The sequence below is a fragment of the Enterococcus sp. LJL99 genome (genome assembly GCF_054871725.1).
In genome coordinates this window covers 1-49,629 of record NZ_JBTXLT010000016.1, presented here as the reverse complement: position 1 = coordinate 49,629, position 49,629 = coordinate 1, and the positions used below count along the sequence as shown (strand labels likewise).

The following is a 49,629-nucleotide window of genomic DNA, read 5'->3' as shown; positions in this document are numbered from 1 at the left end:
AATTTTCTGGTATTCTTATCCATAGGGAACAACCTTTCTGATAATTTGTGGTTTTGGTCGATTTCATTTTATCAGTTTGTTGTTCCTTTTTTGTGTTTGAACACTCAAAAAAGTGTTGATGGGTTTTCCTTTAGGAATATCCACCAACACAAATTATTATAGAGCCATTCTTTTTTTATATTGTTATAAGATAAATTTTCTCTTGTATTTATAAACAGAAAAGTTATACTATAAAATAACTTGAAAAAATGAAAAGAGGTTTGTTATGGGGGAAAATCAGTTAAAAAGAGAGATAACATTTTTTGGCGCTTTTGCGACTGTTATGGGGACAGTCATTGGAGCCGGCGTTTTTTTTAAAACAGCAAGCGTAGTGAACTATGCCCAATCAGCTAGTTTAACGATATTCGCTTGGATTCTGGGTGGTTTATTGACATTGTGTGCTGGCTTGACAAGTGCGGAATTAGCAACTGCTATTCCAGAAACGGGAGGAGCAATTAAATATATAGAATATACCTATGGAAAATTAGCAGGATTTTTATTAGGTTGGGCACAGTCAATTATATATTTTCCAGCTAATATTGCTGCCCTTTCAATTATATTTAGTACACAATTAATAAATTTATTTCATTTATCAACGGATTTACTGATTCCAATCGCGTTGACTGCAGGATTCAGTATTACAGTGATTAACCTGTTAGGAACAAAAACGGCAGCTAATCTACAGTCGGTGACTTTAATTATCAAAATGATACCGATTGTCATGATTTTAATAAGTGGTTTATTGATTAAAGGGCAAGTTTCGGTATCGTTGTTCCCGATTCAACCAGGAAAAGATGCTGGTTGGATTCAAGCGTTGAGTGGGGCTTTATTAGCGACAATGTTTGCTTATGATGGTTGGTTAGGTGTTGGAAATGTTGCTGGTGAAATGAAAAGACCTGAGAAAGATTTACCTAAAGCGATTATCTTAGGGTTGGCGGTTATTACTCTCGTGTATGCACTAATAAATTTTGTTTTTTTAAAAGTTTTATCAATTGATCAATTAGCAGGAAATTTAAATGGTTCTTCAGAAGCAGCAGTAATTATTTTTGGTTCTGTTGGCGGTAAAATTGTTACTATGGGTATTTTGATTTCGGTATACGGCGCACTGAATGGCTATACAATGACAGGCATTCGCGTTCCATATGCTTTAGCACTAGAAAATTTAATTCCTTTTAGCTCGCAATTTAAAAAATTATCTAAGCGATTTGTGGTTCCTTATGTAGCGGGTTTATTTCAATTTTTTATTGCAGCAATCATGATGTTTTTAGGAAATTTTGATTTGTTAACAGATATGTTAGTATTTGTTATGTGGGTGTTTAATATTTTGATTTTTTATGCAGTGTTTATTTTGAGAAAAAGAGAACCTGATTTATTAAGACCTTATAAAGTTCCTCTATATCCTTTTATTCCAATTATTGCTATTTTAGGTGGTCTTTTTATTGTTATAACTACTTTATTTACACAATTAACATTAGCTTTGATTGGATTAATCATTACAATTTTAGGAATTCCAGTCTATTTTATTCAAAAAAAATATATTAGTCATTGATATTGTCAAAAATTTCTCTATTTGTTGAAGATGGTGAGAGAATTAAATACAACCAGTCTGCTATAATAATAAGTGATTTAAGTCTTTGTCTTTAGATGAAGTAAGCTCCTTTCTGACCCTTTCAGTTAGGAGCTGTGTTTTTCTCAAAAATTTTTATGATATTCATAATTTTTGAAAGTTATGCAAGGTTTTTTTCTTGTATAATGAATTTAACAAACGATAAACTATTTTGGGGAAGATAGTGCATCAAAACTCTTGATAATACTAGAAGTGCTGTTAATTCAGTACTTCTAGTATTATTTTTTGCGAAAAATGAATATAAAAGTCAATTTTTAGGAGATTGAGTCAAAAGTATTTAACTTAAATAATCAGGTGAGACTATTTGTCTCATCCACTATCGAATCACTTCGTTCTCAGGACATGTAGCAATAAGCGACAATTCACGAAAATAACAAGAAACACGAAAGGTTTTCATTTGAGATAGAATGATTTCTATCTGGTGTTTTTAAAGTTTTTGTGGATTGTCGCTTATTTTTTGTAGAAATCGCTTCTGCCATTACTATTTATTAAGGTCATAAAATCATTGTTTAGCTTATTTTTGAGAGAGTTGCATTTATTCGGTTGTATAAGATAGAACAAAAGTTTCTTTATTTTTGCCTCAACCTCCCTAATTTCTTTTTTTTTTCGTTTTTTTTTTGAGTAAATGCGTATCTTTATTTTAGGAGGTGTAAAAAATGAAGATTAGAATCCTTTCTCAAAAATTAATCAATTGGGGAGTGAAGCATCAAGCAAAAGATTTATACATTTTACCAAAAAAAAGAGGGTTTACAGTCTTTTTCAAAACAAGTACTAAGAAGAAAATTTTTAAAGAACTATCGCAAGAAGCGGGTGAAAAACTCATCTCTCATTTCAAATTTATTGGAAGTATGGATGTGAGTGAAAAGCGTAAAGCGCAGATTGGTTCAGTCACTTATTCGACTGCCAAAAAGAACTGTCGTCTCCGCTTATCGACAGTTGGCGATTTCAAGCACAGAGAAAGTTTAGTGATTCGTTTTTTGCATTCTTTTGGTCAGAGTAATGAAGACTATTTTTTTCCTAATCAACTGGAGATAATCAAGCGACAGGTCAATCAAAAAGGTTTATATCTTTTTTGTGGTCCAGTCGGTTCTGGAAAGACGACTCTTATGTATAAATTAGCAAAAAGAGAAGGCGTTGATTATCAAGTGATGACAATCGAAGATCCAGTTGAAATTGAGGAAGAAAGCTTTCTTCAATTACAAACGAATGAAAAAATTGGTTTAACCTATGATGCATTGATTAAAGTTTGTTTACGCCACCACCCTGATATTTTGATTATTGGAGAAATTAGAGATGTTTCGACTGCTAAAGCAGCTTTAAGAGCATCTTTAACAGGACTTACTGTTTTTGCAACCATTCATGCTAGGAGTGTAGCCGGCGTTTATCAACGTTTAGTTGACTTGGGTATCTCAGAAAGAGAGTTGTTGAATAGCTTAAAGGGGGTCGTCTATCAGCGCTTATTAGTTTGTCATACAGTAAAAAAAGAAACCAGTGCTGCATTATTTGATTATGATTTTGCTGGAAAAAAGGAGACGAAGTGGTCGAGTATTTTAAGAAAGGCGTGGGCATATGGATTTATTGATGATCTTACATTTGAAAAAGAAACGAACCATTAAATTAACTAAAAAACAGCAATTTTCTTTTATTAATTTATTATCAGATCTTTTGAAAAATGGGTTTACCATTCAAGAAAGTCTAAATTTTATGGAAAAGTCACACACAATGCCTAAAAAAATTATTCAGTTTTTGACTCATTTAATGAAGCAAGGAGAATCATTTGATCGCGCTCTAGCATTTTTAGCCTTTGATCCGTTAGTCATTACTCAAATAGAGCTAGCTCAAAAACATGGTAATTTATCACAGACATTAGAAAAAATTTGTCAATATATGACTTTAGTAACGAAACAAAGGCAAAATTTTTATAAAATCATTAGTTATCCTGTTTTACTGCTTATTTTTGTGGGAGTAGTTCTAGTCGGTATGAGACAATTTCTGTTACCTCAACTTATCACAACAAACATGGTTCAAAGAAATAATTTTGGCATTCAATTTATTCAAAATAGTCCTTACTACTTTATTGGTGCTTTTATTTTGGGGCTGACTTTAATATTAGCTGTCAAAGTATTATTAAATCGAAGAGAAGTAATCCAAAAGGCTAATTTTTTAACCTCATTACCACTTATTGGTTCATTTTATGCTAATTATTATTCTGCCTTTTTTGCTTTAGAGTGGGGCAAGCTATTTTCTCAAGGTCTTGAAATAAAAACTGTTCTTCAATTAATGAGTAGATCAAATCAATTATCTTTGATGAAGGAAGTTGCTAAAACAATAGAGAAACAATCCATTAGTGGATTACCGTTTCATGAACAACTAAAAGAATTTCATTTTTTTTCATTGGAATTAGCGACGATTATTGAGCAAGGTGAAGTAAAGGGTAATTTAGGACGTGAGTTGATTATCTATAGTGATCTTTCTTTTCAACAATTTTTTCTAAAAATCGAAAAAGCGATTCAATGGATTCAACCAGTCATTTTTCTATTTGTAGCCATTTTAGTAGTCAGTGTTTATGCTGCAATGTTGATGCCAATCTATGGAGGGATGGAGAATTTTTTATGAAAAAAATAGGAAAGAAGTACACGGGTTTTACTTTATTAGAAATGTTAGTGGTTCTGTTGATTATTTCAGTATTAGTTTTACTTTTTGTACCTAACTTATCTAAGCACAAAGAAAGTGTGGATAAAAAAGGACAAGAAGCTATTGTAAAGGTAGTTGAAACTCAATTAGATCTCTACGAGATGGAAAAAAATCAAAAAGCTACTGTAGATAAATTACTTGCAGAAAACTATATTACAAAGGAACAATATGATAAATATAATGAAAGTAAGAAGTAAATCGATTGATTTATGTGCGTTTACATTAATTGAGACCTTAGTTGTCTTACTTTGTTGCTCACTATTTTTGTTGCTGCCAGTCCTTTCAATTCAATCTTGGCAAAAAAGAATAGAGGTACAGCAATTTTTATCATCCTTTGAAAAAAATATCTTATTTACACAGCAAATGGCTATTGTAAATAGTATGGATACTCGTCTGTTTTTAGATGAAGAAAAGCAAGAAATATTTTTTTATTCAACCAAACAAGTAGCTGACAAAACTAAGCTAATCATTCCAGAAGTATTAAAGGTTTCTGGACCAAAACAAATAGTTTTTAAGAAAGCGACAGGAAATAACGGGAATCTGTCTAAATTTATTTTTAATTGGCAATCAGGAAAACAAAGAATTGAATATCAATTTCAGTTAGGGAGTGGGCGTTTTGTCAAAAAAAGTATTGAATTATAATGGCTATTTATTATTAGAGAGTCTATTAGCTCTGGCTTTAGTCACTGTGATAATTATGAGTTATCTATCGTTAAATACTTATTTGTTCCAAAAAAATAAAAAAATAATTAATCAGCAAACGATGTTTCGTATTTTATATGAAGAAATAAGTGAGTACAAATCACATGGCGGTCGTTTAGAAAGAGAGATTATTCAAGGAAATCAGGTATTTACGGTGAAATTGTTGACAAATAAAACAGAATTGATAGGAGCAGAAATTAGTGGAAATAATGACTACTTCAAGTTGGAAAAAACAGCAGGTGGCTATTGAATTTAAAGCATTTACTTTAATAGAATGCTTGCTGTCACTAATGATTTTATCTTTCTTATGTTTACTTTTTTCTGCTTTGATTAAAAATGTTGTTGTGACAACAAAGTATATGGAAAACGCGGAAGAGAAAGAATGGCAGGTTTTTTTGCTTCAACTTGAAAATGAACTGAAAAATTGTACGTATGAATTTACTACTACGAATAAAATCGTCTTTAAAAATAATAAAAACAAGCATAGTGTATGGATCGAAAATAAGTTAGAAAAAATAGTGAAAGTTGATAATGGAGGCTTTCAACCACTATTGATTAATGTGAAGCAAGCGACTTTTTGTGATATGGGAAATTATGTAAGTATTGAAGTAACGTTTACTAATAATCGATCTTACTTTGGGAAATGGGTTATTGGAAAGGAACATTTAGATGAAAAAAAAATTTCAGGGCTCAGCTTTGATGACGACATTGCTTTTCTTTTTCTTGTTTAGCTTTTTATTTTTGACAATTTTAGAAGATTTTAAACTGACTCAACAATTCTATTTCGAAACAAAAGATTTTTACATTGCAAAAATGATGGTACATTTGTTTTTAACTACTGAAAAAATTCCAGCAGAAAAAGGTGAAATAACTTTTTCTGCTGGGACGTTACTTTATAATTGTGAAGGAGAGTCTGTTTCAATGCAGATAACGGTCAATAAGAAACAATATTTTTTTGAGGAAATCAAAATTTCGAGATAAGTTTGTGAAATGTGTATCAAATTTTTGTTCGTATAAAGTTAGTACAGAATCGAAAATACTGTTTTTACGCTATTATTTGTCTTTAGTAAATATTAAGATTACTTGATTTACAAATAATCTTGTGAAATTGATTGATTATTGTCTGGTTTTTCGTTAAAATAGAACAGGTATGAAAATTGTTATATTTTAGATGGAAACTGAGGTGTTTTTTTGTTCTCCAAAAAAATAGAAAAGGCTTTCGATTTAATGCAGCAAGCCATTGATTTGTTGAAAAAATCTATGAATTCGTCTTTTTTAGATGGATACATTGAAAATGGTGAAAATATTGTTGATCAATTTCAAGTTCGTGTTTTTGAAGAGGTTCCAGATCAACAGACGGTTCAGCAACTTGAAGGAATTTATCAGCAACTACAAGCGATAGAATTAGAACCTGAAGAAATTCGTAAGCTGACCCAGCTAGTTTTACTCAAAGGGAATAAAGAAGAACCATTACAAGCAAACCATCAGCTAACACCAGATAGTATTGGTTTCTTATTTGTTTATTTGCTTGAGCAATTGACAGATAAAGAAAAAAAATTACGTATTTTGGATATTGCTTCTGGAATGGGAAACTTACTTTTGACGGTCGTGTTGAACTTGAATTTAGCTAAGTATAGTGTTCAAGGGTATGGTGTTGATATTGATGATACACTTTTATCAGTTTCAGCTACAAATAATGAATGGACTGAATCAGGAATTCAACTGTTTCATCAAGATGGCTTACAAGATTTGTTGATTGATCCTGTAGATGTTGCTATTAGCGATTTACCGATTGGTTATTATCCAAACGATGAAAAAGCTAAAGCCTTTGTATCAGCGGCAGATAGCGGACACAGCTATGCCCATCATCTATTGATGGAACAAGCAATGAAATTTGTTGTTCCAGATGGCTATGGTTTGTTTTTGGTTTCGAGTAATATTTTTGAAACGGATCAAAGTAGTTTTTTCAAGAAATGGCTACAACAGAATGTTTATGTTCAAGGAATCATTCAATTACCAGATGAACTATTTCGTTCAGAAGAGTCACGTAAAAGTATCTTAATTGTGCAAAATAGAGGAGAAAAGAGCCAACAAGTTGAGGAAGTCTTACTCGCGAAACTTTCTTCATTTAAAGATACTGCAAAACTCACTCAATTTTTTAAACAATTTGAGGCTTGGAAGTCCTTGAATTTAAAATAAAACACATATAGTAAGAGGAGATTATTATGTCTAAAACAATTGCAATCAATGCTGGAAGCTCAAGTTTAAAATGGCAATTATATGAAATGCCTATGGAAGAAGTCGTTGCAAAAGGAATTGTTGAGCGAATCGGCTTAAATGATTCAATCTTTACAATCAAATATGGGAACGATGAAAAATACGAAGAAATCATTGATATTGATAATCATGAAATTGCCGTTAAAATGTTACTAGATAAGTTGATTGAATTAAATATTTTATCTTCTTACGATGAAATTACAGGTGTTGGACATCGTGTAGTTGCCGGTGGAGAAGACTTTAAAGATTCTGTTGTGATTACAGACGAAGTACTAGAAAAAATTGAAAAATTAGCAGATTTAGCTCCATTACACAACCCTGCAAATGCAATGGGAATCACAGCGTTCAAAAAAATCTTACCAGATATTATTAGTGTGGCAGTTTTTGATACAGCTTTCCATACAACAATGCCTAAACACAACTATCTATATAGTATTCCAACTGAGTACTATGAAAAATTTGCAGCTCGTAAATACGGTGCTCATGGAACAAGCCATAAATATGTAGCTGAACGTGCAGCAGAGATGTTAGGTCGTCCAATTGAAGAGTTAAAAATCATTACTTGTCATTTAGGGAATGGTGCTTCAATCACTGCGGTTGATGGAGGAAAATCTGTCGATACATCTATGGGCTTCACCCCTCTTGCTGGAGTGACTATGGGAACTCGTTCAGGTGATATCGACCCTTCATTATTAGCTTATTTGATGGAAAAACTTGAATTGACAGACATCAAAGATATGATTAACATTTTGAATAAAAAATCTGGTTTATTAGGTTTGACTGGCATTTCTAGTGATATGCGTGATTTAGAAGCTAATTTAGATAAAGAAACTGTACAAGTAGCTTATGATGTCTTTACTGACCGCATTCGTAAATATATAGGTAGTTATGTAACTGTGATGAATGGTGTGGATGCGATTGTCTTCACTGCTGGAATCGGCGAAAATGATGCACATGTTCGTAGTGAAGTTATTAAAGGAATGACATGGTTTGGTTGTGAACTAGATGCTGACAAAAACAATGTTCGTGGAAAAGAATCTGTCATTTCAACAGAAGATTCAAAAGTAAAAGTTTTATTGATTCCAACTGATGAAGAATTAATGATTGCTCGTGATGTAGAAAGACTAAGAAAATAGTTTCTTCTATTATATTGTAGAAAAAGTGCCTTAAAGAGTTTCTGAACTCTCTAGGGCACTTTTTTTATTTAAACGAATAAATATAGCAAAAACTGCTGATTATTCGTTGCGAAACTTATTGTGGTTTACTAAACTATATTTATATATGCGATTATTCTGTAGTTTAAATCTTAGGTCTTTTCACTTCCGTTAAAAAATATACATGAGTTCATATGGGAAACTTTTGTTATATTATTATTTATCGTTATACTAATTTGTTTTTTGTCTTTTTTTATACAAAAATAGAGAGGAGAAATGGCTTGTAATGCCTATATTATAGCTTTTCTTATCAAATTTTAATGGAAAAAACTACATGTGTTTATTTTATATGTTTCAAAATGTAAAAATAAAATACCTTTTTTATCAATACGATATTGTTACAATTCGCTATTTATCGCTATTTTTGTAATATTTGTTTGTAAATGTATATTTGAAATCAGGGTGACAAAGTTTTATTTTTTTGTTTTTTTATTTATTTTAGCGGTGAAAACCCTTTGGGAACAAGTGTTTTTTCTGAAAATTTTACAAACTGTCATTCAATAAAAATACTTGTAATGAATTGTCACTCAATTTTTACCTATGAAATGTTTTTAGGTGATAAAGTATGTCAAGTCGATAACGAAACGACAAAAAATATTTTATTACAAAGGAGAACGACATGAAATCAATTAAAACGATTTTATTAGGAACAACTTTGGCTGTAGGATTTGGGATTTTTATGGGAACAACGGATGCACATGCGGAAAGCAACTCATATATAGTTCAATCAGGAGACACGCTATCTACTATCTCTCACCAATTTAAGGGAGATGACAGCTTAATCGAAAAAATTGCTCAAGATAACAAAATTGAAAATATCGATTTGATTTTTGTTGGTGAGGAGTTAATTATCAATACTGAAAATGAAGGACAACCTTCATCTGAAAAAACAGTGAAAGCGGAAGAAGTTCCTGTACAAGAAGAAGTTGTTGTTGCTGAAGCACCAGCGGCAACAAATGTAGCTGCACAACCAGCAACGACTTCATCAGCAAAAGAATGGATTGCTCAAAAAGAATCAAGTGGTTCTTATGATGCGACTAATGGAAGATATATTGGAAGATACCAATTAGATGCTTCTTATTTGAATGGGGATTATTCACCAGAAAATCAAGAACGTGTGGCAGATAATTATGTGGCTCAACGCTACGGTTCGTGGGAAGCAGCTCAATCATTTTGGTTAGCTAACGGTTGGTATTAATTAAAACTGCTCCATTGTAAAATTTGATGAGCTTTTTAATTATCATTAACTGCCTAAAATAAAGTGGAACAAACGTGGGTGAGACAAAAGTAAAAAACACTTTTGTTTTATCTTTTAAAACCGAACAAACGGCACAAAACAATCAGAATCTCGGCAATTTCCAAACCATCATTCATTGCAAAGAACGCAATAACTGCTGGTTCGTCCAATTGCTCAATTCTAAGCGATTGTTTTCTGACCTGATAAACGGTGGTGCAAAAGCAGCTCCTACGGAAATTTCTTCTTACTTCTCAGAGCTAACCGCTTTCGTCCCAACCCCATCGTTCTCATTAAACATACTAAAAACGGCCCTTCAAAATATTTGAAGTGGCCGTTTTTATATTTAATCTTCTTCGACAGGAATTTTATTATCCAAATCTGTACGTACAACTAATACGTCGCAAGAGGCGTTTCTAATAACATATTCTGAAACAGAGCCGATAAATAAGCGTTCTACTGCATTCAATCCTGTAGCACCTAATAAAATTAAGTCAACATCATATTGTTGTGGTAGCTGTTTGGCGATGATTGGTTTAGGTGACCCGTATTCAATAGTAGTCACTATTTTTTTACAACCATGTTTTTCAGCCTGTTCTTTGTAACCAGCCATTGTTTGTTTGGCCATTTCAGTTGCTTGTTCTGCTAACATGCCATCAAAAGAGGAAACAGACTGGAAGGCACGAGTATCAATCACATGAACCAACATTAGTTCCGCGTTGTTTCTTTTAGCTACATTCATAGCTTTTTGAAAGGCTAATTCAGATTCAGCTGAACCATCTACTCCTACCATGATTTTTTGATAATTTTGTGTCATCGTTGACCACACTCCTTTCAATTCATAAGAAAATTTGAAATAAACTTTATATATTAATTGTAAAGCAATTACTGAGAAAATGGAAATGAAAAAAGATCCATTTACTAACGGATCTTTTTAGAGAAAAGTAAACTAAAGACAGCCGAGGAAACTAATAATAAAATAATATAGAGTAAAGAAACGTAAAATTGATTTAAGATTCCTGCTAAGATTCCCAACAAAGCTAAGAACAAATCGAAGTAAGCAGATTTTTGTAGAAACTGTCTATTTTGCAAAATTTCATCATCACGCATTAAAGACAGAAAAATAGTTGTCTTTTTTAATAAAAAGAAGCTAAGCAAAATAAGTAAACCAGCAGATAAGAAAATAACTAGTCGTAGCATAATGTTCTCCTAAAATAAAAAACAATTTGCTGTTTAGCAAATTGTTAGTTAATCGATTAAATGGTAAAATCCGTCGATGCCGTTTTTCGTCCTATAGTATTGAACCCGCAACTTAACGCAGGTGGGTTCCTCGACCGTTAGCTTCGAACTACCAAATGATAAGGCTTGTTACCAGCTTAGGTACCAAAAGGATCCCTAGATATCAATAAAATGTTCGGTCAACACACAAAAAAGACAACGCGTACATCACAGATTTACCATCTTTATAGTACCATAGAGTAAAAAAAACAGCAATGCGGGAGACTTAAAACAACTACTATTTTTTGGATTTTTCATTTTTCCATTGTTGAATTCTGTTATATTGTTGATGCAAGGCTTGTTCATATTTACCAGTATCGATAGGTGTGTAGTAGTTTGCATTTTTAAGTCGATCAGGTAGATATTGTTGATTTACCCACGCATTTTCAAAGCTATGGGGGTATTGATAGCCAATTCCACGATCTAATTCTTTTGCGCCTGAATAATGAGTATCTTTTAAATGATTTGGTACTTCGCCAGCTTTTCCTGCACGAATGTCAGCAAGTGCATTATCAATTGCAATAATACCTGAATTTGATTTTGGCGATAAGCACAAGTCGATAACAGCACTAGCTAGTGGAATACGAGCTTCTGGAAAGCCAAGTTTTTCGGCAGCTTGAACGGCTGTGACAGCACGAGCGGCTGCGGGAGGATTTCCTAATCCAATATCTTCATAAGCGATAACCATTAAACGACGACAAATAATAGGTAAATCACCAGCTTCGACTAGTCTAGCGAGGTAATGAAGAGCGGCATCTACATCACTTCCGCGAATCGATTTTTGAAATGCGGATATCACATCGTAATGGGCATCACCATCCTTATCGTGAGTAAGAGCTTTTCTTTGAAGACACTCTTCCATAATAGAGATCGTGATAATAATCTCTTTATCTTTATTTTCTGGCGTTGATTTTACGGCTAATTCCAAGCTATTTAATGCGCTTCTTAAATCACCATTTGTTGCACGACTAAGATGCAATAGCGCACGAGCATCTAATTTTACAGGATAATTTCCTAATCCTCGTTCCTTATCAGTCAATGCTTCAGTGATTGCTTTTTCAATATCCTTTTCGTTTAAAGATTTTACTTCAAATATTTGTGTTCTGCTACGAATGGCAGGGTTTATCGTGATATATGGATTTTCTGTTGTTGCGCCAATCAAGATAATTCGACCATTTTCTAAATGAGGCAGAAGGAAATCTTGTTTTGTTTTATCCAAGCGATGAACTTCATCTAATAGTAAAATAACAGTTCCACTCATTTTTGCTTCTTCCGCAACGATTTGTAAATCTTTTTTTGTATCAGTTGCGGCATTTAGTACCCGAAAAGCATAATTGGTTGAGCCGGCAATTGCACTTGCAATGCTTGTCTTACCAGTTCCAGGAGGACCGTAGAGAATCATTGAAGACAACATCCGCGCATCAACCATCCGGCGAATAATTTTACCGCTGCCAACGAGTTGTTGTTGACCAACAACTTCATCTAAATTTCTAGGTCGCATTCGATAAGCTAAAGGTTGTTGCATAGTGTGACCTCCTTTATATTACTTATTAAGTATAACACAAAGAACGTTTGTTTGTATTGGATTACTTTTAAGTAAATCAGGACATTTTGAAGGTATTGCGATAATAGTTGGAACCGAAGTGAATGAGTTTATAAGTAGGCAAGCCATGGCGCGAATGAAACGTATGTTTTTTGGCATCCTTTTTTTACTAACAATTTCTATTTCACGGCCTAGATGTTGTTCTTTCGATGGATAAAGTAACTAGATTCGTGTATTATTAAGGGTGGTGAAAAAAATGGATGAAGTGATTACTTTTTTTAACAAACACACGACAGAGGAGATTGCAAAATTTCTATTAGGAATGTATTTGGAATATGAAACATCTGTTGGTACTATGGCAGGCTATATTGTTGATAATGAAGCTTACTTAGGACCAGAAGATGAAGCGGCCCATAGCTTTGGTTTACGAAAAACACCGCGCTTACAAGCGATGTATGAACAACCTGGAACAATCTATTTATATACGATGCATACCCATTTGATTTTAAACATTGTGACCCAAGAAAAAGGGAAACCTCAAGGGGTCATGATTCGTGGCATTGAACCAGTCGTAGGAATCGAACAAATGGAAAAAAATCGCGGTAATCGCAAAGGGATAGAGTTGACTAATGGTCCAGGGAAATTAGTTGCAGCATTTGATATCGATAAAAAGCTATATGGGTCATCAATTTTTACTAGTAGCCTACATTTAGTTCCAGAAAAAAGAAAATATCCTAAAAAAATTCTTGCCAAACCTAGAATTGGTATCCCTAATAAAGGAGTGTGGACAGAACTGCCGTTACGTTATGTAGTTGCTGGAAATCCGTATATATCTAAACAGAAAAAAAGTGAAATTGACCAAAATTCTTTTGGTTGGAAGGAAGATGGCTATAGATGAAAAAAGAAACAATGTTAACGTATTTAGATGACCAAATTAATAAAAATATCGATGAGTATGATTTAGCGATTGATTGGGATAAAAAAAATCATTCGATTGAAGTGATTATTCGACTATTTGCTGAAAATAAGGAAAATGAACAAATTGGTGATATTGAAGGAACACTTTCAGAGGAAGAATATATAGAGTTTGAAGATGGAATCTTATTTTATAATCCAGCTAAAAGTCAACCGGATTCAGAGGATTACTTAGCGTTGATTCCTTATGAAGGAAAAAAGGGCATCAAAAAATCGGTTTTAGATGGTTTTGTTGTTTATTTAAAAGATGTATTAGCAGATGGACAAAGTGATTTGCTTGATTTTTTATCAAATGAAGCAGCAGAACTTTTTGAATTAAACTGGTCGCAAGAACTTTTCGAACAAGCGGTTCGGCAGTATGAAAATAAAACGACGGATACCTATATTGCGTATCCTAGTTATTAATAGTAGGTGATTAAATGAAATGGACAGAAGTAAAAATAGAAACAGCAAGTGAAGCTGTAGAAGCTATCTCTAATATTATGATGGAAGCTGGTGCAAGTGGGGTTGCGATTGAAGACGCATTAGACTTGGAAAATTTTAAAAGCGATACCTTTGGTGAACTTTTAGATAAAGAGAACTTTGAGCATATTAGAGAAGGTGCGCTAGTCATGGCCTATTTTCCGGAAACTACTTTTTTACCTGAGATATTGCCAGCAATTCAAGAGCGTATCTTACGCCTGCCAGAATTTGGGTTAAGTATCGGTAAAAATGAGCAAATAATTAGTGAAGTAGCTGAAAGTGATTGGGCGACAGCGTGGAAAAAATATTATCACCCTGTACGTGTCACTCGCTTTTTAACGATTGTTCCGAGTTGGGAACGTTACTCACCAAAAAGTAATCAAGAAAAAATTATTACCTTGGATCCTGGTATGGCGTTTGGGACAGGAACACATCCTACAACTCGATTGACATTACAAGCACTCGAAACCGTTCTTCGTGGCGGAGAAACTGTCTTAGATGTTGGGACTGGCTCGGGAGTATTAAGTATAGCTAGTAGATACCTTGGTGCCGAAAAAGTTTATGCTTATGATTTAGATGATGTCGCAGTGACTGCTGCAAAAGAGAATATGGCATTGAATCCAGTTGCTGAAGCAGTGGAAGTGTCAGCGAATGATCTATTAACTAATATTACGATTGAAGCAGATGTGATTGTGGCTAATATTTTGGCTGACATCATAAAATTAATGATTAAGGATGCTTACCGCTTATTAAAACCGACGGGAACCTTTATTGTCTCAGGAATTATTGAAGATAAGAAGACGATGATCTTACAAGAAATGAAAAATGCCGGATTTTTAGTCGATCAAATTTTTTCTCAAGGGGATTGGTATGCGATTATCTTGAAGAAAACTGAGGAAGAATAACATGCAACGATATTTTTTGGAAACTCCATATGAAGCAAAAGAGCGATACAATTTGTCTGGTGAAACTTATCATCACATGGTTAGAGTTATGCGAATGGATATTGGGCAGCAAGTGTATCTAGCTTTTAGTGATCAGACCGTTATTATTGCTGAAATTATCCAGATTGAAGAGGATATGATTTCGTTAAAAGAAGTAGCGAAGGAACTAGGAGAAAAGGAACTACCTATTCAAGTGACGATTGCTTGCGGTTATCCTAAAGGAGACAAATTAGATTGGATTATTCAAAAAGGAACAGAACTTGGCGCTCATGCTTTCATTGGTTTTACAGCAAAAAATTCTGTCGTGAAGTGGGATCATAAAAAAAGACAAAAAAAGAATGAACGCTTAAGTAAAATTGCACTTGAAGCCGCTGAACAATCCCATCGTCAATATTCGCCAGAAGTTACTTTGTTGGATAAGGAACAAGAGTTGTTGGAGTTATTTGATTCTTATGATGCAGTAGCTATTGCCTATGAAGAGTCCGCTAAAAAAGGGGAGCGGAGTCAATTTGCAACGATTATATCAAATTTAAATGATGGTGACCGTCTGTTATTGATTTTTGGACCAGAAGGTGGGTTTACAAATGAAGAGATTCTTTCTTTTCAACGATTGGGCGGAAAGATGTGTGGTTTAGGTCCGCGGATTATGCGAGCAGAGACCGCACCGATGTATGCATTAAGTGCTATTAGTTATCAAAAGGAGTTAATTTAACGGGGGTTGAATATGGAGTTAGAACTGAAAAGAATTTCGGTTGCTTTGTTGGAAGCTTATGCTACAGAAACAGAGTGGGAAGAAGAGGTTCGGTTTTTGAAAACTTTTCCAATTCGAACAATCTTTGTTTTGCCGTATCAAGTAGCTCGGGCGAAGCATTTGTTATCTGATACGAAAATTGAAGTTGGTAGTGTTGTTGATTTCCCTTTAGGGGCAGGAACTTTTGCTAAAAAAGCATTCGAAACGACACAAGTGTATCGTGAGGGTGCAAGAGAAGTATATTTTAGTTTGATTACAGAGCAACTACTGCAGATTAGTAAAGAAAATTATCAAATTTTTGAACAGCTATCTTTTGGGCAACACAAGTTAGGTTTATCAATTGACAGTAGTTATTTATCAGAAGAATTAAAAAGAACAATTTCAAATCGATTTGTAGAATTAGAAGTAAAAACCGTATTTTTAGGACAACGATTGACTGTCGAACAAGCAATGTATGATTTAATTAATTTCAAAGCAGCAAAGAATCAGCCATTATCCATTCAAGTCAGTGTGGAAAATCCAACCTTACTTGAAATAGAAATGCTATTTCAAGCTGGTGCTTCATCAGTTTCATTAAGCAATTATCGAGAGGTTTTACCATTGATTATGAAAAATAGTAATAAAGAACCAACTGATTGAAAAAGCGCAAAAATTAAGTATAATTAGTAAGATGAAAGAAGTCATGATTCCTTTCTGCAAATTAAACTAGCGAAGGCTAAACTTCTCAACCGTATTTATATGAGGTGCAAAGAAAATCATAATTACTTATGCCTTTGGTAGCATGGAATTTTATAAGACTGAGATGAGTTTGAGATTAAAGTGGAAATTGATGATATAAATCTAGTTCAACATTGAACTCAATCAAACAGCTGGCTGCTTGATTTACAATTATTTGGAGTGTAGCCTAACCTACTCTAAAAGTAGTCAGTTTCCTATAGAAAAATAACACACTAGTGGTTCAGGCAAAAGGAACTTTTATTTTGATTAGAATATCAAAAACGCAAATATATGAGGCGTTCGCGCATTTATTTGATTGACAGAAAAAAACACTTTTGTCTTAAATATTTAAGTAAAAAGGAGTGACAAGTATGCCAAAAGAAGAGATTATGACAGGTGAAGGTGTTATAAAAATTGTTGCCAATTACATGGCTCCTGAGCATGTAGCTTTTGTTCAAAAAGCATTAGTTTATGCCGAAAAGGCTCATGAAGGACAGGTTAGACAATCTGGTGAACCTTATTTTATGCATCCAATCCAAGTGGCAGGGATTTTAGCCGAATTACATATGGATCCACATACTGTTGCTACTGGTTTTTTACATGATGTCGTTGAAGATACCGAAGTGACATTAGAAGATTTAAAAAATGAATTTGGGAAAGATGTTGCCATGCTTGTAGATGGTGTGACAAAATTAGGTAAGATTAAATATAAATCTCACGAAGAACAATTAGCTGAAAATCATCGAAAAATGCTTTTAGCAATGGCACAAGATTTAAGAGTTATCATGGTCAAGTTAGCTGACCGCCTACACAATATGAGGACACTTAAGCATTTACGTGACGATAAACAAAGAAGAATCGCTCAGGAAACGTTAGAAATCTATGCACCCTTAGCTCATCGTTTGGGGATTAGCCGGATAAAATGGGAATTGGAGGATACAGCTTTACGCTATATCAATCCGAACCAATATTATCGTATTGTTAATTTAATGCAAAGCAAACGGGAAGAGCGAGAAGATTACGTTTCTGAAGCAGTGGAAGATATTCGTTTAGCTACAGAAGATTTAGATATTTATGCTGAAATTTATGGACGACCAAAACATATTTATTCGATTTATCGTAAAATGAAGGATCAAAAAAAACAGTTTAATGAAATCTATGATTTATTAGCTATTCGGGTTATTGTAGATTCAATTAAGGATTGTTATGCTGTTTTAGGAGCAATTCATACGAAATGGACGCCGATGCCAGGTCGTTTTAAAGACTATATCGCGATGCCAAAAGCAAATATGTATCAATCAATTCATACGACTGTTATTGGTCCTAAAGGAAACCCCGTTGAAGTTCAAATACGAACGCACGAAATGCATCAAATCGCTGAATTTGGGGTAGCAGCTCATTGGGCTTATAAAGAAGGAAAAACCGAGAAAGTCGAAGAATCGAGTGAAACGAAGCAATTAAGTTGGTTCAGTGAAATTCTTGAGTTGCAAGATGAAAGTTATGATGCTTCTGAATTTATGGAAAGTGTTAAAGGCGATATCTTCAGTGATAAAGTTTATGTATTTACACCAAATGGCGATGTGACTGAATTACCAAGTGGTTCGGGTCCATTAGATTTTGCTTATAGTGTCCATACAGATATTGGAAATAAAACAACGGGTGCAAAAGTTAATGGGAAAATGGTTCAATTAGACTATAAACTGAAAAATGGCGATATTATTGAAGTGTTGACTTCTCCTAATTCATTTGGACCTAGTCGAGATTGGCTGAAAATGGTTTCTACCAGTAAAGCTAGAAATAAAATCAAACGTTTTTTCAAAGTTCAAGATCGTGAAGTTAACATTATTAAAGGACGAGATGCTCTGCATAAGTATTTAGCTGAACATGGTTTTTCCGCTAAAGAGTTTACGAGTAAAGTAAAAATGACGGAAGCCCTAGATCGTTTTAATTACAATACAGAAGATGATTTGTATGCAGCGATTGGTTATGGTGAAATCAGCGCTCAAGTCGTGTCAAATCGTTTAACGGAGAAAGAACGAAAAGAGCAAGAGAAAGAACGATTAAAACAAGAAGCCGAAGAACTAATGACACAACCCGTGAAAAAAGAAACGGAGAAACTAAAAGTTCGTCATGAGGGCGGAATTGTGATTCAAGGGGTTGAAAATTTACTTGTACGAATCAGCCGTTGTTGTAATCCAGTTCCAGGAGATGAAATTGTTGGTTATATTACGAAAGGTCGAGGCGTGTCCATTCATCGTGCAGATTGTGCTAACGTTCAGCATCAAGAAGAGTTGCAACAACGATTAATTGAAGTAGAATGGGAAAATACAATTAGTTCTACGAAGGAATACGATGCCGATTTAGAAATATACGGCTACAATCGCAGTGGTTTGCTAAATGATATTCTTCAAGTTATTAGCTCAATGACGAAAAATTTAGTAAGTGTGGAAGCCAAACCAACAAAAAATAAAATGGCGATGATTCATGTAACGCTTAAAATACAAAATTTGGATCATTTAAAAACAATTGTAGATAAAATCAGAAGCGTACCAGATGTGTATAATGTGCGTCGAACAAAGGGATAGGAGTGAAACACAATGAAAGTAGTCATTCAACGAGTGGCGAACGCAGCTGTTTCAATTGAAGGAACGTGTGTAGGGAAAATCAATCACGGCTTTATGATTTTAGTTGGCGTTCATGAATTAGATTCAGCTGAAGATGTCTCTTACTTAGTTCGAAAAATCAGTAAATTGAGAGTCTTTGAAGATGAAGAAGGAAAAATGAATCAAAGTATTCAAGACGTTTCTGGCAGTATTTTAAGTATTTCTCAATTTACGTTGTACGCAGATACTAAAAAAGGAAATCGGCCAAGTTTTATCAAAGCTGCTAAACCTGAAAAAAGTATCCCTTTGTACGATCGTTTCAATGAAGAATTGCGTAAAGAGGGAATCTCAGTTGCAACTGGCGAATTTGGAGCAGATATGCAGGTTTCTTTAGTTAATGATGGACCGGTTACGATTATTATCGATACGCAAGAAAAGTAAGTGACTGAAATTCTAAACATTCAGACCTTAGATTAGTTTTGAAAAATGAACTTTTTTTGGAGCTTTTGCAGTAAATAAAGGAATTGTTCGACAATAAATTTAAATTTACTTGACTTTCAATACAGTTTTTAGTAATTTATAATTAATCATTTAAAATCAATGAAGGAACGAGTAGAGCTTAATTGATTGTTGAGAGAAAGCTATCTAGGCTGAAAATAGCTTCGTCAATAAGTTTGAAAGACATTCTGGAGATGAGTGAAAGCAAAGTCACTCCGTTACGAGCGTTAATCGTTTTAGGAAAGAGTAATCTTTCAAATTTAGGTGGTACCGCGTGTGTCTATTCACTCGCCCTTTGTCTTTGACTAGGGCGAGTTTTTTGTATGTAATTGTAAAAAGTTGATTAAGAAAATGGTTTATTTATGAGATTTATTTGGGAAAAGAAAAGTAGATTTACCGAAGTAGATTCCATTAATTAATAAGGATGCTCCTATGGTTGATCGTAGTTACTTGGATTTCAAAGCAAAACCTTTAGATTTCTAATCATTTTCAAAACTTAGAAATAGGAGATGAAAAAATGAGTTATCAAAAACCCAAAGGAACGAATGACTTATTACCTGGAACTTCAGAAAAGTGGCAATTTATAGAAGAAACAGCCCGACTGATTTTTCATGATTATCAATATCGCGAAATACGCACACCGATTTTCGAACATTACGAAGTAATTTCAAGAAGTGTGGGAGATACTACCGATATCGTTTCAAAAGAAATGTATGATTTTTATGATAAAGGCGATCGACACGTAACCTTACGACCAGAAGGCACTGCTCCAATCGTTCGTTCATTTGTCGAAAATAAATTGTTTGGTCCAGAATTTGCAAAACCATATAAAACTTATTATATGGGCCCAATGTTTCGCTATGAACGACCTCAAGCAGGACGTATGCGACAATTCCACCAAATCGGAGTGGAAGCATTTGGTAGCGAAAATCCAGCGGTAGATGTCGAAAGCATGGCGATGGCCATTGACTTTTTCAAACAATTGGGAATTAATCAGTTCAAATTAGTGATTAATTCTTTAGGAGATAAAGCCACTAGAGCAACTTATCGTCAAGCGTTGATTGATTATTTAGAGCCTAAAAAAACTGAATTAAGTGAAGATTCTAAACGTCGTTTATACGAAAATCCATTGCGAGTTTTAGACAGCAAAGATCGAAAAGACAAAGTGATTGTAGCAGAGGCACCTTCAATTTTGGATTACCTTAGTCAAGAGTCGAAAGAGCATTTTGAAACGGTCAAAATCATGCTGGAAGAATTAGCCATTCCTTACGTTGTGGATAGCAATATGGTTCGTGGACTTGATTACTATACAAATACGATTTTTGAGATTATCAGTGAAGCACCAGCAATGGGCGCACAAGCAACGATTTGTGCAGGTGGTCGTTATGATGGATTAGTAGAAGAATTAGGTGGGCCAGCTACACCAGGTTTTGGTTTTGCGTTAGGTGTTGAACGAGTCTTGCTTACAATGGAAGCAGAAGAAGTTGTGGTTCCTGCTTATAATGATTTAGATGTCTATGTTGTCGGTATCGGCAATGAAACAAATGTAGCTGTTTTAAAAATTGTTCAAGCCGTTCGCGGTTTTGGTTTTTCAGCGGATCGTGACTTTTTAGATCGTAAACCGAAAGCTCAATTTAAAGCAGCGGGTAAACTTAATGCAAAATTAGCATTGACGATTGGTGAAAATGAATTGGTAGAAGGCGTAATAAATGTCAAAGCAATGGCAAGCCGCAATGAAAAAGAATTTAGTTTACAAGATATTTACGAGCGTTTTGACGAAGTATATGATGAAATGACGACCGTATTATTTGATTAAATAGTAAAAATGAAGAGGAGAAAATAAAATGGCAAAACGTACCGTTTATTGCGGAGAAGTATCTGCAGATTTAGTAGGAAAAGAAATTATTTTAAAAGGATGGGTTCAAAAACGCCGTGACTTAGGTGGCGTAATTTTTATCGATTTACGTGATCGTGAAGGAATCGCTCAAGTTGTTTTTAATCCAGAGCAATCAAAAGAAGCATGGGAAATTGCGGATAAATGTCGTAGCGAATATGTGATTGAGATCAAAGGTGAATTGGTTTACCGTGATAAAGAAGCCATCAACCCTAAAATGAAAACAGGTGAATTCGAAGTGATGGCAACGGATATCACTATTTTGAATGTGGCAAAAACACCACCATTTTTAATCGAAGATGAAAATAATGTTGGGGACGAAGTTCGTATGAAGTATCGTTATTTAGATTTACGTCGTCCGCAAATGACAGAAAATATCAAATTACGTCATGAAGTAACAAAAGCAATTCGTCATTATTTAGATGATACAGATTTTATTGATATCGAAACTCCTTATTTAGGTAAATCAACACCAGAAGGAGCACGTGATTATTTAGTTCCTTCCCGTGTTCATGCAGGTCACTTTTATGCGTTACCGCAATCACCACAAATTTTTAAACAATTATTGATGGGTGCAGGTTTTGATCGTTATTATCAAATTGCGCGTTGTTTCCGTGATGAAGATTTACGTGGAGACCGCCAACCAGAATTTACGCAAGTCGATATTGAAACAACTTTCTTAGAACCTGAAGAAATTCAAACAATGACTGAAGAAATGTTAGCGAAAGTGATGCGTGAAACAAAAGGAATCGAAGTAACATTGCCATTCCCACGAATTAGCTATGATGAAGCGATGGCTCGTTATGGAAGTGACAAACCAGATACTCGTTTTGACATGGAATTAATTGATATTGCTGATGTTGTAAAAAATGTTGACTTTAAAGTTTTCCAAATGGCATTAGAAAACGGCGGACAAGTAAAAGCAATCAATGCTAAAGGTGCCGCTGATAAATATTCTAGAAAAGATATGGATAATTTAGCTACTTATGTTAGTCAGTTTGGAGCGAAAGGATTAGCCTGGTTAAAAGTTGAAGAAGATGGCTTAAAAGGACCAATTGCTAAATTTTTAGTTGATATTACAGATGAATTAATCAAAGCAACCAATGCAGAAGTTGGCGATATTTTAATGTTTGCTGCAGATAAACCTTCTGTTGTAGCGGCAACGTTAGGTGCTGTTCGTTCACGTTTAGGGAAAGAGTTAGGCTTGATTGATGAATCAAAATTCAACTTTTTATGGGTCATTGATTGGCCACTATTTGAATATGATGAAGAGGCTCGTCGCTATGTTTCAGCTCACCATCCATTTACCTTACCAAAAGCAGAAGATATTGAACTATTGACGACTGATCCAGCAAAAGTTTATGCAGAAGCATATGATATTGTATTAAATGGTTATGAACTAGGCGGTGGTTCATCTCGTATCCATACACGCGAATTGCAAGAAAAAATGTTCGAAACATTAGGATTTACCAAAGAATCAGCGCAAGAGCAGTTTGGGTTCTTACTTGATGCCTTATCTTATGGCTTCCCACCACATGGCGGAATTGCATTAGGTTTAGATCGTTTGGTAATGTTACTTGCAGATGAAGAAAATATTCGTGAAGTAATCGCATTCCCTAAAAACGGAAAAGCGACGGATCCAATGAATAGCGCACCAAGTACAGTGGCTCCACTTCAATTATTTGAACTTAATATTGAAGTAACAGCAATTGATGAATAAATTTAGCATAAATAGAAGTCAGTATTAGTCTTTTGATTAAACTTAAAAAATCGTACAGTGTAGATGAAAATGCATTGTACGATTTTTTTTAAACTCTATCTATATTTTTAAAATTCATTCTTTTTTTCTTCATAGAAAGCACGTATAATAAAGTGAACGAAATAAAAAAAGTGAGGCTATTTTTATCATGAAAAATAAGTTTGAAAGTTTACCTGTCCATGATTACACGACAAAACTTTCAGTATCAATCGTTTATGCGATTCTAGCATCTGTTGCAATGAACTTTTTCTACCAACCAGGAAATATTTACTCAAGCGGGATTACTGGTTTAGCACAAATTTTAACGACTTTATCGACTCGTGTACTTGGTTTTCACATTCCAGTTTCGATATCGCTTTACGCGTTGAATATTCCGTTGTTTTTTATTGCTTGGAAAAAAATCGGGAAAAAGTTTACTATTTTTACAATGATCACAGTAACGTTGACTTCTGTATTTATGCAGATTGTTCCTCAGACTACACTTTCAGATGATCCAATTATTTGTGCTATTTTTGGTGGCGGCGTTATGGGTTCTGGCATCGGATTTGCCTTGAAAAATGGTCTTTCTTCAGGTGGTTTAGATATTTTTAGTATCACGATCCGTAAAAAAACAGGGCGGTCGATTGGGTCTATTTCGATTTATTTTAATGCATTAATTGTGTTTGTAGCAGGCTATTTATTTGGCTGGCAATACATGTTTTACAGTGCTTTGTCGATTTTTGTCAGTGGTAAAGTAACTGATGCAGTTTATACGAAGCAGAAAAAAATGCAAGTAATGATTGTGACAAAAAATCCTGAAATTGTTGTTGATGAAATTCAAAAGAAAATGCGACGTGGAATTACGATTATCCATGATGCAGAAGGGGCGTATAATCATGATGCCCAAACAGTTTTACTGACAATTGTTACTCGATTTGAATTACCTAGCTTAGAAGCTGCAATGAAAAAATCAGATCCTTCGGCATTTGTTAGTATTTCAGATAATGTAAAAATTCTGGGACGTTTTTATGAAGAGGAATTATAACAATTAAATCAAGTGAAGCAATATCAAGAATTTGCGTAAGTATCTTTTTGAGTTGCTTCTTTTTTATTTGATAGCATAAAGGAGTTAAGTTAAAAGAGTTGGGGGAATAAAAAAGGATGGAAAAAAATTAAAAATTGCGTTAATTGAGGATGAAGCAGATATACAAGAATTACTTGCAAAAGAATTGCAGAAGCAAGGCTATGAAGTGATTACTGAAAATGACGGAATTCTAGCTGAAAAAAGAAAAAGACTTGAACTTAGTTATTTTAGATATTAATTTACCGGGCAAAGATGGTATTTCTATTATGCAAGAACTTCGGAAAACAAGTACGGTTCCGATTTTGATTCTCTCAGCTAAAGACACCGAGTTTGATAAAATAATAGGTTTAGAGCATGGAGCAGATGATTACTTAACAAAACCTTTTTCAGTTTATGAATTATTAGCTAGGGTTAAATCGATTCTTAGAAGAAATACGGATTATTTAGACAAACAAGAAATTAAACCAGCTGAAAGAGAACAACGAGTGTTCGATTTTTTATTGTTACCCGATGAATATGAGATTGAAAAAAATGATACGAAAATACAATTAACGAATAAAGAGTTTCACCTTTTAAAATTATTTGTCGATAATCCTAACAAGTTATTTAACAAGTACCAATTATATCAAGAAATTTGGGATGATGAATTTTTAAATGATGAAAATGTTTTAAATGTCACGATTAGAAGGCTACGAAAAAAAAATCGAAGCAGATCCTTCGAATCTGAAGTACGTAATCACCGTATTGGGAATCGGATATAAGTTAGGGGAAACAGAATGAGTTGGATAGCAATAGTAGTATTGATGGGTACCACCATCGTTTATTTTATAAAATATAAAATATTAGCCAAAGATTTGAAAAGTATTACTGAAGAAGTCAAAAATAGTGAGCAAAAACCTAATGAATCAATCCGTTTTATGTCTAGTGAAAAAAATACCCAAGAATTAATGATTGTGATTGATTCATTTATCGATCGGCATAGATACTGAAATTCTAGCCACTGTTGGATTATTTATTCGCTTAGTATTTACTATTTTTGTTGGTGTGATGTTAGCAAATATTGTGGTAAAGGTATATGAAACTGGTACTATCAGGAATCTATTTTTGTATCCAATTTCTAAGAAAAAAGTCTTGATTAGTAAATTACTTTTGATTACTGTAGTTAGTTTTTTACTAATGTTTATCTCTCAAGTTCTAATTTCAGGATTTGTTAGTTATTTTAACAATGCAAACCAGCTAGTCGAAGGAATAATTGATTCCAATACATTTATTCATTATATGATTTCCTCAGTTTTTCTGATGTTTGCTACAATCTCAATGAGTATGATTGCTTTGTTTGTAGGATTGAGAAAAAAATCTAGTGTTGCCACCATAATCACAGCGGTAATTGTTGGAATCTTAGTTAACGGTCAGTTAGGTTCTAACACAACAGCTCGAATTTCAGCTAATTTAGCAATGATGGTTACTTTAGCCATTGTAGGTTGCATAATCGTTTTTCTTAGCATAAAAAATGTTAATCGAGAAGATCTCTAATTAACTGAGTTGTTTTTTGAAACTCATCATCTGATAAAGTTAAAAAATGAATAGAAGAAGCATTTAGTTTTCTCATGTAGCTAAATGCTTTTTTAGCTTAAGGTCTACATTTTAAGAGAAAAAACTGTTCACTTTTCACTAAGCAAAGAGTAAAATTTAGCCAAATGAAACTTTTTTTTCATTGTTTACAAAATTTGGCTTTTTATTCTTGAAAATAAATAAAAAAACTGTTACACTTGTTTTGTAAGATTGAGTGATGCTTTTAAGACTGTTAAAATGAATTTAACAAGAAAAAAAGAACGTCAATTTTATTTTTTTGATAACGATAGGTCGTTTTCAGTCATACTTGGACGTATTTAGACCAACGGAGGAGCGAATCATGCTAGACGAGTTGAAAATGATTGAAGCTGTCGCTCCAGATATCCTTGACGTGATGCAGGAAAGATTTCATATTTTGCGGAATATCTATTGGATGCAACCGATTGGACGACGAAGCTTATCAGATAGTATGGGCATTACAGAACGAGTATTACGAACAGAAACGGATTTTCTAAAATCGCTTCAGCTCATTGACACAACAAAAAGTGGGATGAGTCTGACAGAGAAGGGTTTAGCAGTTTATCAAGGACTTGAAACAGTGATGAATCAATTACTAGGGATGCACCAAATTGAGAAAGAGATGACTCAATATTTTGGTATCCAACGTTGCGTAGTAGTTGCTGGCAATAGTGACGTTCAAGAAAAAGTTTTGTATGAGTTTGGTGATATACTAACGGATACGTTGAACTTGATTTTACCCAGCGGGAATAATATTATTGCTGTGATGGGTGGAACAACAATGGCGAAAGCCGCAGAACATGTAGGTGTCTTGGAAACTGATAAACGACATAACTTATTTGTTCCAGCTCGTGGCGGAATTGGTGAAGCAGTTGATGTACAAGCTAATTCAGTGAGTGCTTTAATGGCTAGACGAGCAGGTGGCGAGCACAAATCTTTATACGTTCCAGAACAATTGAGCAAAGAGACATATGCATCATTATTACAAGAACCATCCATTCAAGAAGTCTTGACTTTGATTGAGCAGACCAATTGCGTCGTGCATAGTATTGGTCGTGCCTTACATATGGCCGCTCGTAGAAAGATGTCGGATGACGAATTGGTCATGTTGAAACAAAATAATGCCGTGGCTGAATCTTTTGGTTACTTTTTCGATGAAGAAGGAGAAGTTGTTTACAAAATCCCTCGTGTCGGTTTACAGTTGAAAGATTTAAAAAAAGCGCCTAATATCATTGCCATCGCTGGTGGTAAATCAAAAGCGAAAGCCATTCGAGCATATATGAAAAATGCACCACAACAAACGTGGCTCATCACTGATGAAGCTGCCGCAAATGAGATTTTAAAAGGGGTAACCCTTTAAAATAAAAAAATTTTTGATTTTCATAAGGAGGAAATCTTTAATGACAGTTAAAGTAGGTATTAATGGATTTGGACGCATCGGACGCTTAGCATTCCGTCGTATCCAAGATGTAGCAGGAATCGAAGTAGTAGCAATCAATGATTTAACTGATGCTAAAATGTTGGCACACTTGTTAAAATATGACACAACTCAAGGTCGTTTCAACGGAACTGTTGAAGTTCATGATGGATCTTTCAACGTTAACGGAAAAGAAGTTAAAGTTCTAGCTAACCGCAACCCAGAAGAATTACCATGGGGCGAATTAGGTGTTGACATCGTTCTTGAATGTACTGGATTCTTCACTTCAAAAGAAAAAGCTGAATTACACTTAAAAGCTGGTGCTAAACGTGTTGTTATCTCTGCTCCTGGTGGAAATGACGTACCAACAATCGTTTACAACACGAACCATGATATCTTAACAGGTAAAGAAACAGTTATCTCAGGTGCTTCATGTACAACTAACTGTTTAGCTCCTATGGCTAAAGCTTTACAAGATAACTTTGGGGTTGTTGAAGGTCTTATGACTACAATCCACGCTTACACAGGTGACCAAATGACTCTTGATGGACCACACCCTGGTGGAGATTTCCGTCGTGCACGTGCTGCAGCAGAAAACATTGTTCCTAATACAACAGGCGCTGCTAAAGCTATCGGTTTAGTTATTCCAGAATTAAATGGTAAATTAGACGGAGCTGCTCAACGTGTTCCTGTAGCAACTGGTTCATTAACTGAATTAGTAACAGTTCTTGACAAAAATGTAACTGTTGAAGAAGTAAATGAAGTGATGGCTAAAGCTGCAAATGAATCTTATGGCTATAACGAAGACCAAATCGTATCTTCTGATATCGTTGGTATGACTTTTGGTTCATTATTCGATGCTACTCAAACTAAAGTAATGACTGTTGGCGACAAACAATTAGTTAAAACTGTTGCTTGGTATGACAACGAAATGTCTTACACTGCACAATTAGTTCGCACTTTAGAGTATTTCGCTAACTTATAAAAACTACTTATCATTTAGTGGAATTTGAACAGCTATGAAATAATAAGCGGGGAAGCAGCGCGCTTCTCCGCTTTTCTTATGAAATTAAATAAATATTTATAAAAAGATAGGAGTAACTTTTAATGGCTAAAAAGACGATCAAAGACATCGATTTAAAAGATAAAAAAGTTCTTGTACGTGTTGACTTTAATGTCCCTTTAAAAGACGGTGTAATCACAAATGATAACCGTATTGTGGCTGCATTACCAACAATCAAATACGTAATCGACAATGGTGGGAAAGCAATTCTATTTTCTCACTTAGGTCGTGTGAAAACTGAAGAAGATAAAGCTGGAAAATCTTTAAAACCTGTTGCAGAACGCTTAAGCGAATTATTGGGCAAACCTGTGACTTTTGTACCTGAAACTCGTGGTACTGAATTAGAAACAGCTGTTAACAACATGAAAGATGGCGATGTTTTAGTATTTGAAAACACTCGTTTTGAAGATGTTGATGGTAAAAAAGAAAGCAAAAATGATCCTGAATTAGGTAAATACTGGGCTTCTCTAGGTGATGTATTTGTAAATGATGCATTCGGTACAGCTCACCGTGCTCATGCTTCTAATGTAGGAATCGCTTCAACTGGTATTCCAACAGTCGCTGGATTCTTGATGGATAAAGAAATCAAATTTATCGGTGAAGCTGTTGAAAGTCCAAAACGTCCATTTATCGCTATTTTAGGTGGAGCAAAAGTTTCAGATAAAATCGGTGTAATCGAAAACTTAATTGCTAAAGCAGATAAAATTCTTATCGGTGGTGGAATGACTTATACATTCTACAAAGCTAAAGGAATCGAAATCGGTAACTCTTTAGTTGAAGAAGATAAAGTGGCTTTAGCAAAAGAATTAATCGAAAAAGCTGGCGATAAATTAGTATTACCAATTGATTCAGTTTGTGCAAAAGAATTCAGCAATGATGTTGAAACTGTTATTACGGACGGCGAAGCTGTTCCAGAAGGATACATGGGCTTAGATATTGGTCCTAAATCAATTGAATTATTCACTAAAGAATTAGCTGGTGCAAAAACAGTTGTTTGGAATGGACCAATGGGTGTGTTTGAAATGAGTAACTTTGCTAAAGGTACAATCGGTGTTTGTGAAGCAATCGCTAATTTAGCAGATGCAACAACAATCATCGGTGGTGGTGATTCTGCAGCTGCAGCAATCCAATTAGGTTTCGCTGATAAATTCACGCACATCTCAACAGGTGGCGGAGCTAGCTTAGAATTATTAGAAGGTAAAGAATTACCTGGTTTAGCTGCAATCAACGATAAATAGAAAAAGTTGAGCAAGTCAAGCTAGTTTAGCGTTAAGAAGGATAGGCTGGCTTGTAAAACTGACAGGCTTAAACCAATCCATACTATAAAAAGAATAGGATGTGTTTTTTCATGCGTAAACCAATTATCGCTGGTAACTGGAAAATGAACAAAACAGCTTCAGAAGCAAAAGCTTTTGCAGAAGCAGTTAAAACAAAAATCCCTGCAAACGATAAAGTTGATTCAGTTATTGGATCCCCTGCTTTATTCTTACAAGAATTAGTAGAAGCAGCTAAAGGAACTGAATTAAAAATATCAGCTCAAAACTGTTATTGGGAAAATTCAGGTGCTTTCACTGGAGAAACTTCACCAGCTGCACTTGCTGATTTAGGTGTTGACTATGTAATCATTGGTCACTCTGAACGTCGTGAATACTTCCATGAAACAGATAAAGATATCAATAAAAAAGCGAAAGCTATTTTTGCTAATAAGATGACACCAATCTTCTGTTGTGGCGAGTCTTTAGAAACTTATGAAGCGGGTCAAACAGCTGAATGGATCGAAGGTCAAATCACAAATGGTTTAGTTGGTTTATCAAATGAGCAAGTATCATCAATGGTTATTGCTTATGAACCAATCTGGGCAATTGGTACAGGTAAATCTGCTGATGCAACTATTGCAGATGAAATTTGTGGCGTTGTTCGCGCAACGGTTGAAAAATTATACGGTAAAGAAGTTTCTGAAGCAGTTCGTATTCAATACGGTGGTTCTGTAAAACCTGAAAATATTGCTGAATATATGGCAAAAGAAAACGTTGATGGTGCTTTAGTTGGCGGAGCTAGCTTAGAAGCTGACTCATTCTTAGCTTTATTAGATGCAGTAAAATAAATAACTCTTAAAAAGAGTGAGACATTAATTTTTATTATTAGACAAAAAAGTACTAAAAAATTGAATAATCTATGAAATATGCAGAAAATGTTTGCATAGTAAGACATTATTCACTACAATCATATGTAAGGGAACTCGAATCCCCTTAGTATAAAACAAACTCAAAGGAGAGACAAAACATGTCAATTATTACTGATGTATATGCACGCGAAGTCTTAGACTCACGTGGTAACCCAACTATCGAAGTAGAAGTATACACTGAAAGCGGAGCTTTTGGTCGTGGAATGGTTCCATCTGGAGCTTCAACTGGTGAATATGAAGCCGTTGAATTACGTGATGGCGACAAATCTCGTTACTTAGGAAAAGGTGTTACTAAAGCAGTTGACAACGTTAATAACATCATCGCTGAAGCAATCATTGGCTACGATGTACGTGACCAAATGGCTATCGATAAAGCAATGATCGAATTAGATGGAACTCCTAACAAAGGTAAATTAGGTGCAAACGCTATTCTTGGTGTTTCAATCGCTGTAGCTCGTGCTGCTGCTGATTATTTAGAAGTACCTTTATACCACTACTTAGGCGGATTCAATACAAAAGTATTGCCAACTCCAATGATGAACATTATCAATGGTGGTTCACACGCTGATAACAGTATCGATTTCCAAGAATTCATGATTATGCCTGTAGGCGCTCCTACATTCAAAGAAGCTTTACGTTATGGTGCTGAAGTATTCCACGCATTAGCTGGAATCTTAAAAGCTCGCGGTTTAGCTACTTCTGTAGGTGACGAAGGTGGTTTCGCTCCTAACTTAGGTTCAAACGAAGAAGGCTTCGAAGTAATCATCGAAGCAATCGAAAAAGCTGGCTATGTACCTGGTAAAGATATCGTTCTTGCTATGGATGCTGCTTCTTCTGAATTTTACGATAAAGAAAAAGGTGTTTACGTTTTAGCTGATTCAGGCGAAGGCGAAAAAACAACTGAAGAAATGATCGCATTCTACGAAGAATTATGTGCGAAATACCCAATCATCTCAATCGAAGATGGATTAGATGAAAATGACTGGGATGGCTTCAAAAAACTTACTGAAGCTTTAGGCGATAAAGTACAATTAGTTGGTGACGATTTATTCGTTACAAACACAACTAAATTAGCTGAAGGTATTGAAAAAGGAATCGCTAACTCAATCCTTATCAAAGTTAACCAAATCGGTACTTTAACTGAAACATTCGAAGCAATCGAAATGGCTAAAGAAGCTGGCTACACTGCAGTTGTATCTCATCGTTCTGGTGAAACAGAAGATTCAACAATTTCTGATATCGCTGTTGCAACAAACGCTGGCCAAATCAAAACTGGTTCTCTTTCACGTACTGACCGTATTGCAAAATACAACCAATTATTACGTATCGAAGACCAATTAGGCGAAGTTGCTGAATACAAAGGTTTGAAATCTTTCTACAACTTAAAAAATAAATAAGCGATAGTTATAATAAAACATATTATGTTGGATTTAAACTGTTCGTAATAAAAGACTCTCTAGGTTGGCTAGAGGGTCTTTTTTTCTATTTTTTGTTGTATCGGCAATATAAATAATTTGAGTTGAGATTTTTTTTGTTTTTTGCCAATTGATGATATAATGATAAAAGAGGTGAATAATATGAACTATTTATCTGTTAGTGAGATAGCTAAAAAATGGCGTTTATCTGAACGAACAGTTCGAAATTATGCGAAAAATCAACGGATAATTGGTGCAAGGTTTAATGGTCGCAATTGGGAGATACCTGAAGAGGCTAGTAAACCTAAACGGTTGAATAAAAAACAAGAAAAGCCAAGAAGCTTATTGGATATTTTAAAAGAAGAAAAGAAAACAAGTCAAAAAGGAAGTATTTACCATAAAGTTCAAATCGAATTGACCTACAATTCAAATCATATTGAAGGAAGTAAACTGACACATGATCAAACCAGATATATTTATGAAACCAATACAATTGGTATTGGCAAAAAAAATGTGAATGTAGATGATATTGTCGAAACGGCTAATCATTTTAGAGCGATTGATTTGATTATCGAACAAGCGAATAATCAGATCAGTGAATCGTTTGTTAAAGACCTTCATGAAGTATTAAAAAATGGAACCAGTGATTCGAGAAAAGAATGGTTTGCAGTTGGCAAATATAAGAAACTTCCTAACGAAGTTGCAGGAAAAGAAACAACATTACCAGAAAATGTTGGAACGGAAATGAAGAAGCTTTTAACAGAATATAACACAATTAAAGAAAAAAGCATGGAAGAAATAATTAATTTTCATCATACCTTTGAAAGCATTCATCCATTTCAGGATGGAAATGGTCGGGTAGGTAGATTAATCATGTTTAAAGAGTGTTTAAGAAATAATGTAACCCCCTTTATAATCGACGAAGAGTTAAAACTTTTTTATTATCGTGGATTAATAGAATGGGAAACTGAAAAAGGCTATTTAGTTGATACTTGTTTAGCTGCTCAAGATACATTTAAGAAATATTTAGATTATTTTAGAATTTTATATACTGATTAATTGAAGCTTGCGGGTACTTTTTGAGCTAATCACAATCTTCTTTACAAAATGATTTTGTGGTAAAATCAAGAAAGAGAAGAGTCGTATTTTGATAAAGGAGCATACATATGAACGAAATAAAATGTCCCCATTGTGGGAAAGAATTTACGATAGATGAAGCTAGTTATGCAGATATATTGAATCAAGTTCGGACCAAAGAGTTTAATAAAGAAATTCATGAAAAATTAGAACAAATCAAAGAACAACATAAAAGTGAACTTGTTTTGGCTGAAGAGAAAGCTAATAATACTTTGGATAAAAAAGTTGCTGAAAAAGAAAAGGAATTAGCAAGTCTTAAGGCTGAAATTAATGCTCAAGAGCAAGAAAAAGAGATTGCTGTTTCTATTATGGAAAAAAATATGAGAGAGATAATTTCTGAGCAAGAAAAAAAAGTAACTGAATTACAAACAAAAACCGAAGCACTAGAAAAAGAAAAAGAACTTGAAATCAAGCAAGCATTGTCTGAAAAAGAAAAAGAAGTTATTAATTTAAATTCAAAAATACAAACGTTGGAAAACGAGAAGCAATTGGAGCTGATCCAAGCAAGTTCAGAGAAAGAAAAAGAAATTACTGAATTAAAAGCCAAAATTCAATTGCAAGAAAAAGAAACAGAGCTTGAAAAAAATTCGATTAAAGAAAAATATACAATCGAAATCAAGCAAAAAGATGAGACGATTGCTTTTTATAAAGATTTTAAAGCAAAACAATCAACGAAAATGGTTGGTGAAAGTCTTGAGCAACATTGCGAAATAGAATTTAATCGATTACGAATGACTGCATTTAAAAACGCCGAATTCGGGAAAGATAATGATGCTAAGACAGGCAGTAAAGGGGACTATATTTATCGTGAGTATGATGAAAGTGGTCTAGAAATCATTTCTATCATGTTTGAAATGAAAAATGAAGGCGATGAAACAGCGACAAAAAAGAAGAATGAACATTTCTTTAAAGAATTAGATAAAGATCGAAATGAAAAAAAATGTGAGTACGCTATTCTAGTAACGATGTTGGAAGCAGACAATGAATTATATAATAACGGAATTGTAGATGTTTCTTATGAATATGATAAGATGTACGTGATTCGTCCGCAATTTTTTATTCCAATTATTACACTACTACGAAATGCAGCGTTAAATTCTTTGCAATACAAACAAGAAGTAGCCTTGATGCGGGAACAAAATATTGATATCACTAATTTTGAAGAAGATTTAGCTGTATTTAAAACAGGTTTTGCTAAAAATTATGACCTAGCTAGCCGAAAATTTCAAACAGCGATTGATGAAATTGATAAAACCATTACTCATTTACAAAAAACTAAAGAAGCCTTATTATCTTCTGAAAATAATTTACGGTTGGCTAACAATAAAGCCGAGGATTTAACCGTAAAAAAACTAGTCAGAAAAAATCCAACAATGAAAGCTAAATTTGATCAATTATCTGAAGAGTAATGGTTAAGAAAAACATTTCTTTGAAATTTATAAATAAGGTAGTGTATCTTACTACGAGATAATTTAATAAGAATTTTAACGATTTCTAATAAAAAAATGAATATAATATTAAAAAATAATTGTTATTTATAACTTTTATTTTTTTTTATCAAAAAAAAGCAATATTACTATAAATGTTGAATACGGATTATAGAAAAATCGTGCTATTCTATAACTATAGGTCAAATATGAAAGGAATCGTTTTTTTATGGAAAAATCTGAAGTCGAGGTAGGGAAACGATACGTATGTCATGAGTCGAATTTTTCATGGTTTTTTATAGGAGAAGCACTTTCTAAAAAGGAAAAAAATGTTCTTGTAAAAGTACTAAAATGTCATCCAGATGATCGCTCTACCATAAAAATGGATGATTCAATTCTTACGGTTAATTATTTAAATATAATAGAAAATGTATAAAAAATCAGTTTTTTATATTTATTTTGAAAATTGTTGATAAAATAAATAGAGATAGTGTTGTGATAACTCTATTTATTTTATTGACATTTTTTTGTTTTAATTGATAGAATTTCTTTTGATAGTAAAAGCTTCCATTGATACGCCCGGGATGTTATAATTTATAGAGTATAAAAATCAATTATAAATTCAAGTAAGAAGAAGTTGAGACAATGTGTTTAACTCTGAGAACTAAATAGATGTGAGAGATTACCAGGTTATTACACAGTTGCAATGATAAAATGAACACATAAAATATTTTTTTGAGGAGTATTAATGATGACAGATAATTTACAATTAGTGATAATAACAGGAATGAGCGGTGCAGGGAAGACTGTAGCGATTCAAAGTTTTGAAGATATGGGCTATTTCTGTGTTGATAATATGCCCCCTAGCTTGATTCCTAAATTTTGGGAATTGATTAAGGAATCTGGAAAAGTTACAAAAATTGCGTTAGTGATTGATTTAAGATCTCGTAGTTTTTTCCGAGAAATCCAAGATATGTTGGTAGAAATTGAAAATACTAGTTTTATTGATACAACAATCATGTTTTTAGATGCAACTGATGAAGAATTAGTTTCGCGCTATAAAGAAACCAGACGTGCTCATCCTTTAGCAATGGATGGTTTGGTTACAGAGGGAATTAGGAAAGAAAGAGCAATCCTTGAAGAGATAAAGGGGGATGCTCAAGTAGTTATTGATACGACCACTTTATCCCCAAGACAATTGCGAGAACGAATCAACGAGGAGTTTAAATGTAGAGATACACATGAATTCCGAATTGAAATGGTTTCGTTTGGGTTTAAATATGGCCTGCCAATTGATGCCGATATAGTTATGGATGTCCGTTTTTTACCAAATCCTCACTATATTCCTGATTTACGTCCACTGACTGGACAAGATCAACCCGTTTATGATTATGTGATGAGTTTTCCTGAAACGGAAGAATTCTATAGCAAATTTACTGATTTACTGAAAAATGTTTTGCCTGGCTATGAAAAAGAAGGAAAATCAAGCGTTACGATTGCCATTGGTTGTACAGGTGGGCAACATCGCTCGGTTGCATTAACTGAACGAATCGGTAAAGAATTAAGTAAAAATTATCATGTAAATACGACGCATCGTGATAAGGGGAAACGTAAAGAGACGGTGAATCGCTCATGAAGATGAAAACGTATCGGATTAGAAAACCTAAAATCGTTGTTGTTGGCGGTGGAACGGGATTGCCAGTAATTTTAAAAAGTTTAAGAAATCAAAGTGCAGATATTACAGCTGTCGTAACAGTTGCAGATGATGGCGGGAGTAGTGGGGAAATCCGCGCGTCCATGAACACGACTCCGCCGGGAGATTTGAGAAATGTTTTGGTTGCACTTTCAGATATGCCAAAGCTTTATTCAGATATTTTTCAATATCGCTTTAAAAAAGAAGATAAATATTTTGCAAATCACGCAATTGGAAATTTGATTATTGCAGCTGTTTCAGAAATGAGAGGAAGCACCTATGAAGCGATTCAATTGTTGTCTAAGATGCTACACGTTGAAGGACATATTTATCCTTCGTCAGAACGTCCATTAACGCTACATGCGATATTCAAAGATGGAACAGAAGCAGTTGGAGAATCAAATATTGCTGTGGATCGAAAAACAATCGATCATGTTTTTGTTTGTAATACCAATGATGATGAACAACCCAAGGCTGCTAGAAAAGTGGTAAAAGCCATTGAAGAAGCGGATATGATTGTTTTAGGTCCTGGTAGTTTATTTACAAGTATTTTACCCAATTTAGTGATCGATGAGATTGGTCAAGCAATTGCTGATGCTAAAGGAGAAGTAGTCTATATTTGTAATATCATGACCCAAAAAGGAGAAACAGAACATTTTACTGATGCGGATCATATTAAAGTTTTACATCAACACTTGAATAATAATTTCATTGATACGGTTCTTGTTAATACAGAAAGAGTGCCAGAAGGATACATGGATCCAGAAATTTATGATGAATACTTGGTTCAGGTAGAACATGATTTTCAAGGATTAAGAGATGAAGGCTGTCGTGTTATTTCGACTGATTTTTTGAAGTTGATTGACGGCGGCGTTTTTCACGACGGAGATAAGGTTGTAGATGAGCTATTTACAATCGTTTTTGATACAAAGTATTAATATTTAAGTTAGAAAGGAGTCAATAGCAATGTCCTTTGCATCAGATGTAAAAAAAGAATTGACGACGCTTGAAGTCCATCGTGAACACGCGCGAGCAGAATTAGCTGCGCTTATTCGAATGAATGGCTCATTGAGCATTGTCAATCAACAGTTTGTTTTAAACGTTCAAACTGAAAATGCGGCAATTGCTAGAAGACTGTATTCTCTTTTAAAAGATCATTACGAAGTACGTTCTGAGTTACTGGTCCGCAAGAAAATGAAGCTGAAAAAAAATAATGTTTATATCGTTCGTTTAAAAGAGGGGACGAAAAAAGTTCTTTCTGATTTAGATATTATGGATCTTTCTGTTTTTAATAGCGGAGTATCGGATGAAATCATGGGTAATGCACAAAAGATGCGTTCCTATTTAAGAGGAGCTTTTATGGCATCAGGATCTGTAAATAATCCAGAAACTAGTCGTTATCATTTAGAAATTTTTTCTATTTATGAGGAACATAATAATGATATTTGCGAAATGTTGAATTACTATGATTTGAATGCACGCACATTAGAACGACGTAACGGATATATTTCGTATTTAAAAGGAGCAGAGAAGATTGCGGATTTTTTAACATTGATTGGAGCAACAAATTCGATGTTGAAATTTGAAGATGTACGAATTGTTCGGGATATGCGTAACTCAGTCAATCGCTTAGTGAATTGCGAGACAGCGAACCTGAATAAAACAATTGATGCGGCTTCAAAGCAAATTGAAAATATTCGCTTTATTGATGAACGTGTTGGTTTAGGTGCGTTACCAGAGAAACTAAAAGAAATTGCTGAATTACGTTTAGAATATCCTGAAATCAGTTTAAAAGAACTAGGTGAAATCATTCCTTCAGGAGCAATTTCAAAATCAGGAATCAATCATCGAATCCGCAAAATTAATGAATTTGCGGAGAAACTAAGAGAGAATAGTCAGTCGTCTTGTTAAAAATACTAAGATAAATCATTATTGATAGAAACGACTTTTTTCAACAAAGTAAAAAAGTTTAGGAGAGAAGTATTCAACTCTAAAAAATAAGCGACAACTCACGAAATTTGCTTTCCAAATTTTGGGTGAGTTGTCGCTTATTATCGTAGGAGTTGCTTTTACGTTCATTTTTTTACATAGCAAGAAAGTTAGTTGCCGTTTAAATAGCTAATTAATTCTTCTTTAGAAATAGATTCATCAAAAATATGCTCACCAATTACAACGGTTGGTACAAATTTGATGTTTGCTTCGTTAGCTTCATTAATAATTGAAGCTACAAGTTTTGTTTGCATGTTTTCAACTAATGATAATTTCGTTTCTGCAAAAGTAGCAACTTCTTCTAAAGATAAATCACCCCAAAGGTCTTGGGTTTTGTACATTTCTTCAATAGCAGCTAAGGCATTTTCAGGATGATTGTAATCTATGTGATGATGCATGACATTTCCACGTTGTAAGCTCTCTTTTTCTTTGTCCAAAAGTTTGATAATTCGCTGAACTTTTCCGTCTGCAACTGCTTGATCTAGCGTTTCTTTAGATTCTTCAAACCATTTTTTGCAGTACGGGCAACGAACATTCATAAACTCAATAATTTTAACTGGTGCAGAATCAGAACCGATAATCAAGCCATTTTCTGTTGTGACTTTTGTTCCATCAATAACTGAGATATCCATCTTATTCATCCTCTCCATTTGAGTAGCTATTTAAGTAAAGATTACGCTAATTAGTTTAATGAACTACTATTTTCCATGACTTCATCAATTAAGCCATATTCTTTTGCTTCTTGTGCTGTCATGAAATTATCGCGATCAGTGTCACGTTCAATCACTTCGATTGGTTGACCTGTGCGTTCTGCTAAAATTCTATTTAGGCGTTCTCGAGTATCCAAAATATGTTTTGCAGCAATTTCGATTTCAGTCGCTTGCCCTTGCGCGCCACCAAGTGGTTGGTGAATCATGATTTCAGCATTTGGTAAAGCAAAACGTTTGCCTTTTTGACCAGCTGTTAACAAGAAACTTCCCATTGAAGCAGCCATTCCTAAAACGATTGTTTGAACATCTGCTTTAACAAAATTCATTGTATCGAAGATCGCTAATCCAGCTGAAACACTCCCACCAGGTGAATTAATATACAAATAAATATCTTTCTCAGAATCTTGAGCATCTAAGAAAAGAAGTTGAGCAATTACAGAGTTTGCTACATTGTCGTCGATAGGTCCGCTTAACATAATAATTCTATCCTTTAATAAACGTGAGTAAATGTCATAAGCTCTTTCGCCACGAGATGATTGTTCAATAACTGTTGGTATTAAGTTCATAAATTTATTCCTCCTATAAAAAAACTCTTCAAGTTATTTTATCATAAAGCATTGCTTCATGCTTAAAAAAAGTATACTTTAATGGTCAAAAAAGGTCAACTTTCGTGCTTTAGCTAAATGAATCAAGTAAATTGTATGTATTTAGAACTATTTTAGCTAAAATCTAAAATTATTGTAAATATCAGAAATTAATTCGATTTTTCATAGTAATTCCATAAATAATACGAAAAAAATAATAAAAATGCTTCGTTTTTTTACCCAAATCAAAGAGTATGTTATACTGAATTTAATAATGAAATAGAAGGGGAACAGATATGATTGTTTTTTTAGTTGGAATTATAGGTGTTATTATCGGGGCGGGAATCGTGTCAATCAGCGTGTCTTATCATGCTAGATATTATGAAAAAAAAGCCGTTCGATTTCGAGAATTAGAAAATTATGTAAAAGAAATAGAAACGTTGAATCTCTTGAATAAAAAAATTAATGAGATTCTACAAAAAAGAGAAATCTATCTAGACAAATCAGTGAACTTTATGTCAGTTGATGATTGTTATATCAGTATTGACGATTTTATTTATCTAGAATCTTTTTCAGCACAAAATAACTTTTATTTGCCAACATACTTAGTAGAAGAATTTTTCAAAAAAATATCACATAGAAAAGTTATTTTGACTCCAGATGAAGTGACGGTTATTGGCGGAAGTACTTATAAAGGGGGGCGCGTCATTTTAGAAAGCTTCTCTGAAGAATTAATGGATATAATAGAAGATAAGAAAAGACAAATGAAGCGATTAACAAATAAACCGATTTATTATTACAAACGAGAAGACTATTAAAATCTATAAGAAAATAAAACATAATTTAAAAGTCAGCTGTAAATCACAAAAAAGTATTAAAAACACAGGCAAACAATGTTCATTTGTGTTTTGTCTGTTTTGTGAATTTACAGCTTATTTTGACAATATAAATAAATTTAAGAGCAGGATAAAAGGCAACATAAACCTACGTATTATAACTAGAAAAGTTTTTTTAGAGTAATCTGTTTATTGTTTTTAGAATTTTCTGAATTTTTTAATCGAATATTATTGACATTCTCATTTTAAAAGTTTATAGTAAGGAAAAGCTATTATTTATCACATTCAATTTTAATTTTGATAGACACTTAGGCAGAGGAGACCATCACTTATGAGAACGACAGAAGAACACAGTTTAGTCATTATTTTATTGTGCAGGACTTAGAACACTGAGAAATTTCGCAGATGTTTGAGTCCTATTTGTCTTCTGGAGATGGGATTCTTACTAAAGCATCCCGCTCTATTGGTGGGATGCTTTTTTTGATATTAAAATTAAGATAGATGAATGAACAAAGAGAGAGTGTGGAGGATTAGTAGTCCCTTTTTCTTAAATAAAAGAATTGGAGTGAGTGAACATGCGTAGTGATCAAATTAAAAAAGGAATCGAAGCAGCACCGGCCAGAAGCTTATTGTATGCAACAGGACAAGTCAAAAATGCTCGAGATATGGAAAAGCCATTTATAGCGATTTGTAATTCTTATATAGATATCGTTCCTGGTCACGTACATTTACGCGAATTAGCAGATGTTGCGAAAGAAGCAATCAGAGAAGCTGGCGGTATTCCATTTGAATTTAACACGATTGGTGTCGATGATGGAATTGCAATGGGACATATTGGTATGCGCTATTCACTACCTAGTAGAGAAATTATTGCAGATGCAGCTGAAACGGTAATTAATGCTCATTGGTTTGACGGAGTGTTCTATATTCCAAACTGTGACAAAATAACACCAGGAATGTTAATGGCTAGTGTACGGACAAATGTACCAGCAATTTTTTGCTCTGGCGGACCTATGAAAGCGGGTGTCGATCCACGAGGTCATACAACGACGTTATCTTCAATGTTTGAAGCAGTTGGTGCTTTTAAAGAAGGTCAAATGACTGAAGAAGAATTTAACTTTATGGAGAAAAATGCTTGTCCAACTTGTGGCTCATGTGCGGGAATGTTTACTGCAAACTCAATGAATTGCTTAATGGAAGTTTTAGGAATGGCATTACCAGGAAATGGAACTATTTTGGCAGTTTCAGATGAAAGAAGAGAATTAGTTAGGAAATCGGCTTTCCATTTGATGGACTTAGTTAAAAAGCAAATAAAACCAAGAGATATTATTACAAGAGAAGCAATCGATGATGCTTTTGCATTAGATATGGCAATGGGTGGTTCGACTAATACAGTATTACACACGTTGGCAATCGCTAATGAAGCTGAAATCGATTATAACTTAGAAGAAGTAAATGAGATTGCTAAGAGAGTTCCGTACCTATCTAAAATCGCACCATCTTCACAGTATTCCATGCATGATGTACATGAAGCAGGTGGTGTACCAGCAATCATGAAAGAATTAGTGGATTTAGGAAATGCGATTCATCCAGATCGAATTACGGTTACTGGAAAAACGATTAGAGAAAATGTGGCAGATGCTTCTATTAAAAATGAAGAAGTGATTCATCCTAAAGAAAATCCTTATAGCCCAGTTGGCGGATTGTCTATTCTTTATGGTAACATCGCGCCTGAAGGTAGTGTAATTAAAGTGGGTGGAGTAGATCCTTCAATTCAAAAATTTGTCGGTAAAGCGATTTGTTTTAGCTCTCATGATGAAGCAGTAGAAGCTATTGATAATCATACGGTTAAAAAAGGTCACGTTGTGGTTATTCGTTATGAAGGACCGAAAGGTGGTCCAGGGATGCCAGAAATGTTAGCACCAACTTCAAGTATTGTAGGTAGAGGTCTTGGTAAAGACGTAGCCTTAATCACAGATGGTCGCTTTTCAGGTGCTACTCGCGGTATCGCAGTTGGGCATATTTCTCCAGAAGCTGCTGCTGGCGGACCAATCGCATTGGTACAAGATGGCGATGAAATTGAAATTGATTTGGTTGAACGTCGTTTAGAATTACATGTTTCAGAAGAAGAATTAGCGAAAAGAAATGATCAGTTGCCTAAATTTAAAGCAAAAGTAAAAACTGGTTATTTAGCTAGATATACAGCACTGGTTACTTCAGCGCATACAGGAGGAATCATGCAGATTCCTGAAGATTTGTTAGACTAAGGAGGGATTCGTTTATGGGTGAAAAAAAAGGACAGTCTAGAAGTGGTTCAGACATTCTAATTGACACGTTGTTGGAGCAAGATGTCGAAATGGTTTTTGGTTATCCAGGTGGTTCAGTTTTACCACTTTATGATGCATTATATGATAAAAGAATTCCTCATATTTTAACTCGACATGAGCAAGGGGCAGTTCATGCGGCAGAAGGCTATGCTAAAGCAACCGGTAAACCAGGGGTTGTGATTGTTACTAGTGGACCTGGTGCGACAAATGTAATTACAGGAATAGCAGATGCAATGAGTGATTCTGTTCCAATGGTTGTTTTCACTGGACAAGTAATTACACCAGGAATTGGAAAAGATGCTTTTCAAGAGGCGGATGTAATTGGTCTAACTATGCCGATTACTAAAAATAACTATCAAGTTAGAGATACAAAAGATTTGGCTCGAATCATCAGAGAAGCGTTTCATATTGCCACAACAGGTAGAAAAGGCCCTGTTGTTATTGATTTACCAAAAGATATTTCAATTGGCGAAGCCATTGTTGAAGAAAATGTTCCTGTTAATTTGCCAAGTTATCAGCCGACAATCAAACCAAACAATTTACAAGTTAAAAAATTGATGGAAGCGTTGGAAGACGCTAAAAAGCCACTTGTGTTAGTTGGCGCAGGAGTTGTTCATGCTAATGCTAGTAAAGAAATTGTTGAATTTATTGAAAAGCACCAATTACCAACGGTTAGTTCACTATTAGGATTAGGTGCAGTGCCTGTATCGAATGAATTATTTTTAGGAATGGGTGGTATGCACGGATCATTTGCTGCGAATATGGCGCTCACTGATTGCGATTTCTTGATTAATATTGGCTCTCGTTTTGATGATCGTTTGGCAAGTGCGCCAAAAGAATTTGCACCGAATGCAACGGTGGCTCATGTAGATATTGATCCAGCAGAAATCGGTAAAACAATTGAAACGAAGATACCAATTGTTGCTGATGCAAAAGAAACGCTGAAAGAATTGCTTAAGATTGAGATTGAACCAAAAGATCGAGAATCTTGGAATAAACTAAATCAACTTAGAAAAGAACGTCATCCATATAAATATGATAAGGAACAAACTGAGGAAATTAAACCTCAAAAAGTAGTTGAATTTATCGGTGAACTGACTGATGGGGAAGCAATTATTACTACTGATGTTGGACAGCATCAAATGTGGGCGGCACAATTTTATCCATTTAAAAATGAAAAACAATTGGTGACAAGTGGTGGCTTAGGAACCATGGGATATGGTGTTCCAGCTGCAATTGGAGCAAAACTTGGAGATCCGGATCGAGAAGTAGTTCTTTTTGTTGGTGATGGTGGCTTTCAAATGTCTAATCAGGAACTAGCAATTTTAAATGAGTACAATATCCCGATTAAAGTAGTGATTTTAAATAATCAATCTTTAGGAATGGTTCGTCAATGGCAAGAAAGTTTCTTTAATGGTCGTTGTTCAGAATCTATTTTCTCTAGTCAACCAGACTTTGTTAAAATGGCGGAAGCCTACCATATCAAAGGCATTCGGATTGATGATCCCAAAACACTTGAAGCAGATCTTACGGAAGCTTTTAAAGAAAAAGGCCCACTTCTGATCGAAGTAATGGTGTCTCAAACAGAACATGTACTACCAATGATACCTGCTGGTAAAGCAAACGATCAAATGATAGGGGTGGACTGATATGAAACGAATTATTACCGCAGTTGTTAATAACAATTCAGGCGTTTTGAATCGCTTCAGTGGTGTTTTAACTAGGAGACAAGTAAATATTGAAAGTATTTCGGTAGGTCCTACTGAAAAAAATCATGTTTCAAGAATTACGATTGTGATTCAAGTTGAACATTTAAAAGATAGCGAACAAGTGATTAAACAATTAAACAAACAAATCGATGTAATTAAAGTTTCTGACATTACTGATGAACCGCATTTGGAAAGAGAACTAGCATTGGTAAAAGTCAATGCACCAGCAGCTACTCGATCGGAGCTACTTTCTATTATCGATCCTTTCCGAGCGAATATCATCGATGTTGGAACAAAATCGATTGTTATACAAGTCACCGGAACAAGTGAAAAAATAAGTGCCTTTGTGGATATTGTAACGCCATATGGCATTAAAGAACTTGCTCGTACAGGTGTTACCGGTTTTACTCGAAGCAACAGTTAATAACGGTCTTAAAGCATTACGCTTATAAGCATAAAAAAATTGGAGGTCAATGAACATGGCAAAAGTATACTATAATGATTCAGTTGAAAAAAACTTATTAGAAGGGAAAACAATCGCGATTATCGGTTACGGTTCTCAAGGTCACGCGCATGCACAAAATTTACGTGATAATGGAAATCAAGTAATCATTGGAATTCGTGAAGGAAAATCAGCAGAAGCAGCTCGTAATGATGGTTTTGACGTTTTTTCTGTAGCTGAAGCTGCTAAAAAAGGTGATATCGTTATGATTTTAGCACCTGATGAAATCCAAGGTGATTTATATAAAAATGAAATCGAAGCAAACTTAGAAGCAGGAAATGCTTTAGCATTCGGTCATGGTTTTAATGTTCATTTTGATGTCATCAATCCACCAAAAGACGTTGACGTTTTCTTAGCTGCTCCTAAAGGACCTGGTCATTTAGTACGTCGTACATTTACAGAAGGATTTGCAGTTCCAGCATTATTTGCAGTTTACCAAGATGCAACTGGCCAAGCAAATGAATTAGCTTTATCTTATACAAAAGGTATCGGTGCAACACGTGTTGGTGTACTTGAAACAACATTTAAAGAAGAAACTGAAACAGATTTATTTGGTGAACAAGCTGTGTTATGTGGTGGTTTGACTAGCTTGATTGAAGCAGGTTTTGAAACATTAACAGAAGCTGGTTACCAACCTGAGATTGCTTACTTTGAAGTTTGTCATGAATTAAAGTTGATTATCGATTTGATTTATGAAGGTGGATTCGAGAAAATGCGTAATTCAATTTCAAATACTGCAGAATATGGTGACTATGTTTCAGGTCCTCGTGTAATTACTGAAGAAACAAAAGCGAATATGAAAGAAGTACTTGCTGATATCCAAAATGGTAAATTTGCAGAAGGCTTCGTTGAAGATAACAAAAATGGCTTTAAAGAATTCTACAAAATGCGTGAAGAAAATGCTGGACATCCAATCGAAAAAGTTGGGGCTGAATTACGTAAAATGATGCCATTTGTTTCACAAAAAGACTAATCGTTGTCAGAAAGTTTGATGACTGAGTTATCAAAATAAAATAGAAGAAGAATGCTTGGAGCAAAAGTAGGTTTAGGCTTATTTTAAGAACTAAAGGCTTTTGTTCCAAATTCTTCGAACAAAGTGTGAAAAAAGCTAACTTTTATTGTAGGTCTTTTTTAATTTATTTTAGTTTCAATAATAAATCTAGTTTTAGTGTGCATACATAAAAATTGAGAGGTGGGGAGAATTTGTCAGCGTTAACCAAAGAAAAAATTTTAGAAGCATATGAAGTATTGAAGCCGGCTGTAACCAAAACATCGTTACAGTATGATTTGTATTTATCGCAAAAATACCGATGCAATGTTTATTTAAAAAGAGAAGATTTGCAAAAGGTTCGTTCATTCAAATTGAGAGGGGCGTATTATGCGATTAAGCAAACCGCTCCAGAACTATTAAAAAATGGTGTTGTGTGTGCTAGTGCAGGAAATCATGCACAAGGTGTTGCCTATACCTGTAATGAAATCGGTGTGCCGGCAACAATTTTTATGCCAACGACAACCCCACAGCAAAAAATTTCTCAGGTTCTCTTTTTTGGAGGAAAAAAAGTGAATGTCCAATTAGTTGGGGATACATTTGATGCTTCAGCCTCAGCAGCTAGAGAGTATGCTGAAAAAAACAAGCAGGCGTTTATTGATCCATTTGACTCCGTTGATATTATGGCAGGTCAAGGAACAGTTGCCGTAGAAATTTTTCAAGAAGCCAATGCTGAAGGAGTTCAAGTAGATTATCTGTTATCGGCAATTGGTGGTGGTGGTTTAATCGGTGGCATTTCGACTTATACAAAAAGTGTTAGTCCAACGACTTCAGTTATTGGAGTTGAACCTTTGGGCGCTCAATCAATGAGAGCAGCTTTTACAAATGGTGAGCCGATTATGCTTGATAGTATTGAAAAATTTGTTGACGGTGCTGCTGTAAAAAAAGTAGGCAAGTTGCCTTATGAGCAAGCAACGAAAAACGTAGATGAGTTGATTGCAGTAGATGAAGGTCAGGTTTGCTCAACTATTTTGGAGTTGTACACAAAACAGGCCATTGTTGTTGAGCCAGCAGGAGCGTTAAGTGTGGCTGCGCTTGAACAAATGAAAGATGAAATTAAAGGAAAAACAGTTGTTTGCATTATCAGTGGGGGAAACAATGATATTAATCGGATGGAAGAAATCGAAGAACGTTCTTTGATTTTTGAAGGCTTAAAACACTATTTTGTCATCAATTTTCCTCAAAGACCAGGTGCTTTGCGAGAATTTGTTACTGATATTTTAGGACCAAATGATGATATTACTCGTTTTGAATATACTAAGAAGGTAAATAGGGGAACCGGACCAGTTATTTTAGGCATTTTATTGAAAGAGCAAGATGATTTAGCGAATCTTTTAACCAAAATGAGAGAATTTGATCCTAATTATATTGATTTAAGTGAAAATCCATCATTATATGCATTGTTAGTTTAAAAAAGTGTTGTTATTTAATAGATTAAAAGCATTTGTCAATCTTCGAGAAGATTGACAAATGTTTTTTTTATTCAAAATGAAACAATTTTGTAAAATTTGTTAAAAAACTTCAAAAGTACATAGACAATTCTTGCCATTTCTCCCAAAAGCACGTATATTTAATTTACTGCCTAAAAACAGAAAAAATTTTATTAAGACAATAATGAATTTTCATTTAAAAATAGATTATTAGAAAAGTTGGAATATAGATGACACAAAAAGCAGAATTAAGAAAAAGTCGCTACATTACAGGTTTTGATGGGATAAGAACCTTAGCTGTAGTGGGAGTTATTCTCTACCATTTGTTCCCAAAAGCAATGACTGGTGGGTATTTGGGCGTACCAGTTTTTTTCACCGTTTCCGGTTATTTGATTACAGATTTAATGAGGCAAGAATGGGTGCAAACTCATGAAGTTGATGTTAAGAGTTTTTACATAAGAAGAATGAAGCGATTGTATCCAGGACTTATCACAATGTTAATATTATCTTCAGCTTACATTACTCTTTTTCAACAAGATTTATTAAATAATCTGCGTAGTGTAGTTGCTAGTAGCTTGTTATATTATAATAACTGGTGGCAAATCTTTAAAGGATTTTCCTACTTCGATCGATTCACAACTCAATCACCTTTCACACATATTTGGTCACTGGCTGTAGAAGTGCAAAACTATTTAATTTGGCCGTTTGTTTTTATTTTATTAGAAAAATATGTAAAAAAAACGGAGAAGATGTTTGGTATTGTTATGGGAGCTGCGGTTGTTTCTGGCTTATTAATGGCGATTTTATATAATCCAGGTTCAGATCCTACAAGAGTTTATTACGGTACAGATACACGAATATTTTCGATTTTTATTGGTAGTGCGTTAGCTTTTATATGGCCAAGTACACGATTGAAAGTTGAAATTCCTGAAAAAGCTAAGTGGTTATTAAATGGAGCGGGAATTACCTCACTTGTTGTATTGATTATTTCTTTTATGTTTCTATCGGATCATTATACGTTTGTTTATTATGGCGGAATGTTTATCCTTAGTATATTTTCTGCCCTTTTAGTTGCAGTCACTGCCCATCCAGGAGCGGATATGAATAAGTGGCTGACGAATCCAGTGTTTACTTGGATTGGAAAACGCAGTTATGGAATTTATTTATATCAATTTCCAGTAATGATTTTTTATGAAGCTAAAATTAAAAATCTAAGTGATCATGTTTTACTGCATTCGTTGATTGAAGTCGCTCTTATTTTAGGAATCAGTGAACTATCGTATCGTTTTATTGAAAAACCATTAGGAAAATTTTATTATAAATATTCTTGGTTTGCGATTAAAGACTTTTTCAAACGTCCATTTCTAAATGCGAGTAAAGTCACAGCAATGATTGCTGTATTATTTACATGTATTGCAGCGTACGGGCTAGTAATCGCTCCTTCGAATGAAGTGACAGCTGATCAAAAACAATTGCAAGAATCAATTGCCGCTAACAAAAAGAAAGCTGAAGAACGAAAAAACGAAGAAAAAGCTAAGAATGAAGGAACCGCAACATCTAGTTCTTCTACAGAACAAACTGTAACAGAGACGGATTATAGTTTATCAGAAGCTGAGCTGAAAAAGGCACAAACAATGGAAATTACAGCATTTGGAGATTCAGTTGTTTTAGATGCAGCAGCAGGTTTACAGGAAATATTCCCTAAAATGATTGTTGACGGGGAAGTTGGTAGACAACTTTATACTAGCGCTCCAGTAATTCAAAAATTAGACAATGATAAATTATTGAAAGATACTGTTTTAGTGGGGCTAGGAACAAATGGTTCTTTTACGGAAGCTCAATTTAATGAGTTTATGAATGCGATTGGATCAAATCGTAAAGTTTATTGGATCAATGTTCGTGTACCTACACGTAGATGGCAAAACGATGTGAATGCTATGCTTGATGAGATGGAAAAAAAATATAGTAATTTAACAGTTATAGATTGGTATGATTATAGTAATGATCATGAAGAGTGGTTTTATGAAGATCGTGTTCATCCAAATGTAGATGGTCAAGTAGAATACTCTGGATTTATTGCAAAAAAATTGTTAGAAGAACCTGAAAAATCAAACTAATTTTTTAGTAAGTAATTTGTAAATGAAAAGCTATGAACTAAGATTTTTCGGCTCTTTGTCAAATAGGACTGATAAGCAAGATTAATTAAAAATCAGAATGGAGGAGTGACTCTTTCATTCTGATTTTTTTGTTATGTTACCTTAATTAAACCGTTGATCAGAAAAATTCGTATTTT

Annotated in this window: 48 protein-coding genes, 1 other RNA gene and 1 other annotated feature; of the genes, 43 read left to right on the top strand and 6 right to left on the bottom strand. The window is 34.2% G+C overall.

Annotated features, from left to right (window positions below):
* Window positions 1-265: 265 nt before the first annotated feature.
* The 12 genes from ACYSNW_RS16810 (at window position 266) to ACYSNW_RS16755 (ending at window position 10,116) form a co-directional block, all read left to right on the top strand.
* Window positions 266-1,588: an APC family permease gene (locus tag ACYSNW_RS16810; RefSeq protein WP_461746469.1), complete on the top strand. Its 1,323-nt coding sequence runs from the start codon at window positions 266-268 to the stop codon at window positions 1,586-1,588.
* Between the two features lie 734 nt (window positions 1,589-2,322).
* On the top strand, window positions 2,323-3,282 hold the full coding sequence (gene comGA, locus ACYSNW_RS16805) for a competence type IV pilus ATPase ComGA (RefSeq protein WP_461746467.1): 960 nt from the start codon (window positions 2,323-2,325) through the stop codon (window positions 3,280-3,282).
* On the top strand, window positions 3,236-4,282 hold the full coding sequence (comGB, locus tag ACYSNW_RS16800) for a competence type IV pilus assembly protein ComGB (protein WP_461746465.1): 1,047 nt from the start codon (window positions 3,236-3,238) through the stop codon (window positions 4,280-4,282). The genes comGA and comGB overlap by 47 nt, the downstream gene beginning before the upstream one ends.
* Window positions 4,279-4,557 (top strand): competence type IV pilus major pilin ComGC, encoded by a 279-nt coding sequence (gene comGC, locus ACYSNW_RS16795; protein WP_461746464.1) that lies wholly within the window; start codon window positions 4,279-4,281, stop codon window positions 4,555-4,557. The genes comGB and comGC overlap by 4 nt, the downstream gene beginning before the upstream one ends.
* Window positions 4,541-5,002 carry a competence type IV pilus minor pilin ComGD gene (gene comGD / locus ACYSNW_RS16790; protein ID WP_461746462.1) on the top strand — a complete coding sequence of 154 codons (462 nt, stop codon included), beginning with the start codon at window positions 4,541-4,543 and terminating at the stop codon, window positions 5,000-5,002. The genes comGC and comGD overlap by 17 nt, the downstream gene beginning before the upstream one ends.
* Window positions 4,977-5,312 (top strand): competence type IV pilus minor pilin ComGE, encoded by a 336-nt coding sequence (comGE, locus tag ACYSNW_RS16785; RefSeq protein WP_461746460.1) that lies wholly within the window; start codon window positions 4,977-4,979, stop codon window positions 5,310-5,312. Before comGD ends, comGE begins: the two co-directional genes overlap by 26 nt.
* Window positions 5,272-5,793 carry a competence type IV pilus minor pilin ComGF gene (gene comGF / locus ACYSNW_RS16780; protein WP_461746470.1) on the top strand — a complete coding sequence of 174 codons (522 nt, stop codon included), beginning with the start codon at window positions 5,272-5,274 and terminating at the stop codon, window positions 5,791-5,793. The genes comGE and comGF overlap by 41 nt, the downstream gene beginning before the upstream one ends.
* Complete coding sequence (comGG, locus tag ACYSNW_RS16775; RefSeq protein ID WP_461746459.1) at window positions 5,762-6,043, top strand: competence type IV pilus minor pilin ComGG; 282 nt, start codon at window positions 5,762-5,764, stop codon at window positions 6,041-6,043. The genes comGF and comGG overlap by 32 nt, the downstream gene beginning before the upstream one ends.
* Before the next feature lie 210 nt (window positions 6,044-6,253).
* A complete protein-coding gene (locus ACYSNW_RS16770; protein ID WP_461746457.1) occupies window positions 6,254-7,261 on the top strand; it encodes a class I SAM-dependent methyltransferase in 1,008 nt (335 codons plus the stop codon).
* Window positions 7,262-7,287: 26 nt separating this feature from the next.
* Window positions 7,288-8,475: an acetate kinase gene (locus tag ACYSNW_RS16765; RefSeq protein WP_461746455.1), complete on the top strand. Its 1,188-nt coding sequence runs from the start codon at window positions 7,288-7,290 to the stop codon at window positions 8,473-8,475.
* A gap of 697 nt (window positions 8,476-9,172) precedes the next feature.
* Complete coding sequence (gene apf, locus ACYSNW_RS16760) at window positions 9,173-9,751, top strand: aggregation-promoting factor (RefSeq protein ID WP_461746453.1); 579 nt, start codon at window positions 9,173-9,175, stop codon at window positions 9,749-9,751.
* Between the two features lie 74 nt (window positions 9,752-9,825).
* Complete coding sequence (locus ACYSNW_RS16755) at window positions 9,826-10,116, top strand: hypothetical protein (RefSeq protein ID WP_461746451.1); 291 nt, start codon at window positions 9,826-9,828, stop codon at window positions 10,114-10,116.
* A gap of 17 nt (window positions 10,117-10,133) precedes the next feature.
* Here the strand turns inward: ACYSNW_RS16755 and ACYSNW_RS16750 are convergent, their stop codons facing one another.
* The 4 genes from ACYSNW_RS16750 to ACYSNW_RS16735 form a co-directional block, all read right to left on the bottom strand.
* Window positions 10,134-10,604, bottom strand: a complete 471-nt coding sequence (locus tag ACYSNW_RS16750; protein WP_461746450.1) for a universal stress protein — start codon at window positions 10,602-10,604, stop codon at window positions 10,134-10,136.
* 104 nt (window positions 10,605-10,708) lie between these two features.
* Window positions 10,709-10,987, bottom strand: coding sequence for a hypothetical protein (locus tag ACYSNW_RS16745; protein WP_461746448.1), 279 nt, complete (start codon window positions 10,985-10,987; stop codon window positions 10,709-10,711).
* A 63-nt stretch (window positions 10,988-11,050) separates the two neighbouring features.
* A non-coding RNA gene (gene ssrS, locus ACYSNW_RS16740) (6S RNA) lies at window positions 11,051-11,245 on the bottom strand.
* Window positions 11,246-11,303: 58 nt separating this feature from the next.
* Complete coding sequence (locus tag ACYSNW_RS16735; protein WP_461746447.1) at window positions 11,304-12,590, bottom strand: replication-associated recombination protein A; 1,287 nt, start codon at window positions 12,588-12,590, stop codon at window positions 11,304-11,306.
* Between the two features lie 274 nt (window positions 12,591-12,864).
* On the opposite strand from ACYSNW_RS16735, the gene ACYSNW_RS16730 reads away from it, so the two are divergent.
* The 24 genes from ACYSNW_RS16730 (at window position 12,865) to whiA (ending at window position 38,112) form a co-directional block, all read left to right on the top strand.
* The gene (locus tag ACYSNW_RS16730) at window positions 12,865-13,506 is read left to right on the top strand and encodes a DNA-3-methyladenine glycosylase (protein WP_461746445.1); all 642 of its coding nucleotides are present in this window, start codon (window positions 12,865-12,867) and stop codon (window positions 13,504-13,506) included.
* Window positions 13,503-13,988 carry a DUF3013 family protein gene (locus tag ACYSNW_RS16725; RefSeq protein WP_461746443.1) on the top strand — a complete coding sequence of 162 codons (486 nt, stop codon included), beginning with the start codon at window positions 13,503-13,505 and terminating at the stop codon, window positions 13,986-13,988. Before ACYSNW_RS16730 ends, ACYSNW_RS16725 begins: the two co-directional genes overlap by 4 nt.
* A 14-nt stretch (window positions 13,989-14,002) precedes the next feature.
* Window positions 14,003-14,950: a 50S ribosomal protein L11 methyltransferase gene (gene prmA, locus ACYSNW_RS16720; RefSeq protein WP_461746441.1), complete on the top strand. Its 948-nt coding sequence runs from the start codon at window positions 14,003-14,005 to the stop codon at window positions 14,948-14,950.
* 1 nt (window position 14,951) lies between these two features.
* Entirely contained in the window at window positions 14,952-15,701 is a 750-nt protein-coding gene (locus tag ACYSNW_RS16715; protein ID WP_461746439.1) for a 16S rRNA (uracil(1498)-N(3))-methyltransferase, read from the top strand.
* Between the two features lie 12 nt (window positions 15,702-15,713).
* Window positions 15,714-16,379, top strand: coding sequence for a deoxyribose-phosphate aldolase (locus ACYSNW_RS16710; protein WP_461746437.1), 666 nt, complete (start codon window positions 15,714-15,716; stop codon window positions 16,377-16,379).
* A 449-nt stretch (window positions 16,380-16,828) separates the two neighbouring features.
* Entirely contained in the window at window positions 16,829-19,042 is a 2,214-nt protein-coding gene (locus ACYSNW_RS16705; protein ID WP_461746435.1) for a RelA/SpoT family protein, read from the top strand.
* A 12-nt stretch (window positions 19,043-19,054) separates the two neighbouring features.
* Window positions 19,055-19,501: a D-aminoacyl-tRNA deacylase gene (gene dtd, locus ACYSNW_RS16700; RefSeq protein WP_461746433.1), complete on the top strand. Its 447-nt coding sequence runs from the start codon at window positions 19,055-19,057 to the stop codon at window positions 19,499-19,501.
* A 150-nt stretch (window positions 19,502-19,651) separates the two neighbouring features.
* Window positions 19,652-19,857 (top strand) — a binding site (T-box leader).
* Between the two features lie 218 nt (window positions 19,858-20,075).
* Window positions 20,076-21,374: a histidine--tRNA ligase gene (gene hisS / locus ACYSNW_RS16695; protein WP_461746431.1), complete on the top strand. Its 1,299-nt coding sequence runs from the start codon at window positions 20,076-20,078 to the stop codon at window positions 21,372-21,374.
* A gap of 28 nt (window positions 21,375-21,402) precedes the next feature.
* Window positions 21,403-23,172 (top strand): aspartate--tRNA ligase, encoded by a 1,770-nt coding sequence (gene aspS / locus ACYSNW_RS16690; RefSeq protein WP_461746429.1) that lies wholly within the window; start codon window positions 21,403-21,405, stop codon window positions 23,170-23,172.
* Window positions 23,173-23,359: 187 nt separating this feature from the next.
* A complete protein-coding gene (locus ACYSNW_RS16685; protein WP_461746427.1) occupies window positions 23,360-24,235 on the top strand; it encodes a YitT family protein in 876 nt (291 codons plus the stop codon).
* 251 nt (window positions 24,236-24,486) lie between these two features.
* Entirely contained in the window at window positions 24,487-25,035 is a 549-nt protein-coding gene (locus ACYSNW_RS16680; RefSeq protein ID WP_461746425.1) for a response regulator transcription factor, read from the top strand.
* A 15-nt stretch (window positions 25,036-25,050) separates the two neighbouring features.
* Entirely contained in the window at window positions 25,051-25,263 is a 213-nt protein-coding gene (locus ACYSNW_RS16675; protein ID WP_461746423.1) for a hypothetical protein, read from the top strand.
* Window positions 25,232-25,807 (top strand): ABC transporter permease, encoded by a 576-nt coding sequence (locus ACYSNW_RS16670; RefSeq protein WP_461746421.1) that lies wholly within the window; start codon window positions 25,232-25,234, stop codon window positions 25,805-25,807. Before ACYSNW_RS16675 ends, ACYSNW_RS16670 begins: the two co-directional genes overlap by 32 nt.
* A 379-nt stretch (window positions 25,808-26,186) precedes the next feature.
* Window positions 26,187-27,224 carry a sugar-binding transcriptional regulator gene (locus ACYSNW_RS16665; protein WP_461746419.1) on the top strand — a complete coding sequence of 346 codons (1,038 nt, stop codon included), beginning with the start codon at window positions 26,187-26,189 and terminating at the stop codon, window positions 27,222-27,224.
* A 40-nt stretch (window positions 27,225-27,264) separates the two neighbouring features.
* Window positions 27,265-28,266, top strand: coding sequence for a type I glyceraldehyde-3-phosphate dehydrogenase (gap, locus tag ACYSNW_RS16660; protein ID WP_010763065.1), 1,002 nt, complete (start codon window positions 27,265-27,267; stop codon window positions 28,264-28,266).
* Window positions 28,267-28,388: 122 nt separating this feature from the next.
* A complete protein-coding gene (locus tag ACYSNW_RS16655; protein ID WP_461746416.1) occupies window positions 28,389-29,582 on the top strand; it encodes a phosphoglycerate kinase in 1,194 nt (397 codons plus the stop codon).
* Between the two features lie 110 nt (window positions 29,583-29,692).
* Window positions 29,693-30,448, top strand: coding sequence for a triose-phosphate isomerase (gene tpiA / locus ACYSNW_RS16650; RefSeq protein ID WP_461746414.1), 756 nt, complete (start codon window positions 29,693-29,695; stop codon window positions 30,446-30,448).
* 179 nt (window positions 30,449-30,627) lie between these two features.
* On the top strand, window positions 30,628-31,926 hold the full coding sequence (gene eno, locus ACYSNW_RS16645; RefSeq protein WP_461746412.1) for a phosphopyruvate hydratase: 1,299 nt from the start codon (window positions 30,628-30,630) through the stop codon (window positions 31,924-31,926).
* A 180-nt stretch (window positions 31,927-32,106) separates the two neighbouring features.
* Window positions 32,107-33,003 carry a Fic family protein gene (locus ACYSNW_RS16640; RefSeq protein WP_461746410.1) on the top strand — a complete coding sequence of 299 codons (897 nt, stop codon included), beginning with the start codon at window positions 32,107-32,109 and terminating at the stop codon, window positions 33,001-33,003.
* A gap of 107 nt (window positions 33,004-33,110) precedes the next feature.
* Window positions 33,111-34,490, top strand: a complete 1,380-nt coding sequence (locus ACYSNW_RS16635) for a DUF2130 domain-containing protein (RefSeq protein ID WP_461746408.1) — start codon at window positions 33,111-33,113, stop codon at window positions 34,488-34,490.
* A gap of 247 nt (window positions 34,491-34,737) precedes the next feature.
* Complete coding sequence (locus ACYSNW_RS16630) at window positions 34,738-34,944, top strand: hypothetical protein (RefSeq protein WP_461746406.1); 207 nt, start codon at window positions 34,738-34,740, stop codon at window positions 34,942-34,944.
* Between the two features lie 315 nt (window positions 34,945-35,259).
* Entirely contained in the window at window positions 35,260-36,144 is an 885-nt protein-coding gene (rapZ, locus tag ACYSNW_RS16625) for an RNase adapter RapZ (protein WP_461746404.1), read from the top strand.
* A complete protein-coding gene (locus ACYSNW_RS16620) occupies window positions 36,141-37,139 on the top strand; it encodes a gluconeogenesis factor YvcK family protein (protein WP_461746402.1) in 999 nt (332 codons plus the stop codon). The genes rapZ and ACYSNW_RS16620 overlap by 4 nt, the downstream gene beginning before the upstream one ends.
* A 28-nt stretch (window positions 37,140-37,167) precedes the next feature.
* Window positions 37,168-38,112, top strand: a complete 945-nt coding sequence (gene whiA, locus ACYSNW_RS16615; protein ID WP_461746400.1) for a DNA-binding protein WhiA — start codon at window positions 37,168-37,170, stop codon at window positions 38,110-38,112.
* A gap of 188 nt (window positions 38,113-38,300) precedes the next feature.
* Here whiA and ACYSNW_RS16610 read toward each other — a convergent pair whose 3' ends face one another.
* The gene (locus ACYSNW_RS16610) at window positions 38,301-38,822 is read right to left on the bottom strand and encodes a DsbA family protein (RefSeq protein ID WP_461746398.1); all 522 of its coding nucleotides are present in this window, start codon (window positions 38,820-38,822) and stop codon (window positions 38,301-38,303) included.
* A 50-nt stretch (window positions 38,823-38,872) separates the two neighbouring features.
* Window positions 38,873-39,466, bottom strand: a complete 594-nt coding sequence (gene clpP, locus ACYSNW_RS16605) for an ATP-dependent Clp endopeptidase proteolytic subunit ClpP (protein ID WP_461746396.1) — start codon at window positions 39,464-39,466, stop codon at window positions 38,873-38,875.
* Window positions 39,467-39,780: 314 nt separating this feature from the next.
* On the opposite strand from clpP, the gene ACYSNW_RS16600 reads away from it, so the two are divergent.
* From ACYSNW_RS16600 to ACYSNW_RS16570, 7 genes are all read left to right on the top strand, one after another.
* Window positions 39,781-40,302 carry a hypothetical protein gene (locus ACYSNW_RS16600; protein WP_461746394.1) on the top strand — a complete coding sequence of 174 codons (522 nt, stop codon included), beginning with the start codon at window positions 39,781-39,783 and terminating at the stop codon, window positions 40,300-40,302.
* Window positions 40,303-40,895: 593 nt separating this feature from the next.
* A complete protein-coding gene (ilvD, locus tag ACYSNW_RS16595; protein ID WP_461746392.1) occupies window positions 40,896-42,587 on the top strand; it encodes a dihydroxy-acid dehydratase in 1,692 nt (563 codons plus the stop codon).
* Window positions 42,588-42,601: 14 nt separating this feature from the next.
* The gene (ilvB, locus tag ACYSNW_RS16590) at window positions 42,602-44,296 is read left to right on the top strand and encodes a biosynthetic-type acetolactate synthase large subunit (RefSeq protein ID WP_461746390.1); all 1,695 of its coding nucleotides are present in this window, start codon (window positions 42,602-42,604) and stop codon (window positions 44,294-44,296) included.
* Window position 44,297: 1 nt separating this feature from the next.
* Window positions 44,298-44,780 (top strand): acetolactate synthase small subunit, encoded by a 483-nt coding sequence (gene ilvN / locus ACYSNW_RS16585; protein WP_461746388.1) that lies wholly within the window; start codon window positions 44,298-44,300, stop codon window positions 44,778-44,780.
* A gap of 55 nt (window positions 44,781-44,835) precedes the next feature.
* Window positions 44,836-45,831: a ketol-acid reductoisomerase gene (ilvC, locus tag ACYSNW_RS16580; protein ID WP_461746386.1), complete on the top strand. Its 996-nt coding sequence runs from the start codon at window positions 44,836-44,838 to the stop codon at window positions 45,829-45,831.
* Window positions 45,832-46,061: 230 nt separating this feature from the next.
* Window positions 46,062-47,318: a threonine ammonia-lyase IlvA gene (gene ilvA, locus ACYSNW_RS16575; RefSeq protein ID WP_461746384.1), complete on the top strand. Its 1,257-nt coding sequence runs from the start codon at window positions 46,062-46,064 to the stop codon at window positions 47,316-47,318.
* A 248-nt stretch (window positions 47,319-47,566) separates the two neighbouring features.
* A complete protein-coding gene (locus ACYSNW_RS16570) occupies window positions 47,567-49,453 on the top strand; it encodes an acyltransferase family protein (protein ID WP_461746382.1) in 1,887 nt (628 codons plus the stop codon).
* The last annotated feature ends 176 nt before the right edge of the window (window positions 49,454-49,629 follow it).

What these genes read in the sequence shown, in the direction of transcription:
- ACYSNW_RS16810 (WP_461746469.1), top strand. Translation starts at nt 266, where the DNA reads ATGGGGGAAAATCAGTTAAAAAGAGAGATAACATTTTTTGGCGCTTTT.
- comGA (WP_461746467.1), top strand. Translation starts at nt 2,323, where the DNA reads ATGAAGATTAGAATCCTTTCTCAAAAATTAATCAATTGGGGAGTGAAG.
- comGB (WP_461746465.1), top strand. Translation starts at nt 3,236, where the DNA reads ATGGATTTATTGATGATCTTACATTTGAAAAAGAAACGAACCATTAAA.
- comGC (WP_461746464.1), top strand. Translation starts at nt 4,279, where the DNA reads ATGAAAAAAATAGGAAAGAAGTACACGGGTTTTACTTTATTAGAAATG.
- comGD (WP_461746462.1), top strand. Translation starts at nt 4,541, where the DNA reads ATGAAAGTAAGAAGTAAATCGATTGATTTATGTGCGTTTACATTAATT.
- comGF (WP_461746470.1), top strand. Translation starts at nt 5,272, where the DNA reads ATGACTACTTCAAGTTGGAAAAAACAGCAGGTGGCTATTGAATTTAAA.
- comGG (WP_461746459.1), top strand. Translation starts at nt 5,762, where the DNA reads ATGACGACATTGCTTTTCTTTTTCTTGTTTAGCTTTTTATTTTTGACA.
- ACYSNW_RS16765 (WP_461746455.1), top strand. Translation starts at nt 7,288, where the DNA reads ATGTCTAAAACAATTGCAATCAATGCTGGAAGCTCAAGTTTAAAATGG.
- apf (WP_461746453.1), top strand. Translation starts at nt 9,173, where the DNA reads ATGAAATCAATTAAAACGATTTTATTAGGAACAACTTTGGCTGTAGGA.
- ACYSNW_RS16750 (WP_461746450.1), bottom strand. Translation starts at nt 10,604, where the DNA reads ATGACACAAAATTATCAAAAAATCATGGTAGGAGTAGATGGTTCAGCT.
- ACYSNW_RS16745 (WP_461746448.1), bottom strand. Translation starts at nt 10,987, where the DNA reads ATGCTACGACTAGTTATTTTCTTATCTGCTGGTTTACTTATTTTGCTT.
- ACYSNW_RS16735 (WP_461746447.1), bottom strand. Translation starts at nt 12,590, where the DNA reads ATGCAACAACCTTTAGCTTATCGAATGCGACCTAGAAATTTAGATGAA.
- ACYSNW_RS16730 (WP_461746445.1), top strand. Translation starts at nt 12,865, where the DNA reads ATGGATGAAGTGATTACTTTTTTTAACAAACACACGACAGAGGAGATT.
- ACYSNW_RS16725 (WP_461746443.1), top strand. Translation starts at nt 13,503, where the DNA reads ATGAAAAAAGAAACAATGTTAACGTATTTAGATGACCAAATTAATAAA.
- prmA (WP_461746441.1), top strand. Translation starts at nt 14,003, where the DNA reads ATGAAATGGACAGAAGTAAAAATAGAAACAGCAAGTGAAGCTGTAGAA.
- ACYSNW_RS16715 (WP_461746439.1), top strand. Translation starts at nt 14,952, where the DNA reads ATGCAACGATATTTTTTGGAAACTCCATATGAAGCAAAAGAGCGATAC.
- ACYSNW_RS16710 (WP_461746437.1), top strand. Translation starts at nt 15,714, where the DNA reads ATGGAGTTAGAACTGAAAAGAATTTCGGTTGCTTTGTTGGAAGCTTAT.
- ACYSNW_RS16705 (WP_461746435.1), top strand. Translation starts at nt 16,829, where the DNA reads ATGCCAAAAGAAGAGATTATGACAGGTGAAGGTGTTATAAAAATTGTT.
- dtd (WP_461746433.1), top strand. Translation starts at nt 19,055, where the DNA reads ATGAAAGTAGTCATTCAACGAGTGGCGAACGCAGCTGTTTCAATTGAA.
- hisS (WP_461746431.1), top strand. Translation starts at nt 20,076, where the DNA reads ATGAGTTATCAAAAACCCAAAGGAACGAATGACTTATTACCTGGAACT.
- aspS (WP_461746429.1), top strand. Translation starts at nt 21,403, where the DNA reads ATGGCAAAACGTACCGTTTATTGCGGAGAAGTATCTGCAGATTTAGTA.
- ACYSNW_RS16685 (WP_461746427.1), top strand. Translation starts at nt 23,360, where the DNA reads ATGAAAAATAAGTTTGAAAGTTTACCTGTCCATGATTACACGACAAAA.
- ACYSNW_RS16675 (WP_461746423.1), top strand. Translation starts at nt 25,051, where the DNA reads ATGAGTTGGATAGCAATAGTAGTATTGATGGGTACCACCATCGTTTAT.
- ACYSNW_RS16665 (WP_461746419.1), top strand. Translation starts at nt 26,187, where the DNA reads ATGCTAGACGAGTTGAAAATGATTGAAGCTGTCGCTCCAGATATCCTT.
- gap (WP_010763065.1), top strand. Translation starts at nt 27,265, where the DNA reads ATGACAGTTAAAGTAGGTATTAATGGATTTGGACGCATCGGACGCTTA.
- ACYSNW_RS16655 (WP_461746416.1), top strand. Translation starts at nt 28,389, where the DNA reads ATGGCTAAAAAGACGATCAAAGACATCGATTTAAAAGATAAAAAAGTT.
- tpiA (WP_461746414.1), top strand. Translation starts at nt 29,693, where the DNA reads ATGCGTAAACCAATTATCGCTGGTAACTGGAAAATGAACAAAACAGCT.
- eno (WP_461746412.1), top strand. Translation starts at nt 30,628, where the DNA reads ATGTCAATTATTACTGATGTATATGCACGCGAAGTCTTAGACTCACGT.
- ACYSNW_RS16640 (WP_461746410.1), top strand. Translation starts at nt 32,107, where the DNA reads ATGAACTATTTATCTGTTAGTGAGATAGCTAAAAAATGGCGTTTATCT.
- ACYSNW_RS16635 (WP_461746408.1), top strand. Translation starts at nt 33,111, where the DNA reads ATGAACGAAATAAAATGTCCCCATTGTGGGAAAGAATTTACGATAGAT.
- ACYSNW_RS16630 (WP_461746406.1), top strand. Translation starts at nt 34,738, where the DNA reads ATGGAAAAATCTGAAGTCGAGGTAGGGAAACGATACGTATGTCATGAG.
- rapZ (WP_461746404.1), top strand. Translation starts at nt 35,260, where the DNA reads ATGACAGATAATTTACAATTAGTGATAATAACAGGAATGAGCGGTGCA.
- ACYSNW_RS16620 (WP_461746402.1), top strand. Translation starts at nt 36,141, where the DNA reads ATGAAGATGAAAACGTATCGGATTAGAAAACCTAAAATCGTTGTTGTT.
- whiA (WP_461746400.1), top strand. Translation starts at nt 37,168, where the DNA reads ATGTCCTTTGCATCAGATGTAAAAAAAGAATTGACGACGCTTGAAGTC.
- ACYSNW_RS16610 (WP_461746398.1), bottom strand. Translation starts at nt 38,822, where the DNA reads ATGGATATCTCAGTTATTGATGGAACAAAAGTCACAACAGAAAATGGC.
- clpP (WP_461746396.1), bottom strand. Translation starts at nt 39,466, where the DNA reads ATGAACTTAATACCAACAGTTATTGAACAATCATCTCGTGGCGAAAGA.
- ACYSNW_RS16600 (WP_461746394.1), top strand. Translation starts at nt 39,781, where the DNA reads ATGATTGTTTTTTTAGTTGGAATTATAGGTGTTATTATCGGGGCGGGA.
- ilvD (WP_461746392.1), top strand. Translation starts at nt 40,896, where the DNA reads ATGCGTAGTGATCAAATTAAAAAAGGAATCGAAGCAGCACCGGCCAGA.
- ilvB (WP_461746390.1), top strand. Translation starts at nt 42,602, where the DNA reads ATGGGTGAAAAAAAAGGACAGTCTAGAAGTGGTTCAGACATTCTAATT.
- ilvN (WP_461746388.1), top strand. Translation starts at nt 44,298, where the DNA reads ATGAAACGAATTATTACCGCAGTTGTTAATAACAATTCAGGCGTTTTG.
- ilvC (WP_461746386.1), top strand. Translation starts at nt 44,836, where the DNA reads ATGGCAAAAGTATACTATAATGATTCAGTTGAAAAAAACTTATTAGAA.
- ACYSNW_RS16570 (WP_461746382.1), top strand. Translation starts at nt 47,567, where the DNA reads ATGACACAAAAAGCAGAATTAAGAAAAAGTCGCTACATTACAGGTTTT.